The organism is Flavobacterium sp. UGB4466 (assembly GCF_903469665.1).
GTDB lineage: Bacteria > Bacteroidota > Bacteroidia > Flavobacteriales > Flavobacteriaceae > Flavobacterium > Flavobacterium lipolyticum.
The window spans coordinates 1-57671 of record NZ_CAGKLC010000016.1 but is presented as its reverse complement, the minus strand read 5'-3'; the positions used below and the strand labels follow the sequence as shown (position 1 = coordinate 57671).

Genomic DNA, 57671 nt, shown 5'->3' with positions numbered 1-57671 from the left:
TTGCATCTTATGGGAAACATAAATACCTACATTGGTGCCGAATTAGGAAAAACAGACTATGTTCGTGATCGTCCATTGGAATTTTCCCTGAAAGATATTCCAAGATCTGAGCTCATCAGTAAAATCGAGCGTACTATTTTAATGGTAAACAACACTCTTGACAGTTTAACCGAAGCCGATTTAGAGCTTATTTATCCGCAAATTGTTTTCGAAAAAGAAATGACAACCGGATTCTTTTTAGTGCATCTTTCTACCCATTTAGCCTATCATTTAGGGCAAATCAATTACCACCGCAGATTAGTTTTTTAAGTTTACAGTCGCAGTGTTCAGTTGCTGTGTTCAGTCGCAGTGTTCAGTCGCTGTGTTCAGTCGCAGTCGCAGTATTCAGTTCTCAGCCGTGGCCGCAGTCCCAGTTTTCGGAATACTGTAAACTGAGACTGTAAACTGAGACTATAAACTGTGACTGAATACTGAATACTGAATACTGAATACTGAATACTGAATACTGTGACTATAAACCGAGACTAAACACGAACTTTTGTACATTTGCAGCACATTTCAAATTAAAAACTAAATGTCTTCACATCATATCGTACGCGACGACCAGGAACCCGCTTTAATTATCGCCAACGGAGCAGCATGCCATCCGGAATTATTAGGACAATTGCTGGAATGGTCTCCTCTGGTTATCGTACTCGATTCCGCCATAGAGAGAGTAATTGAATTGGGCATCAAAGTCGATGTACTTCTGGGTGATTTCGACCGTGGTTTTGATCCTGAAATTTACAAAACGACACAATACCCTATAGAAATTGTTCATACTCCCGATCAGGACAAAACCGATCTGGAGAAAGCTTTTGATTATTTAATCGATCGGAAGATCCCTGCTGTAAATGTTGTCTGGGCCACCGGAAAACGGGCAGACCATACCATAACCAATATCACCAATATTGCCCGCTACCGCGATTTGCTTAAAATTGTTATTCTCGACGATCACTCTAAAGTATTCTTACTGCCCCGTAAATTCGAGAAATGGTACACTGCAAAAACTCCTATCTCCCTGATTCCGATTGGGGTGGTTAACGGAATTTATTCAACCAATTTACAATATCCTCTTGAAAACGATACCTTAACCATTGGCTACAGAACCGGAAGCAGCAATTCTGTTCTTCAGGATGGTCTGGTAACCATTATCCATACCGATGGCGATTTACTGTTGATGGAATGTATGGATTAAGGATTGTTGTTCTGAATGCAATCACAAAAAAGGAATGACTATCTTTGCACCCAAATTCACAAAATGAAAGCAACAGACAATTCCGAAAAAAATAATTTACATCCCCGAAATCTGCATCGCTCCCGTTATGATTTCGAACTTCTTATTGCAAATTGCCCTGAATTAAAAGCGCAGGTTGCTGTAAATAATCACGGAATTGAAACTATTGATTTCAGTAATCCCCTTTCGGTAAAACTGCTCAACAAAGCTTTACTGAAAACCTATTATGACATACAAAATTGGGACATCCCTAAAAATTATCTTTGTCCGCCTATTCCCGGAAGAACGGATTACATCCATTATCTGGCCGATTTATTGGCCGAAACTAATAACGGAACTATTCCTCAGGGATCATCCGTGTTAGGTTTAGATGTAGGTACGGGTGCTAACTGCATTTATCCTATTTTAGGAAATGCTATTTACGGCTGGGACTTTGTTGGAACTGATATCGACAGAAAAGCAATCGAAAACTGCAGTAAAATTATTGAAGCAAATCCAAAACTAATTGAGGCCATTAGCCTGCAGCAACAGACAGAATCGCGCTTTATTTTTAAAAACATCATTACTCCCGAAGATCGTTTTACGTTCACGATGTGCAATCCGCCTTTTCATGCTTCGGCAGAAGAAGCCAACAGAAGTACGCTTCGTAAAGTTTCTAATTTAAACCCGAAGGACAAAAAGAAAGTAGCCCCTGTTTTAAACTTCGGAGGTCAAAATGCTGAATTATGGTGTGATGGAGGTGAGCTTCGTTTTATCACTCAAATGATTTACGAAAGCGCTAAATATGCCACACAATGTCTCTGGTTCACCACTTTAGTATCAAAAAGAGATAATCTTTACAGCCTTTACAAAACATTAAACAAAGTAAATGCGGTCGATATTCAAACAATTGATATGGCTCAGGGCCAAAAAACAAGCCGAATTGTAGCCTGGACTTTTTTAAGTGAAAATCAACAAAAGGCCTGGAACTTTGAAAATGCCTGATATTGAAATTCTAATAGTTTAAAATAAAATTCTGTTACTTTTTAGAGTTGCCATTTTTGTACATTTAAAGTAATTTGAATTTTATTCCTATGGCAAAAATTTTCTTTAAAGTAGTGTTGTTGCTTTTACTGGCAGGTTGTGCGGCTTCTAAAAAGACAAAATTTGACGATTATGTTTTTAAAACAAATAGCGAAAAACAAGGTTATATAAATTCATACGACCAGGCACTAAAGCTTTGGGATATTCCATATAACGAGGAAAATATACCTACGACTTACGGAACCGTTCATCTAATTATTAGCGGTGCAGAAAACGGTAAAGATTTAGTGCTGCTACATGGTATGGATGCGAGTTCGACTATGTGGTACCCCAACATAAAAGCACTCTCCAAAACACACCGCATTTATGCCATTGATTTTCTAATGGAACCCGGAAAATCTACTTTGACCACAAAACCACTGTCTTCGGAAGAAATTGTTATCCTATACAACGAAATTTTCAATCATTACAAATTAAAAAAAATTGATATCATAGGTGCCTCCCGCGGTGGCTGGATTGCGACATTACTAGCCACTCAAAAAGAAAATTCTATTGATAAAATAGTACTGTTAAGTCCGGCACAAACCTTCAAATCAGTAGATAAAGTAAGAAAGATGACTCCAGCCTTACTATTGAAACTTTTCCCAAATGAAAAGAGATTCGAAAAAACATTGAAAATTTTTTCTATTCATCCCGAAAAAATCAGTCCGGTTTACAAAAGACAATTCTATTTGGCCAACAAATATGCAAAGTCAAATTCAAGCATGCTCAAAATGCGTCCTTTCTCAGATGATGAACTAAAATCCATCACCAATCCTGTTCTCATTTTAATTGGAGATCATGATGTTATCAATTCACAAGAAACTCTCGAAAGAGCTCAAAAACTTTTAATAAACGGTACAACAAAAACGATTAATGATGCAGGTCATTTTTTAAGCATCGATCAGTCTAAAATTGTAAATGAGGGAATTATTGATTTTTTAAATCCTAAAAAAACAAACTCAAACCTTTGAAAAAATATTTCTTAGAACATAAAAGCGAAACATCTGTTAAAATTTAAAAAAATTAACACTTAAAGTAAACTAGCCAATAGTTTTAACTTAAAATTATATATATTTACAATTACAGTTAAACTATTTTAGAAAACCGCTAAAAAAATACAGCGAAAATTACCACCTCAATCTACTGTAGTTCAATCCGGTCATAGATTTAAAAAAAGTGACAATTACAATATGGTGCAGAAACCTATTGAATAAATATTCCAAACGAATTCAGTTTCAAAAATAATTTATAGTACTCCAGTTTACTATTTATTTTTTTTGCTTTTCTATTAATTTAAACCAAACTAATATAAACCAGAATTATGAAGAAGAATTTATTTAAAAACCAAATGTTTTCACGGCTCCAAAAAGTGTCATTTATTCCATTTGTAGCCGCTGCCATTTTAGCAAACAATAATGACCTTAATGCTGCTGAACGTGTAAAAAATACCGTTGAGATTAATCAAAACAAAGCAATCGATCTTGTCAAAGGAAAAGTTGTCGATGAAACGGGAGCGCCTTTACCGGGAGTAAGCGTTTTGGTCATCAGTACCAAAAAAGGAGCCGTTACCGATATTGACGGGAACTATACTATTGAAGCCAAAGTTGGTGACGTTCTGCAATTTTCATACGTAGGGTTACAAACCAAAACCGTAACGGTTGACGGATCAACTGTAAATGTTACGCTATCGGGAGGCAGTGGTGAAAGTCTGGAGAATGTAGTGATCATTGGTTCGCGTAACCCAACCCGAACTGTTACAGAATCCGCTGTACCTATAGATGTTATTGCAATGAAGGATATTGCAACACAAGGCGCACAAACCAACCTGAATCAGATTTTGAACATGGTAGCTCCTTCCTTTACTTCTAATACTCAAACGGTAGCCGACGGAACGGATCACCTTGATCCGGCGCAATTAAGAGGTTTAGGCCCTGATCAGGTATTGGTTTTAGTAAATGGAAAAAGAAGGCATACCTCCTCTTTAGTTAACATAAACGGAACTCCGGGAAGAGGATCAGTAGGAACCGATTTGAATGCAATTCCCGCTTTTGCTCTCGAAAAAATAGAGGTCTTGCGAGATGGTGCTTCTGCTCAATATGGTTCAGACGCTATAGCAGGGGTAATTAATCTTAACATAAAAAAAGACACCAAAAAAATAGATATTAATCTCTTTTCAGGAAGTAACTTTTCAAAAAATGCTAACGATCACAGGGGAGGAAATGATGGTAACAATTACCAAATGGATGTTAATTACGGAACTAATTTAGGCAAAGAAAAAAGTTTTATTAATTTAACGGGAAGCTTGCAGTTAAGAGATGCTACAAGCAGGGCTAATGATGCCGCAGGTACGATCTATAACGCTTATAATGCGATTGAACAAAGAGCTTCAGAAGACGGAATAAATATAAATTCTCTGTACGGAAACATTACCAATACTCCTAATTCTGCTCAAATTGTAAGCTTAATCAAAAACTATGCTCCCAAAGTAAGTTATTTTACCGGGGCACAACAAACAAATATCAGTAATGCCACAACTATTTCGCAATTACAAACGGCCTTAAATTTTGATGCCACAGACGGAGAATTGGCTTACCGAAAGCTCGAAAGAAGAAACTTTAATATGAGAATAGGGCAATCTGAATTTAAAAGTGTTCAGTTCTTTTTGAATGCCGCTTATCCCATAAATGATAAATTAGAAGTTTATGTTTTTGGTGGAACCAGTTATAGAAATGGTGAATCTGCCGGCTTTTTCAGAAGACCAAATCAATCAAGATCTTACACCGGTTTATACCTAAATGGTTTCTTACCCGAAATTCACTCTACCATTAATGACCTTTCTGCTGCAACAGGACTTAGAGGTACTATTTTTAAAGACTGGCATTTTGATCTGAGCAATACATATGGCCGAAATTCTTTTGATTATAATATCGAAAACACTGTAAATGCTACTTTAAGAGAAGGCTCTCCTACTGAATTTGATGCAGGAGGTTTACGTTTTGCTCAAAACACAACGAATTTTGATATGAGCAAAAAAATCAATACACTGAACGTCGCATTTGGTGCCGAATATCGCTACGAACAGTACGGCATCAATGCCGGAGTTCCTGATTCCTACAGTCAATACGACATCAATGGAAATGTCGTTACCGGTACAACACCTGCCAACATAAGAGTGACTGATTTTTATGGCGCCGCCAGACCAGGTGGAGCACAGGTTTTTCCCGGGTACAGAGCAGAAAATGCAAAAACAGAGAAAAGAAACAGCGTCGCTCTTTATACCGATTTAGAATTAGATGTAACCGAAAAATGGCTGCTAAACGGAGCAGTTCGCTTTGAAAATTATTCTGATTTTGGAAGCACTACCAATTTTAAAATTGCAACCCGCTATAAACTTACAGACAACATCAATTTGCGTGGTGCTTTCTCAACAGGATTCAGAGCTCCATCCTTACATCAAATTTATTATGAATCCACTGCAACACAGTTTACCGGAGGAGTTCCTTTTGAAGTAGGAACTTTCAGTAATGATTCTGAAATAGCAAAATTACTTGGAATTCCGAAATTAAAACAAGAAGAGTCAACCAGTGTAAGCGCCGGATTTACAGCTAAAATTCCATCCGCCAACCTTACCATAACTGCGGATGCTTATTACATCAAAATAGACGACAGAGTCGTACTTACCGATCAGTTTACGCCAACTCCACTGACTCAGTCTTTATATGATCAGGCAGGGGCAAATGCAGCAACTTTCTTCGCCAATGCCATTGACACCGAATCTAAAGGAATTGATGTGGTACTTACCAACAAAATGAACCTGAATGAAAATCTGACTTTAAAAAATGACTTGTCCGGTACCTTTTCTAAAACACGTAAAATAGGAAACATTCATGCTTCTCCTATACTAGAAGCGGCAGGGCAAGTAAATACTTACTTTTCAGAATCTTCCAGAATTTATTTAGAAGAAGCAGTACCCCGCGTAAAAGTAAATTTGACAAACGGTCTTACTTACAAAAAAATCGATCTCTTCTTAAGAAACGTGTACTTTGGAGACGTAACAGATCCAAACGTTGCGGACGTAAACGGTGATGGTTTTGTAGGTGCCACTATTGTAAATGGAAAAGCAGTAGAAAACGAACATCCTGTTTGGGGAGGAAGAGTGATTACCGATATGTCTGTAGGTTTTAAAATTAGCCCTGTAGCCAAAATCATAATCGGTGCTAACAATGTTTTTGACATTTATCCAGACAAAAACCTGGGACCACAAACAGCAAGAAGAGCCAATGGCGTTGATGCAAATGGAAATATAACCTACGCCGCTACTCCAACTGCTATTGATTTATCCAACCAAAATCAATTTGTATATTCCAGAAATATATCTCAATTTGGTCAAAACGGACGTTTTGTTTTTGCAAGATTAAGTCTTAGCTTCTAAATCATTCCCAACTATAAAAAGACCGTCAACATGAAATTTGTTGACGGTTTTTTTTGAATTACACTTTCCGAAAAAAAGAAATCAAACTCGTATCTTTACGACACTAATCTTTCATCATCCAAAAATGAATTTCCAGGTATCCTCTGAATACAGTCCAAAAGGTGATCAGCCGCAAGCAATTGAAAAACTTTCACAAGGCATTATAGACGGTGAAAAATACCAAACTTTATTAGGAGTTACCGGTTCCGGAAAAACTTTTACGGTGGCCAATGTTATTCAGGAAGTTCAGCGGCCTACTTTGGTTTTGGCACACAACAAAACACTGGCTGCACAGTTGTATTCTGAGTTTAAGCAATTCTTCCCGAATAATGCCGTGGAATACTTCGTTTCTTACTACGACTATTACCAACCGGAAGCTTTTATGCCGGTTACCGGAGTATTTATCGAAAAGGATCTATCCATTAATGAGGAACTGGAAAAAATGCGTCTGAGTACCACTTCTTCCCTGCTTTCTGGGCGTCGTGATGTATTGGTTGTCGCTTCGGTTTCCTGCTTGTATGGTATTGGAAATCCTGTTGAATTTCAGAAAAATGTCATCGAAATAGCAAGAGATCAGGTCATTTCCCGAACTAAATTATTACACAGTCTGGTGCAGAGTTTATATTCCCGAACGGAAGCGGATTTTACTCCGGGAAACTTCAGAATCAAAGGAGACACCGTTGAAGTATACCCAAGTTATGCCGATGACGCCTATAGAATTCACTTTTTTGGTGATGAAATAGAAGAAATAGAATCCTTTGATGCCAAGACCTCACAAGTCATTGAAAAATTCACGAGACTAACTATTTATCCTGCCAATATGTTTGTGACTTCGCCTGATGTTTTACAAGGTGCTATTTGGGAAATCCAGCAGGATTTAGTCAAACAAGTCGATTATTTTAAAGAAATTGGTAAACATCTGGAAGCAAAACGTCTGGAAGAACGTACAAATTTTGATTTAGAAATGATTCGCGAATTAGGATATTGTTCCGGAATTGAGAATTATTCGAGATATCTTGACGGCAGAGATGCCGGAACCCGTCCTTTCTGTTTGTTGGATTATTTTCCAAAAGATTATTTGATGGTGGTAGACGAAAGTCACGTGACGGTTTCGCAGGTTCACGCCATGTACGGAGGCGATCGCAGTAGAAAAGAAAATCTGGTAGAATATGGTTTCCGTCTGCCTGCTGCAATGGACAACCGACCTCTGAAATTTGAGGAGTTTGAAGCCATGCAAAATCAGGTTATTTACGTGTCTGCAACACCTGCTGATTATGAACTTCAGAAAACAGACGGGGTTTATGTGGAGCAGATTATTCGTCCGACAGGATTATTAGACCCCATTATTGAGATACGCCCAAGTTTGAATCAGATTGATGATTTGATCGAAGAAATTCAGGTTCGCTGCGAATTAGACGAAAGAGTTCTGGTCACTACTCTGACCAAAAGAATGGCCGAGGAGCTAGCCAAATATCTGACCAAAGTCAACATTCGCTGTCGTTATATTCATTCCGACGTGGATACACTGGAGCGTATCGAAATTATGCAGGACTTACGTAAAGGGATTTTTGATGTTTTGATCGGGGTAAACCTACTTCGCGAAGGTTTGGATTTACCTGAAGTTTCACTTGTTGCCATTTTAGATGCCGATAAAGAAGGTTTTTTAAGAAACCACAGATCATTGACCCAAACTATTGGTCGTGCCGCAAGGAACCTTAACGGGAAAGCTATTATGTATGCTGATAAGATCACCGCCAGTATGCAAAAAACAATCGATGAGACCAGTTATCGCAGAACCAAACAAATCAATTACAACACTCAAAACAATATCACTCCTCAGGCCTTAAATAAAAAAATCGATAGTGCCTTTACTAAAAATCCTCTGGTAGAATATGAATTAGGACATACTTTACCGTCAGCTGCGGCAGAACCGGAGACGGCATATTTATCGAAACCAGAGCTGGAAAAAATGATTCGTGAAAAACGAAAATCAATGGAGAAAGCGGCAAAGGAACTGGACTTTTTACAGGCTGCAAAACTGCGTGACGACATTAAAAAACTGCAGGAACAGCTACCTTAAGTACACGATTCTAAAACAATTGACATCCAGAACATAAAAGAATTTTATCCTTAAAATTATGGGAGAAATATTTTATAACGAATTTCAAATTCATTAGTTTTAACAAAATTTTAAAACGCTGAAATGAAATATCTTTTATTCCTTCTTGCTCTTTTTATTTTCCATGTTTCTGCCCTGGCACAATCAGGAAATAACGATTTTTGGAATAAAGAAATAGAAAATTCTTCGGATATCATCAAACCCAATATTCTTTCCAATCACCCGTTAGGAATTTATATTTCCAGATTAAATCATAATTTCAATGTTCGCTCCCCTGATAAATACTCTTTTTCATTTGAATTCTCTAGCGGTAATGTCGCTCTTCCTTATGTAAAGTCATATGAATTAACAGATCCCAACGATCAAAAGGCGGCAGAAAACATGCCCTGGCATGTTCGGGAGTATGCTTTTGACCTAAATAAAGTTCCGCACAATACTAAAGAGTTCACCGCCGATGGTGTGATTCGATCGTATCGATTTACTTTTACATTGCCTATCACGTTTCATCACGAACTTAATTTCGGTTTACGAATAAATTCGCTGGATGGAGGAAAATATCCGTACTCTATTTTTACTTCTGATGAAACAATCGAATGGTTTCACAGTAACATTGCCGGCGGAGAAGATCCTTTCTCAAGACATTACTATGGTTTAAATAAAGCCGGAATATCTTATAAAGACGAAAATGACAGGGTTCTCACCATGCATAACGGTAATTTTACCATTCCCGGAATTGACATCAATTACAACTATTATCCAAAATTAGAAATGAATGAAAAACATCATATCTATTTGAATTTTGGAGCACAACTCGGTATCAATACTTCTCAATACAATCCTGTGGCCGATTTTGGAATTTCTTCTTCTATTCTAAAAAAGAAGATCATTAAAAACAAAAACATTCTGACTTTTGGTGCCAGTGCAGGAGTTTTACGCCAGCATTTTTTAGAATATGGAGATCGGGTAAATATTAGTAGTAGGAATTTCTTCTATAGTCTTGAAGGTCTTATTGATTATAAGTTAAAACTTAAAAACAACAACCACCTTTCGTATGGTATCAATTATAATTTTCAGTCCTCCTATAATAGAAAAAACGAAAAAGATCATACGGTTCTGACCGGACAAAGAATAAAGACGCATTGGCAAAAAACGATTTCACATTTATACGAAGACTTAGAGGGATGGAATTTTATCTGCACCTATTCCACCAAACGTTTTTCTTATTTTGTGTATTTCAGAGAAGATCTAAATCTGGACAATGCACCTGATTTTCAAACTGGTATTGGTTTAAAAATGTCCATTAAAAAAAAGTAATTCCCTGATCTGAAGCTTAAAAGTTAATTATGCTGTTCCTGAAATACTTTCAATAACAGTTTAGGGTCAATTATAGCATTTGGTGCTTTTTTCATTAAATCGAGAACACGTCGGGTTGCAATGGGATTCAAACCCATTTCGATCGCAATTTGCTGTATGGCTTTGGCTTCTTTTTCATGCAAGATACCATCGCAATACATAATCAGCGCCAATCGATAAAATTGCTGAATGCGCTGAAACTCCGATTTTATAACTGAACCGGCACTTTCCTGATGAAATAAATCACGAAAAACATCGGGACCAATATTTAGTTCCTGAGCCACCAACCACAAAAACTCATACTCTCTTTTATGCAACTGTCCGTCAACGGTAGAGAAAGCAATCATTTCTAAAAGTAAACTTATCTTTTCGGCTTCGGTATTCATCAATTTATTATTTTTAGCTAAAATATTGTTTTTAACTCTAAAACGCAACAGTACTCATGATTAGGGGATTTTTCTTTTTTATTTTCTTATGGGTAACCGCTGTCGCAAGCGCACAAAAAAGTACTGCTTCCAAAAACGTATCTACCTTTACAATCGAAGCTACTCAGCTAAAAACAACTAAAAAAGTATGGATTTATCTTCCTGACGGATATGCCGCTTCGGCCAAAAAGAGATACAGCGTGATTTATATGCACGATGCCCAAAATTTGTTTGATGGCACAACCTCGCATGCAGGCGAATGGAATATAGATGAAAAACTGGACAGTCTGAAAGCCCCTGTAATCGTAGTAGGCATTGAACATGGAAATGACGAACGTTTAAACGAATTAACTCCGTATAAAAATGAAAAATACGGCGGTGGTGATGCCGATAATTATCTTGATTTTATTGTAAAAACGCTAAAACCTTATATCGACCAAAATTACAGAACCAGAACCAAAACCAAGGCAAAAAACACCCTTATTATGGGAAGTTCACTTGGCGGATTGGTTTCGTACTATGCCGTGTTAAAATATCCCGAAATCTTCGGAAAAGCAGGTATATTCTCGCCATCCTTCTGGTTTTCAAATAACATTTATACTTTGACGGAACAAACTCCTAAAGTCAAAACTAAAATTTACTTTTTATACGGAGACAAAGAAAGTGACAATATGGTAAGAGATATGACAAAAATGGAACGTCTGTTGGATACTAAACGCTGTTACTGTCTTCATCTCACCAAATCCAAAATCGTACAAGGCGGCGAACATAATGAAAAACTTTGGCGTGATGGTTTCGCAAAAGCAATAATCTGGCTGGGCTATTAAATAAAAAACAAACTTATGGAATTAATTTTAAGAGAATACAATTTAAAACTCAAACATACTTTTACCATTTCCAGAGAATCAATTGATTTTCAGCCTTCACTAATAGTAGAACTTAAAAGTGATGGCTTTTCAGGTTTTGGAGAAGCCACTTCAAATCCGTATTACAAAACAACTGTTCCGGTGATGATTCAGGATTTAGAAAAAATCAGAAGAATTATTGAGAGTACAACCACTGAAACTCCCGAAATTTTCTGGTCTAAAATCTATCCGTACTTAAAAGAGGACATGTTTGCTTTATGCGCGTTAGACATGGCTTATAACGACTTGTACGCACGCAAAAAAGGCAAGAAACTATATGAATTATGGAATTACTCTACAGAAAAAACTCCGCTTACAGATTACACCATTGGTATTGCCTCTATCGAAAAAATGGTTTCGAAAATGCAGGAACTACCCTGGCCTATTTATAAAATTAAATTAGGTACCAAAGAAGATATTGCTATTGTTAAAGAACTTCGAAAACACACTGATGCCATTTTCAGAATCGATGCCAATTGCGGCTGGGATGTTGAGGAAACCATAAACAACGCCATTGAGCTCAAAAAACTAGGGGTAGAATTCCTCGAACAGCCCATGAAAGCCGATGACTGGGAAGCCCATAAGGAAGTTTTCAAACATTCGGTCTTACCTGTAATAGCCGACGAAAGCTGCATTATTGAAGAAGATGTCGCCAAATGTTTCAATCATTTTCATGGCGTAAATGTAAAGCTTGTAAAATGCGGAGGTCTGACTCCCGGGAAACGCATGATTGAAGAAGCCAAAAAATTAGGGCTCAAAACGATGGTGGGCTGCATGACTGAATCGACTGTGGGAATCTCGGCTATTGCACATTTATTGCCACAGCTGGATTATGTGGATATGGACGGAGCCTTACTTCTGGCTCAGGATATTGCGACCGGAGTAACCATAAAAAATGGCGTAATTCATTATTCTGAACTTAACGGCACCGGAGTAACCTTAATCTAATTTTTATGAACGTAGACCAATTTCCGGACAGAACTATTGAAATCAATCAGGAGCAATACTTGTATTTTGGAGGAACTGCTTATTTGGGATTACCCACCAATAAGGCTTTTCAGGAATTGGCCATTCAAAATATACGAAAATGGGGAACTACTTACGGAAGCTCCCGCAATGCCAATATAAAATTAACGGCTTATGAAAATGGTGAGACTTTTCTCGCCCATCACATACAGGCCGAAAGTGCCGTTACGGTGTCATCAGGAATGCTGGCCGGAAAATTAGTTACGGAACAATTGACTAAAACCACCGATTGTTACTTTCATTTTTCAGATCTGCATACCGCAATTAAAACCCCCAACAGTTTACCAATATTTTTGAACCATCAAATACACCCACGTCTAACAGATTCTAAAGCAGAGAAAATCACTATTCTTACTGACGGAGTTCCTTCCTATCAAACCAAAGCTGTTGATTTATCTGTTTTAAAGGAAATCCCCAGTCATAAAGAAGTCACTTTACTTATCGATGAATCGCATTCGCTTGGAATTTTAGGAAAAAATGGAGGTGGAATCTATTCACACATCGACCTTCCGATTAAGCGCAAAATTATGGTTTCGTCTCTAGGAAAAGCATTCGGCTTAACTGGCGGCGTTATTGCCAGTGATATTTCTTTCATCGACCAGATCAAAAATACAGATACTTTTATATCAGCTGCGGGAATGAATCCCGCTTTTGTTCAGACATTGGCGGATGCAACCGAAATTTACAGTATACAACATCAGAAACTGCTGGATAACCTTCATCACATCGATCAGAAACTAATCAAAAATGACACGATTCAATTTGATAAAACATACCCGTTACTTTATTTAGAAGATGAAAATCTAATCGAAATACTGGAAGCAAACAAAATTATTATTGCCAATTTCAAATACCAAAAAGACACAGCTCCTTTAAATCGAATTGTGATTACTGCCAATCATCTTCCCGAAGATCTGGATAAATTAATAGAAATCTTAAACGATTATAACTTTAAGTAAAAACAAAAAAGTTTGCCACGAATTCCACTAATTAAATTTAAACGCGATCCAATTGGCGAAAATTCGTGAAATTCGTGGCGAAAAAACTTCGCCCAGCTCAATAAATTGTAATCCAATTTGATAAAACAATCACGCTAAAAATGATTTAGACCAAGTAATTGACATTTTGAATCAAAGCAACAGCTTATGAAAAAGCGGCTCTGATTAAAAAATCAGAGCCGCTTTAGTTTTTATTTATCCCACCAAACCGGTGTGACCATTGATTTAAAATTTAATTCATAATTTGCTTTATTCGCGTTTCTTTCGTTGGTTGAATAAATAAATCTTCTTATCCATTTTCCTCCATTAGCAGGATCAGCGGCTTTGGGCAGGGCTAATCCCGGAAAAACGTTTGTAGAAAAATCATACCTTCTGTAATCATTAAATGCTTCGCAGTTCAAATAGAGTACTATATTTTTTTGTCTCATAATATCTTTCAACTGCAAACTGGCGGCACCTTTGTTTATAGAAGCATCTCCCAAATAAGCATTTTTATCCGGAGCGGAAACCCCCAATTTATCCATATTTGCACCAATAGCATCCCTATAGGCGTTATACCCTATTGCATTTGTTCCGGTACTTGTCGCATTACCTCCATTTAAAATAAATTGTGCTTCAGCCTGCATTAGTTTAACTTCAGAAAAGGACAAAATAACAAGGGGCGAATCTATTTTTGAATAATAAGAATACAACCCTATTTTAGCATTAGGTGCCGGTGTTCCTTTTGATCCCTGCCCAGGTTCTCCACCAATATAATTCCCCGGAACATTAGGATTTGGATCTTTAGGATTCACAACCCCATCTGTTACAGGATAACTTCTAAGATCAATCAGTAATGGCATTCTGGGATCCATTGTTACCGTTTTAAAAGCAAACGTGCTTCCGTTCATAAAACCAATAAATTGTTTGGTTATCAGATAAGATGCATTTCCGGTATTAAGTCCTAATTGATTATTATACCACGGATTGGTCTGAACTTTATTGTAAATCAATTGAAAATCATCTGCATTGGAGGTTATTCCTTTTGCCAAATAAGAAACTACCGTATTGGCAGCAGTTGTTGCATTGATTTTTGATAAGTGCAATGCATATCTCGCTTTAAAGGTATAGGCGACTTTTATCCATTTTTCTACATTTCCGCCATAAACAAGGTCTTCTTTTCCAGGAGTAAAAGAGGATGTGTTAGGAGCCGACAAATTGGCAATTGCCTGATCTAATAGGTTGTTTATACCTTTGTAGACCTCTTCCTGACGATCATATTCCGGCTTAAAATTCTGTAATGCCAGTGACGCCTGCGAAAAAGGTATATCTCCGTACAGATCCGTTAGCAATCCAAAATTTACCGCTTGCAAAATCTGAACAATACCCTTGTAATGTGATGATTTTGTTTCATCGGCTTTATCGGCTACTTCTTTCAGGTTCCCTAAAGCTTTTACATAGGCAGAAGACCAATAACTATCTAAGGATTCTTCGTAATGATTGTCTACTCCTACTGACGAATTAAGTGCAGAGGAAGTATATTGCGTTAGCAAAGAAACTCTGGTCGCAGCAGCATACTGAGCATCAAATGTGTAATAAATTGCAGGCCCCAATAAATCTTTTAGATTCTTATTCGCGTCAGGTATTACATTTCCTGGTGTATTTACATCAAAATAATCATCGCTACAGCTATAAGTTGTTAGGACAATGCTTATGGTCAAGAATGTTTTGAGTATATTTTTCATCTTTTATAAATTAAAATCCTAGATTAATACTAAATGAATATGATTGCGTAAGCGGAGTGGTCAAACCTGTAAATCCGTAAACATTGGTACCGGCGCTGTAGCTGGAACCTTCCGGATCAAAACCATCAAATGGTGTCCAAATCAGGAAATTACTGCCCGATACCGTAAAAGACAAATTAGAAACACCAATAGTTTTTAATGCTTCTTTGGTCATATTATAAGTAACCGATACATTTCTGAGCTTAAACCAGGAGGCATCCTGTATAAGAGCATCTGCAGCTGTATTGTAAATCGTATTGTTATAAAAATTGTTTCGTAACGATTTATTTATAGGGATGTCGTTAGGTACATATCCTCCTGCTCCATCCGATTTTACACCGTCTAAAACCGCAGTTTCGTTTCTGTCAGCCGTAACTCCTAGAACACCATTTCTAATTCCGTTTCTTCTGGCTGTATCATACGCATCTCCGCCTTTTTTATATTCCAGCAAAAAACCGATATCAAAATTTTTAATTTTAAAGGTATTGTTGAGAGTAGCTACCCAGTCCGGAAAAGCCTCACCGATCTTACCTATTGCTATGGCTCCCGTACTTGTTTTATTAAAAACAGGCAATCCGTTTGCACCAATCACTACTTTACCGTCTACTCGTTGCCAGGACTGGCCATAAAGTGTTCCCGCTGCATCGCCCAAACGTACTTGTGAAGTTATATTGGTAGCCTGAGAGTCGTATCCGAAAATAATATTTTCAAAAGGCAATGCTGTAACTTTAGTTTTGTATTGTGTAAAATTTAGCGTAGAGGTCCAGCTGAACTTTGGATTTTTAAACCAGTCTGCACCTAAAGTCAATTCGTTTCCGGTTGTTCTTAAAGATCCGCCGTTGTCCCAGAATGCCGTAATTGAAGAGGATTGTGGCACAATTCTTTGAATAATCTGATCGTCACTAACCCTGTTAAAATACGTGTATTCCAATCGGATCCTATCCCTAAAAAAACGTAAATCTGTACCTATTTCCCAAGTAGATATGATTTCGGCTTTCAAATTTGGATTGGCGTCAACAGATGTGGCAGAAACTCCTCCAACTCCGTTGAATGGAAAATTTAAATCTTTTATATTTTTTCTAAAAATCGCAAACGGGGGTGTTTTTCCGCTTTGTGCCCAGGAGGTCCTTAATTTCCCATAAGACAAAATAGATTTGTTTGCGTCGATCAGGTCTCCAAAAAGAAAAGACAAATTAGTAGAATAATAATCAAATTTATTATTCTTTACCGGCAAAGTAGATACCTGATCGTATCGCCCAGTAACCCCCAGATAAATAATTTCTTTATAATCGGCTTTTGCTTCAAAAAAGTTCCCCACGTTTCTTACGCGTTCTTCACCTGAATTATAAGCAAATAAATTGGTCGCATTAGAAATATTATTAAAATCGGTAATAAAAATTCCTTCCCCTCTCACATTTGAATAGGTGTTTTTGGTATCCAAAATTTGATTTCCTAAGGTAAGGGTGGTATTAAAATTTCCAAATTTTTTATTGGCCGTGATCACAAAACTAGAATTGAGTCCCGTAAAGCCAATATTTTCATCCAGAATAAAACCATTTACTGCTGTTCCCACATCGAGATTAGCAGGAACATATCGGTTTCTAGTTTCTGAATAATTATCGACACTAGCTCTATACACAAAGTTTAACCATGAAGTTGCCTGATAATTAAAATCGGCCGAAGCAATAATACGATTTACATCATCTTTTAAATTACTTACAGCAGTAAAATATCTTGGCTGATCGATAATACCATTTGTATAATCTTTTTCTTTGCCAGCTGCGGTAAGATAATCATTTACATCAATAGAGGGTGACCAATAGGCCAAGGAACTCATCACCGATTTGTCTCCATTATTAGATCTTATACCTCCGGATTTTGTATAAGCAAAAGAAGAACCTATTTTAAATTTTTCAGAAATCTGATACCCTCCATTTGCTTTGAAAGTTTTTCTTTGGTAAGAAGTGTTTGGTACAATGCCTTCATCTTTACTGGTAGAAGCAGATACGAAATAATTGATTTTCTCTGTTCCTCCGCTTACACTCACGCCTAGGTTTTGAGTCACACCCGTTTTAAAGAAATCTTTATAAAAATTTCTGTATTTAATTCCTGCACCATCTGAACTGGAATATTCCGGTCCAAAACTCCAGAACCCTCCCGGGCTTGCAGGATTTACCCATTCAAAACCACTAGGGCTATCCGATACGGTACTTTTTACATAAGAAGCTCCGTTTAGACCTTCTCTGTATTTGGATTGCAGCTCGGGATAATGATTTACCTCACTAAAAGAAATGCTGGAATTGATATTAATTTTTGGTTTTCCTTCTTTTCCTCTTTTGGTAGTGATAATAATCACACCATTACCGGCCAAAATACCATACAATGCTGTAGCACCTGCTCCTTTAAGAACAGTGTAGCTTTCTATATCTTCCGGATTGATATCTATCGCTCTGTTAGAAAATGAAAACTGTTCTCCGCTACTTACAGAATTAGAACCTTTTGAGGGAGCTACATTTCCTATAGCTGTCGAGTTATTTACGGGGTTACCATCAATAATAATCAAAGGCTGATTATTGTTAGACGGATCTAAAGACGAAACACCGCGAATAACAATATCTACACCAGCACCAACTCCCCCGGAAGTTTTACTTATGGTTACTCCCGCTACGCCTCCCTGCAAACTCTCAAGAGCATTTAATTGACCTGGTCTTTCAATATCCGAGGCCTTCAACGTCTGACTGGCATAACCCAAAGATTTTGTTTTATTTTTGATACCAAAAGCGGTTACCGTCACGGCATCCAACTCTTTAGAATCCGGATTCATTTTTACATTCAAAATACTTTTGGTTACAGTAGCTTCATTCATTTTGTACCCAACGAACGAAAATAATAAAACTGATCCTTTATTTACGCTAATGGCAAAATCCCCGTCTAAACCAGAAGTAGCAGTATTGGAGGTTCCTTTCTCCAGGATATTTACACCTGGCATTGAAACTCCCATCTCATCTGTTACGTTTCCTTTTACCGTTATTTTTTGTGCAAACAGAATGCCTGAAGCAAGTAAGAACAAAACGAAGGAAAAGGTGAAATTCTTTTGTTTCATAAATTTTAGTTAATAATGGTTAATAATTTGGTTTGTTAGACCTGTAATTTAACACTTTATTTTACTAAAATTCGTTTTCATATTAAAATTTAAAGATATTTCTTATAAATGCATTTTGCTTTATTTAGAAGATGAAAACCTAATCGAAATACCAGAATCCAACAAAATTATTATTGCCAGTTTCAAATACAAAAAAAGACAGTAACTCTAAATCGAATTGTAATTACAGCCAATCCATTAAAGTCCGATTTAGATCAATTAATAAATATCTCAAACGATTGTAATTTTAAATAAAAGCCAAAGAACCTGCCACAAATACACTAATTTTCACTAGTTATATTGCGCTCTAATTTTAATTCTTACAATTCGTTGTAAAAAAAATTAAAACACCCTGTATCATAATAATTACTTTTAAAATGTACCTTTGTAAAAAATTAAGTGTATAGTTTGTGATTCCGACGAAGATTGTGGGAACTTGAAACTAAAAACAAACTTGAAACTAAAAAACAAAAAATGACAAACAACGATATCCTAAAAAAACTTCGCGTGGCTTTGATGCTCCGTGACGACCAAATAGTAGAAATTTTAGAATTAGTAGATTTTAGAATTTCAAAATCAGAGTTGGGCGCTTTTTTTAGAGCCGAAGATCATGAGAATTACATGGAGTGTGGTGATCAGGTTTTGCGTAATTTCTTAAACGGACTGGTAATTCATTTAAGAGGAACGAAAGAAAATCCTAAAAACCCAAATGATGTTTTAGCCAAGCATAAAGCTCAGATTCCAAAGAAAGACAGCACAAAGGACAGACCTGAATTTAAAGCTGCTCCTAAAGATTCTGAAAGAGCAAGAGGCGATCAAAGCCCTTCAAAATCAAGTTCAGCTGATAAAAGACCTAAGAAGAAAGAGTTCCCAAAAGGCAACGGAAAACCAGTAGTGGTAGAAAAAGTTGTATATAAAAACGGTAAGAATAAAAAATAGTACTGTTTGTTTAACCGCAAAGAGCGCAAGGTTTTTTAACTATAAGAATCTATACAAACGCAAAGTTCGCAAAGCTATAATGGATAAAGCTTTGCGAACTTTGCGTTTATTAAGCACAATCTAAGAAAAAAACTTTGCGCTCCTTGCGGTTACGAAACGCAATCTAAGAAAAAACTTTGCGCCCTTTGCGGTTACTAAGCACTTTCTAAGAAAAAAAATTTGCGAACTTAGCGGTTACTAAGCGCAATCTAAAAAAGCTTTGCGCCCTTTGCGGTTACTAAACACAATCTAAGAAAAAAACTTTGCGGTCCTTGCGGTTACGAAACGCAATCTAAGAAAAAACTTTGCGAACTTAGCGGTTACTAAACGCAATCTAAGAAAAAAACTTTACGCTCCTTGCGGTTACGAAACGCAATCTAAAAAAAACTTTGCGCCCTTTGCGGTTAAATTTTATTCTCCTCTATTTTCTCAAAAAAAGCATCTTTAAAAGTTGCCCCAATCGGGAGTTCTTTCCCATTTGTAAAAACCGAAAAATTATCTGTTGACTCAATATGTTTTAAAGCTACCACATACGATTTATGAATTTGAACAAAACCATTTTCGGGCAGTGATTCAACAACATTTTTTAGGGATGAATGTGTGATAATTTGCTGATTCGACGTATGAATACAAACATAATTCTGAAGACTTTCTACATATAAAATCTCCTCTAAAAACAACTTTATAAATTTATTTTTTCCGTCAGTTTTAATAAAAATAAATTCAGCCGAATGGTTATTCGATACAACTTCTGTTTTTGAATCCCCATTTAGTTTGGAAACCGCCTGATAAAACCTTTCAAAAGCGATTGGTTTTAGTAAATAATCTACAGCATTCAATTCGAATCCCTCCAAAGCAAAATCAGGATAAGCCGTTGTAAAAATTACTTTTATCTCTCTAGAAATGATTCTCGAAAGCTGCAAACCCGTTAGCTGCGGCATCTGAATATCCAGAAAAATAACATCAACACTATGCGTATTTAGAAATTCCAATGCTTTCAACGCATCATTGAAAACAGCTGTTTTTTCCAAAAAAGATACTTTCCCGATATAATTTTCCAGAATACGCGTTGCCGGCGGCTCATCATCAACAATGATACACTTCAATTTCATATTACTTTTTTAATGGTATTTTTAAATAGGTTTTAAAGGTATTCTTTTCTGCTATTTTCTCGAGTGTAAACTCGCCTTTATAAGCATGCTCTAAACGTTTGCTAAGATTATCAAAACCAATTCCGGTTGAAGAATAATTCTCCCCTGCACCATTATAGTTAAACGTTGAAAGCTCTAAAAAATTTTCTTTTATTACGATAGCAATAACCGCTTTCTCCTCTTCTTTATTCAATTTTCCATGTTTGAAAACGTTCTCAATAAAATGCACCAGCACCGACGGAAGAATCTTTTCTGATGCATAATCACCATCAATTACAAAATCCAGGTAAAGCTGATCTTCAAATCTTTTTTTCTGCAAATGAATGTAGTTTTCTACAAACTGAATTTCTTTGGAAAGCAATACCTCATCTTTCTCCGTTTCTGTAATGACATAACGCAGCAAATCCGAAAGTACCAAAATATCCGAAGCCATTTCATCCTCTTTCAAAACCAATTGACTGTAAAAGGAATTTAAGGTGTTAAACAAAAAATGCGGACTCACCTGCGATTTCAACATTTGGAGTTCTGCCTTTTTATTTTCTAATACTAATTCCTGATTTTGTTTTTGCGTTTCCTGAAAATGAAAGAACAGATAAGCCAGACTGCTCAAAATAACAGCAGGCAGGCCAAAGAAAAAATTATCCTTAATATAATAGCTGATCTCTCTGGTTTCTTTTGCATAATTATGAATTCCGGTAAGCTCATACAGTATCACTTCCTGAACAAAATAACGTATTGCTGCAAAAATCAACAAGGTGATAGGAATACTAATCACAAACAAGAGAATTTTCTTTTTGTTTAAAAACCATTTACAGAAAGTATGAAAATTCAGAAAGTAGACAATAAAGATTACCACTATAAAACTAATGTTAAACATAAAGGAAATCCTGTTGAATACAAGATCCAGATCCCGATTGTTTATCCCAATTTCCCAAAGATTAAAGGTGATATACAATCCCAAAAAAAGAAAGATATGATAAGACAATGGTATTTTTAGCTTCATAATAATGTTGTTGTCCTTTCAAAAATACAACTATGACTTCATATGGATACTATATTTATACAAAACCTCTCTTTTGGGTGACGAACCATTAAAAACGATACACCAAATTTTTCAACCGCAGATTCTCAAGGTTTGTAATCTGAAATTTGACGTTTATCAAAAACTAAAATTTCACCTGAAACCCTATGCTACATTTGTCCTGAATTTAAAAACCAATCATCATGAAAAAAATCACCTTACTATTACTTGCTGTTATCGCATTTAATACCGTTTCCGGACAGTCAAAGAAAAAACAAGTACTCTTACTTGGAACCTTCCATTTTGAAAACCCGGGACTTGACGTTGCTAAAATCAACAGCTTTAATGTGATGTCAGACAGAAGTCAAAAGGAACTGGAGAACATCACCAATAAAATTAAAAAGTTTGGTCCGGATAAAATCTTTGTCGAATGGAACTACCAAAAACAAGACAAACTGGACAAATTCTACAATAGAAATACGGACAGTTTACTTCATAAACAATCAGATGAAATTGTACAAGTCGCTTTAAGATCAGCTAAAAAACTAGGCCATAAAAAGCTATATGCCATTGATTACAACAACACCGACTTTCCATATGACAGTCTTGTAAAAGGGATGACAGCCGCCGGTCAGTTTGATCTAATCAAAAAGAATGAAGAAACGATGAAATATTATGAAAAGAGTCAAAATGAAAAAATTGCCAAATATTCACTGACTGAACTACTGTTAGATATCAATACTAAAAAATCGAATGAAGACAATATTGGCTGGTATGTTGAAACGGCTACTAAAGGAGGCAAAACGGACGATTTTGTGGGGGCTTACTTAGTTTCGGAATGGTACAGAAGAAACCTATATATGTATGCTTTAATTCAAAAACTAACCGAAAGTAAAGACGACAAAATCATGGTTTTATTAGGAGCCGGACATACTGCTATGATCAGGGAATTTGTTGAACACAATCCCGATTTTGAAATTGTAGAACTGGCAGCGGTTTTAAAATAGTCAGGAATCATTTAACCGCAAAGGGCGCTAAGAATTTAACTTAGCATTGTCAATAGAAACGCAAAGTTCGCAAAGCAATTTGTTTAAAATAGCCACGAATTCACGAATTTTTGTTCTCAAAGATTATCAAAAATAATTCGTGAATTCGTGGCAAAAAAAACTTTGCGAACTTTGCGTAAATCTTTGCGTGCTTTGCGGTTATAAAAACAAAAAAATCCACTCCTTTCGGAATGGATTTTCTATATCAATTGATTTCTTATTGAATTAAGAAAGAGCAGCTTTAACTTGGTCAGCAGCTTCCTGAAATTGAACAGCTGATAAAATTGGCATACCTGAGTTGTCAATTAATTCTTTTGCAATTTCAGCATTTGTTCCTTGCAAACGAACGATAATTGGCACATTGATAGCGTCACCCATGTTTTTGTAAGCATCAACAACACCTTGAGCAACACGGTCACAACGAACGATTCCTCCGAAGATATTGATCAAAATAGCTTTTACGTTTGGATCTTTTAAGATGATACGGAAAGCTGTTTCAACACGTTTTGCATCAGCAGTTCCACCAACGTCTAAGAAGTTAGCAGGCTCAAATCCAGCGTATTTAATTAAATCCATAGTTGCCATTGCAAGACCAGCTCCGTTTACCATACAACCTACAGTACCGTCAAGATCTACATAGTTCAATCCTACTTCTTTAGCTTCAACCTCGATTGGATTCTCCTCACGGATATCTCTCATCTCAGCATATTTTGCTTGTCTGTATAAAGCATTATCATCGATATTTACTTTAGCATCAACAGCCATAATTTTGTTATCTGAAGTTTTCAAAACCGGGTTGATTTCGAACATAGATGCATCAGAACCAACGTAAGCGTTGTATAATGAATCGATGAATTTCACCATTTCTTTAAAAGCATTTCCAGAAAGACCTAAGTTAAAAGCAATTCTTCTTGCCTGAAAACCTTGTAATCCAACAGTTGGATCAATTTCTTCTGTAAAAATTAAGTGTGGTGTATGCTCAGCAACTTCTTCGATATCCATTCCACCTTCAGTAGAATACATAATCATGTTACGTCCTGTACCTCTATTCAATAAAACAGAAACATAAAACTCAGAAGTTTCGCTTTCACCAGGATAGTAAACATCTTCAGCAACTAAAACTTTGTTTACTTTTTTACCCTCAGCAGAAGTTTGAGGAGTAATCAATTGCATTCCAATGATTTGTTCAGCAATTTCTTCAACTTGTTGCAAGTTTTTAGCCAACTTCACTCCACCACCTTTTCCACGTCCACCTGCGTGAATTTGTGCTTTTATCACATGCCATCCTGTACCCGTTTCGGCAGTTAATTGTTTTGCAGCAGCCACAGCTTCAACCGCATTGTTAGCCACAATTCCGCGTTGAATGCGTACTCCGTAACTTGCTAAAATTTCTTTTCCTTGATATTCGTGTATGTTCATAATATAGAATTTGTCTGGTTCTGAATTTATTTCAGAATAAAAGTGCGACAAAAGTAGCAAAAATCAACTTAATAGTAAAATCTTTTTCAATTAAAAAACGAGAGTGATATGCACGAAACGTTTATTCTTTTTGAAAGCAAAGAAATGGTTAAATAAATAATTTGTTAATATTAACTAGAAATCACTAAAACGTTTGATATTTAACAAAAAGACCACCGTATTTATTAGTCTTACAGCGATTTTTCATACTATATTTTAGTCCGTATTGTCATTTTAATAATTCGCAATGGTCAAAATAACATTATTATCAATTAAGAAGTCTTTTTCTAATATTACAACAAAAATGAAAGCCAAATCGCAATTTCAATACATTATGTTTAACGAAATCTCTATTTTTGTAAAAAAAATATCAAGAATGAAAGTTAAAGAACAAGGGCTTTATTTGCCTGAATTTGAACACGACAATTGTGGTGCAGGATTTATTTGTAATTTGAATGGTATTAAATCAAATGATATTATTCACAAAGCATTGGATATCTTAATAAAATTGGAACATCGTGGTGCAGTTAGTTCTGATGGAAGAACTGGAGACGGAGCTGGAATTTTATTCGACATCCCACATGATTTTTTTAAAAAAGTATGTGATTTTGAAATCCCTGAAACACGTGAGTATGCAGTAGGAATGTTTTTTTTACCAAAAAGCAAAAACCAGGTTTCTTTTTGTATGAACGCTTTCGAATCGACTATTAAGGATCAAAATTTAAAGATTCTGGGTTGGAGAGATGTACCGGTTGAAGTAGAAAATTTAGGGCAAATCGCCGCAGAAAAAGAACCAACAGTTAAACAGGTTTTTGTTAGCAAAAACGGTCAGGATTTAACTGAAAATGAATTTAATGCAAAACTTTTTGCAGCTAGAAAAATTGCCGAGCATGCCATTAGAGGATCTAAAACCTCCGAAAGCCACATGTTTTATTTCTCTAGTTTATCGACAACTACCATAATATATAAAGGTCTCTTGATGCCGGAAGACATCAGCCGTTATTATGTTGACTTAAAAGATCCCGATTTAGTGACTCGTTTGGCATTAGTGCACCAACGTTTCTCTACCAATACATTCCCATCCTGGGACTTAGCACAGCCGTTTAGATACATGTGTCACAACGGTGAAATCAACACGCTTCGCGGAAACGTTAGCCGTATGCGCGCCCGTGAAGAATTGATGCAAAGCAAAATTTTTGGCGATGATATCAAAAAACTATTCCCAATTATCTTAGAAGGAAAATCAGATTCTGCTTCTATGGATATGGTAGTAGAACTTCTATTAATGACAGGACGTTCCCTACCGGAAGCCATGATGATGGTGGTCCCTGAAGCCTGGGAAAAACATCAGACCATGTCTCCGGAGAAAAAAGCCTTCTACGAGTTTAACGCTTGTATTATGGAGCCTTGGGATGGCCCTGCCTCTATTCCGTTTACAGACGGTAACGTCATTGGTGCGTTATTAGATCGTAACGGATTGCGTCCATCACGTTATACCTTAACCAAAAGCGGTTTTGTCATCATGTCATCAGAAATTGGTGTTTTGGATATCGATCCTGAAGATGTGATTCAGCACGGTCGCTTAGAGCCTGGGAAAATGTTCCTGGTAGATATGAACGAAGGCCGTATTATCGAAGACGACGAGGTAAAAAAATCCATCGTTACCAAACGCCCTTACAAAGAATGGATCGATGCTAACTTATTGCCTTTATCTAAAATACCGTATACCAACAACCCAACTCCGGTTGAAAAACTGGATTTCCTGACCCGACAAAAGTTGTTTGGCTACACGATTGAAGATTTAAAAACCATCATCAACCCAATGGGAGGTCAGGGAGCCGAAGCGATCAGTTCTATGGGTAACGATACGCCTTTGGCTGTTTTATCAGACCAGCCGCAGTTGTTGTACAACTACTTCAAGCAATTGTTTGCACAGGTGACTAACCCGCCTTTAGACGGTATTCGTGAGGAGATCATTACCGATATCAGTTTAGCCATTGGCGGTGATTTCAATATTTTTGAAATTGAATCTAAGCAGTGTAAAAAACTAAAAATCCAAAATCCGGTTATTTCCAACGAGGATTTGGATAAAATCAGAAACATTGACCACGTTGATTTCAAATCGGCTACTATTTCTACCTTATATAAAATAGAAAAAGGAGTTAACGGACTGGAGCGTGCACTTGAAAAATGTGTTGAGGCCACCTTTAAGGCCGTTTCTGAAGGATGCAATGTCATTATTTTATCAGACCGAGGCGTAAGCGAAGAACTGGCTCCAATACCAATGTTATTGGCTTGTTCGTACATTCATCACTCTTTGAATATTTTACAGGTTCGTTCAAAATTCGGAATCATAATTGAATCTGCAGAACCTCGTGAACCGCATCATTTTGCTTTACTGTTCGGATACGGAGCAAGTGCGATCAATCCATACATGGTAAACGAAATCATTCACGATCAGGTGAATCAGGGCTTCATCAAAGGTGTAAAAGCAGATTACGCGATTGTAAATTACAACAAAGCCATTGCAAAAGGAATCGTTAAAATCATGAACAAAATTGGTATCTCTACTTTACATTCGTACAGAGCGGCACAGATTTTCGAGATTTTAGGTCTAAACAAAACCTTTACTTCAAAATACTTCCCTTACACCCCATCACGAATCGAAGGAATTGGTTTGATGGAAGTCGAAAAAGAAGTGAAGAAACGTTTCCAAAAAGCATTTCCAAATTCAAAAATTGCCAACTTACTTTCTCTTGAAATTGGAGGTATTTACAGATGGAGACGCGGTGGAGAGAAACACATGTTTAACCCCACCACTATTTCTAAACTGCAACAAGCTGTTCGTCTGAACAGTCCTGAAAGCTATAAAGAATACTCGAATATGGTCAATGAGCAAAGCTCAAACTTAATGACCATCAGAGGTTTATTTGAATTCAATAATTTAGATCCGATTTCTATTGATGAAGTAGAATCGTGGACTGAAATTGTGAAGAAATTCAAAACCGGAGCCATGTCATACGGATCCATCAGTAGAGAAGCGCATGAGAACTTAGCGATTGCCATGAACAGAATTGGCGGAAAAAGTAATTCCGGAGAAGGCGGAGAAGATCCAAAACGTTTCCAGAAAGAAATTAACGGAGATTCGAGAAACAGTGCGATCAAACAAGTAGCTTCGGGACGTTTTGGTGTTTCAATCAACTATTTGACCAACGCTAAAGAGATCCAGATTAAAATGGCTCAGGGGGCTAAACCGGGTGAAGGCGGACAGCTTCCGGGAGAAAAAGTAGTGCCCTGGATTGCCGAAACCAGAAATTCAACCCCTTATGTAGGTTTGATTTCACCTCCTCCGCACCACGACATTTATTCTATTGAAGATTTGTCTCAGTTGATTTACGATTTGAAAAATGCCAATCGTGAAGCTCGTGTCAATGTAAAATTAGTTTCCGAAGTTGGCGTTGGAACCATCGCAGCCGGTGTTGCCAAAGCAAAAGCCGACGTGATCTTAATTTCAGGTTATGACGGAGGAACTGGTGCTGCACCCTTAACTTCTTTACAACATACAGGTATTCCGTGGGAACTTGGATTAGCCGAAGCGCAACAAACTTTGATCTTGAACGATTTAAGAAGCCGTGTGGTTCTGGAATGTGACGGACAGCTAAAAACGGGTCGTGACGTAGCGATAGCCGCTTTATTAGGAGCAGAAGAATTTGGTTTTGCAACGGCTCCGCTTGTAGCTTCCGGATGTATTATGATGAGAGCTTGTCACTTGAATACCTGTCCGGTTGGTATTGCTACTCAGGATCCTGAATTGAGAAAAAATTTCAAAGGGACTCCGGAGCACGTGATCAACTTCATGTATTTTATTGCCGAAGAGCTAAGAGAAATCATGGCGCAATTAGGTTTCAGAACTTTAAAAGAAATGGTAGGTCAGTCGCAAAAATTAAATGTGAACAAAGCGATCCAACATTACAAAGCCAATGGCTTAGACTTATCATCGATTTTATACAAACCGGAAAAAGCCAAAACGGTACCAAATCACAACACAACACAACAAGATCACCAGCTTGAAAATGTATTGGATTTTGATATCATTAAAGAAGCAATTCCGTCTATTTACAGAAAAGAAAAAACCAGAGTTACCTTTAAAATTAAAAATACAGACCGTTCCGTAGGTGCCATTTTGAGTAATGAAATCTCAAAAATTTATGGCGCACAAGGATTACCTGATGATACTATTTTAGTTGATTTTGAAGGTTCTGCCGGACAAAGTTTTGGTGCTTTTGCCACCAACGGATTGTCGTTTAAAATTCACGGAAACTGTAATGATTACTTAGGAAAAGGACTTTCAGGAGGAAAATTAATTGTAAAAGTCCCTCCTACTGCCACCTTCAAACCTGAAGAAAATATCATTATCGGAAACGTTGCCCTTTACGGAGCTATTACCGGAGAGGCCTATATTAATGGAATTGCCGGAGAGCGCTTCTGTGTTAGAAATTCCGGAGCAACTGCCGTTGTAGAAGGAATTGGAGATCACGGATGCGAATACATGACGGGAGGTACAGTAGTTGTTTTAGGAAAAACAGGACGAAACTTCGCCGCAGGTATGAGTGGTGGTGTTGCTTATGTGTACGACCCGAAGCAGCAATTCGATGCAAGGGTATGCAACATGGAAATGGTTGCTTTTGACCCTATCGAAGACGAGGACGTGAGAAAACTAAGAAAACTGATCAAAAACCACTCTCTGTACACCAACAGTCCATTAGCTAAAAGAATTTTAGCAGACTGGGAAAATGAACAGCGAAATTTCGTAAAAGTGATGCCAACAGATTACAAAAAAGCATTACAGCGAATTGCAGAAGAGAAAAAAATAGAAGAATTAATAGCGGGATAAATGATTTTAGAATTCAGATTTTAGATTTTAGATTGAAATCAACCTCAAAGCTTTGCGAACTTAAAAACTCTCAAAGAATTTTAAAAAACCTTTGCGCTCTTTGCGGTTAAAAACTAGAATTTGGAATTTAATCATTTAGATTTAATTAAAAATGTCATGGGTAAAATAGGCGGATTTAAAGAATATAACAGAGCCGACGAAAGTAATATAGCAGTTGCAGAACGTGTTACGAACTACAACGAATTTACGATTCCGTTAGCAAAAGATAAAATAAAAGAACAAGGTTCGAGATGTATGGATTGTGGTATTCCTTTTTGCCACAGTTCCTGTCCGTTAGGAAATTTAATTCCTGATTTCAACGATATGGTACATCAGGAAGAATGGCAAAGTGCTTTAGAGATTCTACAGTCTACTAATAACTTTCCGGAATTTACAGGCCGCTTATGCCCTGCTCCATGTGAGAAATCATGTGTGTTAGGGATCATCAAAGAGCCTGTTGCCATCGAAAACATCGAGAAAAACATCATCGAAAGAGGCTTTGCCGAAGGCTGGATCAAACCACAGGCCCCAAAAACCAGAACTGGAAAAACAGTTGCTGTTATTGGCTCAGGACCTGCAGGTTTAGCAGCAGCACAGCAACTAAACAGAGCCGGTCACACCGTTACCGTTTTTGAAAGAGACAATGCCATTGGTGGCTTATTACGTTACGGAATTCCAAATTTCAAATTAGAAAAAGGAATTATCGACCGACGTGTAGCAATCCTTGAAGCGGAAGGAATCACTTTTAAAACCAATGTAAATGTTGGCGTTAACTATAGCGTAGCCGAATTAAATTCTTTTGATTCTATCGTATTGTGCGGTGGTGCAACCGAAAGAAGAAGTTTACCAACTAAAGGAATCGAAAGCAAAGGCGTTGTTCAGGCAATGGATTTCTTAACTCAGCAGACTAAAGTTTTATTTGGAGAATCAATTCAAGATCAGGTTATGGCTACCGGTAAAGATGTAATCGTAATTGGCGGTGGAGACACCGGTTCTGATTGTATCGGAACTTCTAACAGGCATGGTGCAAAATCGGTAACCAACTTTGAGATTTTACCAAAACCTCCCGTTGGAAGAAGCGAAACAACTCCCTGGCCTTTTTGGCCACTACAGTTAAAAACCTCATCTTCTCACGAAGAAGGCTGTGATAGGAACTGGTTGATCAATACCAAAGAATTCTTATCCAACGATAAAGGAGAACTGGTAGGATTAAAAACCGTTGAAGTACAATGGAAAATGACTCCGGGGCAACGTCCTGAACTAATCGAAAAAGAAGGTTCAGAGAAAATATGGCCATGCGATTTAGCTTTATTGGCTTTAGGATTTACAGGTCCTGAAAAAACTTTAAGCGAGCAATTAGGACTGGAAATCGATATGAGAAGCAACTATAAAGCCAAAAATTACCAAACGAATGTTCCGCACATTTTCACTGCCGGTGATATGCGAAGAGGACAATCGTTAATTGTATGGGCCATTTCAGAAGGTCGTGAAGCAGCAAGAGAAGTCGATTTGTTCTTAATGGGCTCTACCAATTTACCAACCAAAGGAAACGGAGATTTACCTAGTTTATAAGTCACAGACTCCTTTAACCTTTGTAAAAATAAAAGCCCCTTTTTGAAATCAAAAAGGGGCTTTGTTATGAAATATTAAAATTACACTTCAAATTACTAAATTTAAAAATTATACTGAATTTGTAAAGTGGCACGTCTTCCCGGAGCATTCACAAAATCTTTATCTCTCGCCTGCCACCAGGCAATATTGGGAGCGTAATCTTTATTAAATAAGTTCTCCACTCCCAGTGCCAATCGGAATGATTTATTAATGAGATAAGAACTGCTTAAATTAAAGACCGTATATTTTTTTACCGGACCTTCGTTAAAACTATACAAATTTGTGGTTGGATTTGGGTCAAATCGGTCTCTTTTGAAATTATGTAAAGAACTTAATTCAATATCTAAATTTTTCAACGGACGAATCTGAACATAAGTAGTAAGCTTTGGAGCCATTATTCGGGATCCGTTAATATATTTTTCGTACGATCCATTATTGTCATTATCAACCTTCCCTTCTATCCAGGCAAAAGCACCTCCAAAACTTAAAAACTCTGTTGGATTAAAGCCCATAACAGCCTCATAACCCCAAATATTTTCAGGAGCACGCTGCATGGCAAAAGAACCATCAGCTGATTGAATTGATGTAGCCCCTAATTGTGAGGTACTCCAGAAACTGGTTACCTCATAGGTGAACCATTTTTTAATCGCTCCGGCCACACCCATTTCGTAATTGTTTACAATAATAGGATCCGTTGGTAATTTTGAAATCACACTTTCGGTAGACGTTCTTAAAATACGCCCTACCTCATTGATCGAAAAGGATTGAGAATAACTTGTAAAAACATTTACCTCCGGCATAATATTGTATCGCAATCCGATGTTTCCAACAAGGGCGTTGTAATCTAAATTACCTCCCTGAACAAAAATACTTTTGGTATAGGTATTGTTTTTGGCATTTAATACCGGTAATGTATTGAAATCATCTGCTTTAACTTTAATATTTTCATATCGGGCACCTGCCTTTAAAGTAAATTTACCCCAGGCATCAAACTTGATTAAGGCAAAAGGAGCTGTATTGACCATTTTCATTTGTGGTGTCCAAAAACGACCGTCCTCTAACTTTTGAACTGTTTTATCCTGAAGCAAATCCAAACCATAAATGATCTCTGCTTTATAGGTATCATTAGCAAAAAGACGGGAATCAAAATTAACGCGAAGCCCTTTCTTTTGTGAAGCCACATTCGATTGACCTCCGTTTAAAAACTGATCTCTGTCGTACGAATAAACCGTTCTGAAATCCTGTGCATAAACATTAACATCCAAAGAAGTGTTGTTCCAAATCTCCGAGTTCGAATACGCTACTCTGAAATTATGGTTTCTCGGAGTTCCCTCAGGCGTTCCCAAACGTCCACCGGCTTCCACTCCAATCGTTGGAATTTCTCCCCATTTACCAATCTTAACGTCCTGATCCAAGAATGACTTTGAAGCATACCCCATGTACGAGAACTCTAACCTTTGGGTATCAGTTAGTGCATATCCTATTTTAAACAATCCGTTATAGGTATTTAAATTCGATAAACTATAAAACGGCGAAAGGTTTACTCCGTTAGCATCTTTAGAAACTCCTGATCTTTCTTGTGTAAAACCAACAACGTAATCGAGTTTTTTTAGTTTTCCAGCCAAAGAAAGTGAAGCTCTGTAACCAAATGATTCTGCAAAAGTTTTGGGTTGTGTGATCAAACCCAGCTGTACCGAACCGCTAATTTTTTCCTCAGAATGGTTTTTCTTTGTAATATAATTGATGATCCCTCCATCGGCACCATTCCCATAAATTGAAGTTGCACCTTTAATAACTTCCACTCTTTCGATAGACGAAGGATCAATTACCTGAAGGTCTCTACCTCCATTTCTCAAAGGCGTAGATTGCGGTATTCCATCAATCATCACCAAAAATGGTCTTCCTCTTAAAGTCTGACCGAAATTTGAAGTTTGGTTACTTGCGGTCGCTAAACCCGGAACTGTATATTGCAAAATATTACCGATATTCGAATTTACCAAGGTCTGATTTTGGATTTTCTTCGCTCCAACAATCGTAATAGAAGAAACAACCTCTTTTATACTCTCTTTTTTTCGGCTTGCCGTTACAATAATATCCTCTAAATTATTAGTCTGTAAACTGTCTTTTGATTTCTCCTGAGCAAATCCCACCGAAGTTGTAAGGATAATCAGGTAAAATGTAATAATCTTTTTCATAAATAATCTCTAATAGTGTAATTTTGGGGCAAATATAATTTTTATTAACTCTAAATAAGAATTAGAAACCACTAAAAGTTAAAAAAACTTTAAATGTTTATTTTATAACAATTTGTTACAATTTGTTATTTTTCAATTTAAAATTTGTCAATCGGCAAAAGAGTAATAAGTTTGCTGAAAATAGTTTACAGATGCAAGCAAAAGATTTACTGCAGTTAGCAGACCAATTTGGAAGTCCATTATATGTATATGATGCCGAAAAAATCCAATCTCAGTACAACAGGTTAACTAAAGCTTTCTCTAAGGTAGAAAACTTAAGAGTTAATTATGCCATGAAGGCATTGTCTAACGTTGCCATTCTTCAGCTATTAAAGAACATGGGATCTGGCTTAGATACGGTATCGATTCAGGAGGTTCAATTAGGCCTTCATGCCGGCTATGATCCTGACAAAATTTTCTTTACACCAAACGGAGTTTCTTTAGAAGAAATCGAAGAAGTAGCCGCAATGGGTGTACAGATCAATATCGACAATTTATCTATTTTAGAGCAATTCGGAACCAAACATCCTAATATACCGGTATGCATTCGTATCAATCCACACGTAATGGCGGGTGGAAATGCCAATATTTCCGTTGGACATATCGATAGTAAATTCGGAATCTCCGTTCACCAGATACCGCATATTTTGCGTATTGTTGAAAATACAAAAATGCATATTGTGGGGATTCATATGCACACAGGATCGGATATTTTAGATATCGAAGTATTCTTGTATGCCGCCGAGATCTTATTTGATACGGCTAAACATTTCAAAGAATTACAATTCTTAGATTTCGGAAGCGGATTCAAAGTTCCTTACAAAAAAGACGATATCGAAACAGATATTGAAGAATTAGGTAAAAAATTATCTAAAAGATTCAACTCTTTCTGTACAGAATACGGCAGAGATTTAACGTTGATTTTCGAACCTGGAAAATTCCTGGTGAGCGAAGCTGGTTTCTTCTTAGCCAAAGTAAACGTAGTAAAACAAACCACTTCGACAGTTTTCGCAGGGGTTGACAGTGGTTTCAATCACTTAATCCGTCCTATGTTTTACGGTTCACAGCACCATATTGAAAACATCTCCAACCCAAAAGGAAAAGAGCGTTTTTACTCGGTAGTAGGTTACATCTGCGAAACGGATACTTTTGCCAACAACCGCAGAATTTCAGAGATTACCGAAGGTGATATCTTAGCGTTCAGAAATGCAGGAGCTTATTGTTTCTCGATGTCTTCGAACTACAATTCAAGATACAAACCAGCCGAAGTTTTATGGATGAACGGTCAGGGAATCCTGATTCGTGCTCACGAAACATTCGAAGATTTACTTAAAAATCAAATTCCGTTGCCACAGGAAGTTGCTGCAACAGTTTAAAATAAAAAAAAAGAGAATATCATCGAAGTCCCGTTTCTTAATTGAAGCGGGATTTTTTTTTTTTACAGTTTTTAGATTTATGCCCCGTCAGGCTGAGCGAAGTCGAAGTCCACGCAAAGTAACCATCCCGTTTGTCATCCTGACGAAGGAAGGATCACACAAGAAACTCCTCAAAGAGAATCGCCAATCTTTGTCGAATCCTGCGTGAGATTTACTTCGCCTGTTCGCTATCGCTCGAATCTCCCTTCGATCGAAATGATATACTTTACAAATAGTAACCCGAAAGACTAAAAAAACCTGTTGCCCCTACTATACCAACAATTTAAATTTAATATTTTGAGCTTATATCTCCATGTGTTGACTTTCCTTTTTATTTTCTAATCATCTCAACTTCATAAAAAATATCACCTCTATCATTCAAGTACTTCTCTCCTTTTTATTAGAAATAAAATTCATTTAACAAATAAAATATTATATTTGAAAAGAATGCGAAGCACAACTTCTTCAATATTTTTCTAAACTACTTTATATTTATAATAACAGAAACAGATATAATAACATGATTCAACTAGACGATCAAAAAACATATCCAGGTATAAATCCTCAAGTAAAACTGATACATTTTACAGAAGATGAACAGAAAATAATAAAAAAAATATCCGGAGAATGGTATATTACAAATGGCGGTGGAGAGTTCAATCTTGGGCCAACTTCACAATATAAATACTTTCTAATTAAACCAACAGATAATTACAAAGAGCTTTTCAATATTGAGCTTGAAATCATTGTTATTTTTAGCAACTATACAACATTTGAAACCCGTTCATTAGATGCAGTTGATTTTGTTGAAAAAAAATACCAATCTTTAAGATTAGAAAAATTGTGTTGTGTACTTATTAGTAATGATGAAAATGTTGTTGATAGAATTGGTGAATTAGCAAAAAATGACCAAGAATCACAAATAGTGGTTCCGTTTTCATACAGTGAATTACTTTCAAATTCAGATTCATATTTTTTGCGAAATAGATTTAAAGCACATTTTTATACAAGAGATTTATTTGCTTTTGAATCCCCACTTAAAAAAGATCTTTATTTTTTTGGAAGAAGTGACCTTGTTTTGAAATTAGTTAACAGACATAAATCGAATGAAAATACCGCCTTGTTTGGGTTGCGTAAAACAGGGAAGACATCAGTAATTTTTGGCGTTAAAAGGGTTTTAGACTCTCTTGGTGAACATACTGTATTTATTGATTGTCAAAACCCATCAATGCATAAAAGACGATGGAATTCAGCTTTATGGTATATTTTGGAAGAAATTAAAAATCAAGTATGTCCGACTCTTGTAATAAAAGAGGAGATTGAATTCACTGAACTTAATGCTGCCTTACAATTCGAAAGCGTTTTAAAACAAGCAAAAGAAAAGTTGAAGGAAAAAAGTATATTAATTGTTTTTGATGAAATTGAAAATATTACATTTAACACATCACCCAGCCAACACTGGACTAATGACTTAGATTTTGTTTTATTATGGCAATCTATAAGAACCGTTTTTCAGAAAAACACGAATTTATTTTCATTTTTTATTGTTGGTACAAATCCGAATGCTATTGAGACTGCTCAAATAAAAGGTAAAGATAATCCTATTTTTAATCAAATTTATTTTGAATACATCCCTAACTTTGATGTACCTCAAACAAGAGAAATGGTAAGGAAGTTAGGTAGAATAATGGGGCTCCAATTTGAAGAAATTATTTATTCAAAACTGACCGAAGATTTTGGTGGGCATCCATTTTTAATAAGACATGTTTGCAGTATTATTAACAAGATTTCTGATTCGGAAAGGCCTATAAGGGTTGACAAATATCTTTATGAAAAAGCTAAAGCTAAATTTCATAGTGAGTTTAGTAGTTATGTTGAAATGATTTTAGGTGTACTTAAAAATTTCTATCCATCTGAATTTGACATGTTAAAATATATTGCACTTGATGATATGAAAACTTTTAATGAATTAGCAATAGTTTCTCCTGAATTTACAAATCATCTCTTAGGCTATAAAATTATCGATAAAAATAATGACCACTATTCATTTAAAATTGATGCTATTAAAGACTATTTATTAACTAAACATAAATATGAGAAGGCTTTAGATTCACCTAAAGAACGTTATAAAGAAATTTCTGAAAGAAGAAATTCAATTGAACCCAAACTTAGAAAAATAGCTAGAAATCAACTTTTAGCACATTTAGGAAAAGCAGATGCTACTGTTAAATATTTAGCGGTACTTGGAGATCCCAGAAAAACAAAATACTCTGGGCTAAGTTATAGCCAACTTTTTAACGCAAGAGATTGTGAAATTTATTTCGAGGATATTCGTAAAACAATCATTAAACATTATGATATCTTTAAAAATATATTCGGAAGTAATAAAGATGATTTTGATCATAAGATGCAAGTAGTAAATAAATTTCGCTCAGATGCACATGCTAAGGACGTGACAAAAGAAGAAATGGACGTATTCAGACTTTGTATATCATATATTGAAACAAAAATAGAGGAATTCATTGATTAAAATATTACCTTAATAATCAGATAGCGTTGATTTACAATCCTTGTCTACAAATTAACTTACTTAATTAAAATAACAAAAAACTATTTTTCTCATCGTTGTTTAGACATATTTCAAATCCGTATTATTTATGTTTAAAACACTATTCTATCCTAAAAAACATTTATTTATCTGCCAAAATAGACAGAAACTAGTCTAACCAAAAAAACATATGCTTCACTAGGCACCATTTTATAAAATAATTTTAAATACCTTTGAAATATCAGCACAACAACAAAACCAAAACACATTGGAAGAAACATCAGTCGAATAAGAGAGCTTAAAGGTATGAAACCAGAAGCACTGGCAATTGCAATTGGCGTAAGTCAGCAATCTGTTTCTAATTTAAAGGCGAGTGAAACGATTGAAGCCGCAAAACTTGCAGAAATTGCAAAAGTACTTGGCGTTACCGTTGAAGCTATTGAAAATTTTTCGGAAGAGAATGTTATCAATTACTTCAATACTTTTCACGAATCTGTTACTGGTAGCTTTATAACTAACAATTCTTGTAATTTCAACCCACTAGACAAAGTTGTAGAACTTTACGAACGTTTGGTTCTGGCTGAAAAAGAGAAAGTGGAGTATTTGGAAAAATTGTATAAAGGAAAATAATTACTCAAAAATATAAATTTCACGAAAGCACAAATATCTTTAGAGTTTGTGCTTTTTTTATAAACTAACCTATGAAAAAACTAACCATTATTTTATTTCTGATTTTACTTTCCTTTACAAACAAAGTAAATGCACAAAATCCTCAAGCAATCTTTCTGGAAAACCTCGAATCATTTGAAAGATTATCTAAAAACGAAAATGAATCGATAAGTTTAAACATGGTTTACGAAGCTCGAAAGTTTTTGATAGATATAACCGGCATTACCTACAAAATGGAAGAGGCATTTGATATGCCTGTATTTCCGCCTGATAAAACTATAAAAAAGTGGAGATCTTGGTTTGAAAAAAAATAAAGATCTTTTATATTATGACGAAAAAGAGAAAGAAGTTAAAGTAAGAAAAAAGTAAAAAAACTATTTTCGCTCAACAAACCTAACAGCATAAAAACATGAAAATTACGATTCCCCTGTCGGTATTATTTTTATTACTTACTACTACTTTATTCGGTCAGACAATTGCTGATCTAAAACTAAAACCAAAAGAAATTCCCAAAGGCTACACTTTAAACGATGGTAATATTTGTATTACTCCGCAAGCCTGTACTTTTTATAATGATATCGAAACCTACGCTAGTATTGTTGGAACCTTAAAAAATAAATCGATTCAAAATTTTAAAAGTAAAACCGATCGTGGATCTGTAATGTATTTTGAATTTGAACACACTTTTAAAGGCGATAGGTTTCTGCAAGGATTACTTTGGGGAAAAGACGGCCAGCCAACTGACGAACGTCCGGAAGAATATCTTGCAAAAGGAAAATTTCTGATTATCTGGAATTTTCATCCTGACAGTGTTCTCAAAGAAAAGTCAGAGACCAAAATAGAGACTATTTTACAATAAGAAAAAAACAGAGTTTATCTACAATTCAAAACTCCTTAATACATTTTTACATCATAATCAGCTCTCTATGAAAAACCCCTTTTTACTAATTTTAATCACAACAATTAGTTTCTACTCTCAAAACAAAATCGAATTGCGAGATGTCAGTTTTCAGGTTCCTAGCGAGTTTTCGCAAATAAAAAAAGAAAATAAGGGATTAAATTATGATGCTTTTTACGAGAATGGAAAAATTTTCACAGACTCTACTGCAATCGGCGAAACACCAACAATTGCATATCAATATTATGAAAATCCAGGAGCTGGCGCAGAAAGATCAGAAAGTGTGCTGAAAATGCTAAATAAAATTACTGCCGAAGATTTCAAATGCGATACCTTAATAATTAACGCCAATCAAAATTACTCGCTTGCCAGATATAATATGTTCGGAAGAACATTGTTTGAAGCAAAAAGTCTGGGAGAAAAAGGCTGGATCAACATTCTCCTTTCTGATGATCCTAAAAATGATAAATCAAATTTTCAAAAAATGCAATTTGTTCTCGGATCTATAAAACATTCCGGTCCTTATGGCAGAGAACATCAGGCACGAATGAGTGCATCCGGAAATGCTTCAAGATTGGCAATCTTAGCTTTTATTTTCTTTTTAATCGTTCTTTTTTTAAGAAAACAAATGAAAAAAAACGCTTTTTTATAAGGGTCAATATATAATACAAAATTCAACTAACAGATCTGAGCAATATGAATGTCAAAAATTTAATCCCAAAAGATAAATTTGATTTCGAAACAGTCGAAAAACTAAAAAACTACTCATTTGAAGAGATCGAGTCTATTATTCCGGATTTACTTAAATGGTTACAGGATATGAATTGGCCAGTTAGTAGACCAATTGCAGCGTTTCTGATTCCTTACTGTGAAAAAATTTCTTCTGAAATATTGAAAATTTTACAAAGTCAGGATCAGGTTTGGAAATATTGGATTCTTGATACTTTTGGAGAGATCATTAAAGATCAAATGGTTTTAAATGAAATCGAAAGAATCGCAAAAGACCCGACTAAAGATGAAATCGACGAAGAAGTTTCTGAAATTGCAACAAAAATAATTAACAAAACACAAAAATGAACAGACAAGGAGCAGTTGGAGCATTGCTTGACATCTACGAACAGGCAATTTTAGACCTTACCAACGTTATCAAAAGTATTCCGGACGATGCTTTGACCAAAATCATAGACGAAAAAACAACAGACGAAGATTGTAAATCCATACAAAAAATTCTGTCTCACGTAGTAAGTTCCGGTTATAGCTATGCCATCAGTATTCATAACCTGAAAGGGCAGAATGTGCAACGGCCAGGCAAAATTTTTCATGTAACCATTGCCGAATATCTGATAGATTTAACGAATGTTTTCATCTTTACCGAAAATGTTTTTCGAGAAATTAAAGACAACGAATTAGAACAATTTGACGATTCACTAAAAATAAAAACAGGTTGGGGACAATTGTACGACATTGAACAACTTACAGAACATGCGATTGTACATATCCTTCGACACAAACGACAAATTGAAAAAATAAAATCCAGTCAATTGAACTAGAATTTTCTCTAACTTCGCTTACACTAAAAAAATAGCCCCAAACAAAATGAAAAACAAATCAAATCCCGTTGTTTATTTTGAAATCCCGGTAACCAACATCGAAAGAGCCATACAATTTTATTCGGCGGTTTTTAGTTTTGAATTTGAGCGGGAGTTTATTCATGATAATGAAATGGCATTCTTTCCGCTTATCGAAGGCAACAATGGTATTTCGGGAGCCTTAGCCCAAGGTGAAATATACAAACCTACGATAGACGGAACTCTAGTTTATTTAAACACTGAAAACATTGAAGAAACTATAGATCTGGCCATAGAAAATGGTGCCGAGATTTTATTTCCCATAACCTCAAACGGCGAATTTGGCTGGGTAGCAGAATTTAAAGACTGTGAGGGAAACAGAATCGCACTTCACATGAGTAAAAAAGGATAATTTAAATGATAACTGGCTAATTTAATTCTTTAAAACTCCTTTTTATTCCCAAAAAACATCAAAAAACATCAAAATGAAAATTCAAACACGAACGCTCTTTTATGCAATCCTTTTCTTTTTATATCTTACCGCAACTTCTCCTTTACTGCAGTTGGGTGAGAAATTAGGAACAGATCCTTACCTTACTTTGGGTTGTGGCTTTGCTATTTTGAACATTATTTATTCTTTCTTAGGTTTAAAGTGGAAACCAGTACTAAATGTGATCTGCTCTGTGGTAATAGCTGCTTTGTCTCTATTTTTGGCCGTACAGTTCGCCAACTTACATCTGCTTACCAAATACGATCCCTATTTAGTTAAAACGGCCATATTCACCAATGCTATTCTATCAATCCTCTTTTGGGAAATTGTATATCAGGTGAAAATTAGAAAATAATAGAAAACTAAATAAAACCTATTGGGTGTAATTCATTTTAACACATAGTAACATAGGCAATGTATTTTCTATAAAAAAGACGTTTCACTACATTTAAATGCACATATCTTGTTCTATGTGAAAGAAATATATTTCTTTGTGCGGCTCTCTTTATTACAACCAAAATCTATGTTTCTATGTGTTAAATTCATTTTTTCAAATTTCACCCAACTGATATCTATCGCAATTAAAATTGCTGCAAACAACACTTTTACAATACTGTGCCCAAATATTTATATTTTGGCAACTTCAAACGATACCAAAATCATCATCTAAAAACATGAAATTCAAACTTTTACTTCTCTCAGCCTTTATTTTCATCTCTTGTAAAAAAGAAACAAAAACCGAAATTACAACAACGCCAACAAAAGCGAAAGATCACGTTCAAACCACTGAGAAAAAAGAAACACAAAATAGCTCCGATACTATTGTGATTTCGACCAAACACAAAACAAATAAAATCGTATGCGATCTTGACGGTGACGGAAAAAATGAAAAGGTTGAAATTGTAAGAAGTACAAAAAGTGATAAAAGCGGTTTACGAATCATTTTCGGAAACGGAAACCGAACAGATTATTTCGGAATGGGAAATACTATTCTCTATCAGGGTTTTGAAGAAATCGACTGGGCCGGAATATTCGAAAAAGCCCCAAAAGGGGAAGTTGTTTGGAACAATGTAAACGATCAGGGAGAAATTTTGGGCGATGACGAAATAAAAGAAGAGGATAAAATCAAATTGCCAAATGACGGAATATTTATTCATGCCGAAGAAAGCTGCGGAGGCGGCATTATCTATCTTAAAGATGGAAAATACGAGTGGATTCAGCAGGAATAGAACGACAATGTTATTTAAAAACAATAACCAATTTTAAATCAAGCTCACTATAAACAAAAACTTCCAAATCAAAATGAAGAAAACCCTAATTTTTCTCTTCTTTCTTTTTACAATGCCCATTATAGCTCAGAAAGTAAAGTTTCCTGAATATCCTATTTACGATGACGTACTAAGACGATTGACTAATGATTATATAATGCTTATTGAAGAGCAAACTCAAAGTCTCAAAAACAAAGATAATGTAAACACAATTCTTCAAAATACATTACATTACTATTATAAAAAATTCAACAAGACAAATTCGTCTCATATGAAAATGTATTTTTCTAAAGGAAAAGTTCATAAATATGTAAGTTTCATCGGCATAACAGAAGATTCTTTATACTCAGCAAATATATTTAAGAATGATACTCTTGTAGGTTCTATAGAATTTGAAAACAATCAGGATTTGGGGCATGGTTTTCAACATCAAATTGAAAAAGGCAAACTTTTAAAAATTATAACCAACTACTCAGAGAAAAATAGAAAAAATAATAATTACACAAAATATAACAATGGCATACAAGTCACAGACTTTGTTTTTCAAGATAATCGACTTCTTAAGATAGAAAATCTGGAACAAGCTGCAGGTAAGCCACGAGTAAATGTTGACTATTTATATAAAGATAAAAATATACTAGAAATAAAGTATAATAAAGGCATAAATAGCATTGAGATCTATTCTATTCAAAAAATTAATAATGAAGAAAAAAACATTTTTAATTATAGTTATGCTCGAACAGAAAATCTGCTTGTAGAAAATTTAGATTATAATTTTCTATTAAATTATGTAGAAAAAAATGCCACCGAGAAAAGCACAAAAGAATATGATGCCGAAGGAAATCTTATTTACAGACGAGAGACTGACGATTATATTGAAAGAAAATTTTACAAAAATGATAAAATAGCAACAATTAAAGTCTACAATAAAGATATCTCAAAAAGATCTATTGTCTTTAAATATAATACTCGAAATCAAATTGAGGATGAAGCCGAAATCGATAACAATGGAGTGACAGATAAAAGAGTACAAAGCACATACAATAATTTTGGTGATCTTATTTCGCAAAAAACTCAAATGTTTACTGATGGCAAACCTTTTCATACATCTATTTACACTTATGAATATAAATACGATAAGTACAACAACTGGATTGAAAGAAAGACATCATTAAATGGAGAGCCGAGCGATTTAAAAATAAGAACTATTGAGTATAATAAGTAAAACGATAACATTCAAACTACTTTGAATATGAAAAGTACAGCAGAAATTACCAATCGTTTTAGAGAAGTCATTTTAAACGGAACTTGGATTGCCAACACCAATTATAAAGACCAGCTGCAAAATCTGGATTGGAAAATTGCTGTAACTCCTGTCAAAAACATTAATACTATTTCACTTTTGGCGCAGCATGTTCACTATTATATTAGTGGAATAAATAGTGTTTTTAAAGGGGGATCACTGGATATAAAAGACAAATTCAGCTTTGACTTCGCTCCTATTCATTCGCAGGGAGAATGGCAGGCTTTTCTAACTAAATTCTGGAATTCTGCTGAGGAATTTGCCTCTTTTGTAGAAGAAATGCCCAACGAAAAACTGGATCAGATCTTTGTCAACGAAAAATACGGAACCTACAAAAGAAATATCGAAGCCATGATCGAACACAGTTATTATCATTTAGGCCAAATTGTCTTGATCAAAAAACTGTTAACAGAATAATACTGCTTAAGCACCTAAATATGGCTTAGCTGCACCCTTATCTACTCTACAAAATAATTTTAAAAAAGGCATAGTTGTTGAAAGTTAAAAAAGATATATTTACACCTTCAATTAAAAAATATCATGCAAAAAATTACGCTTCTATTTTTAATATTATTTTTAGCACTGTCATCCTGTGGTGTAAAAACTACCCAATCCATGCTCAGCGATGGAAATTACGATGGAGCGATAGACCGTGCGGTCGAAGCTTTACGAACGAAAAAAGATTCTAAAGGAAAACAAGATTACGTGTATTTGCTGGAAGAGGCTTTCGCAAAGGCCAAAGACAGAGATTTGCGTAGCCTGGAATTAATGATCAAAGAAGCAAATCCGGTAAATGCCGAACGCACTTACAATACCTACATGCAGTTGAACAATCGTCAGGAAAAAATCAGACCTTTATTGCCTCTGCAACTCTTGAAACAAGGAAGAACCGCTACATTCCAGTTTGATAATTACAGCAATCAGATCATAAGCAGTAAAATTGCATTGACGAGATATTTATATGAAAATGCTTCTGCCCTTTTAAAATCAAATAACAAACTGGATTTTAGAAAAGCCTACGATGATTTTTCTTATTTGGAAAGCATTAGCCCAAACTACAAAAACACTAAAAAACTGATGGAAGATGCACAGTTTAAAGGAACCGATTTTGTAGATGTTTATGCCAAAAACGAAACCAATATGGTCATTCCGAAACCGCTTCAGGATGACTTACTCGATTTTAAAACCTATGGATTAAATGACAAATGGACGGTTTACCACAGTCTAAGACAAAAAGGCATCGTTTACGATTATAGTCTGATTGTAAACTTCGTGCAAATCAATATTTCACCAGAGCAAATCAAAGAGAAGGAATTCATTAAAGAACGACAGATAAAAGACGGTGTCAAAACACTTCTGGACAGCAGAGGAAGACCGGTTAAAGACAGTCTGGGCAGAGAAATAAAAGTAGACAATTACAGAATGCTCCGTGCAAACGTATACGAATTCAGACAATTTAAATCCTGCCAGATCACAGCAAAAGTGGATTATGTCGATTTAAAAACCAATCAATTACTACAATCTTTTCCGGTAAGCAGTGAGTTTATTTTTGAGAATATTTACTCAACCTACAAAGGAGACAGAAGTGCCTGTGAAGACAGTTATATCAACTACTTCAATAAACGTGCTGTTCCTTTCCCGAACAATGAACAAATGGTTTTTGACACAGGAGAAGACTTAAAAGAGAGATTAAAAGATATTATTGTCAGAAACAAATTCAGGAGATAAATCTAACGTTTTAGTAAAAGCGGTAGAGTCCTGCTGATAAACATATTGAACTATAAACCTCATTTCATTATGAAAAAGATAACCCTTCTATTTTTAGTATCATTTTGTTTTACAGGCTGTGTCACACAGTCTCAAACGGCCAAAACCCCTACCGCAATGACAAACCAGCAACAATATCCAAAAGCACTAGTCGATTACGATGATTTTAAAAACCTCGTTACCGAAGTCGAAAAAGCCAGAGCAACTCATTTAGTGAATCTCGATCTTTTTCTTAAAATGAGTCATGAAGAGAATACTGTTATTTTGGACACACGCTCTGATTTTCGTTACAACCGAAAACACTTAAAAGGGGCTATTCATCTCGATTTTACCGATTTTACACAGGAAAATCTTCATCAATTAATTCCGGATCCTAACACCAGGATACTGATTTACTGTAATAACAATTTTAATGGCGACCCGATAGATTTCGCTTCAAAAATGGCTCTTCCTAAAAATACTCCCGAGTCTCAGATTTTAGCCAACAGAAAACCTGTTATGCTGGCTCTCAACATTCCTACACATATTAACCTTTATGGGTATGGCTATAAAAATATCTACGAACTTGACGAATTGGTTCACGTAAATGACCGCAGAATAAAGTTTGAAGGAACGGAAGTGAAGTAATTTACACTTAACTATTCATTTTTTTGGGTATTAATTTGGACCGAAAAAATACTTTACTCATTTTAATTTTAATGCGTATACTTACAATCTGTAAACAATCACTCTCACATTCTTCCAAACGATAATCAATTGTATTACGGTTTCACGTAATGCAATAACTGTTCTGTATATTATATTTGCTGTCAAAAAAAGATCTCTTCAAAAAAACAACCCTAAATAACAGCCCAAAATTTTAATGAAAAAACAATTCTTATTACTTGTATTAGCCTTTATATTAACTTTAAACACCTATTCGCAAATAACTTTTGAAAACGGTTACTTCATCAACCAAAACAATCAGAAAATAAATTGCTTAATTGAAAATCTGGATTGGAAAAATACTCCAACCAATTTTAGATATCAACTACCTGAAAGTAAAGACATTCTTATTGCTGACTTAAAAATTGTAAAAGAATTTGCAATCACAGGACAAAGTAAATACATCAAAACCTTAGTAAAAATAGACCGCTCCTCAAGATACATAGAAAATATGAGTACGGATAAAAATCCGGATTTAAAAGAAGAAACGCTCTTCTTAAAAGTGCATGTTGAAGGAAAGGCATCACTTTACTCCTACGGGGAAGGAAACTCAAGCCGTTTCTTTTATAAGATAGATAATTCAGAAATAAAACAGCTTATTTACAAAACTTATCTGGTAAATGAAAACTCTTCGATTGCGAAAAACAATTACTTCAGAGAACAGCTTTTTATTGATCTAAAATGCGATAATATCCTTCAGAGAGAATACGAAAATCTGGATTACACTTACAAGCAGCTCTTCAAATTTTTCATCAAATATAACAAGTGCAGCGATACTCATTTTGTCGAATTTGAAACAAAAGAAAAAAAGGATTTGTTTAATTTGACCATTAGACCAAGATTAAATAGCAGTTCGTTATCGATTAACAATTCGAATATAGATTTTTACAATGTTAAATTTGGTTCTAAGACAAGTCTTAGTCTGGGTGTCGAAGCAGAGTTTATTTTACCTTTTAATAAAAATAAATGGGCTATAATTGCAGAACCTTCATACCAGTACTATAGTGGCGAAAAGTCAAAATCAACCTCGAATTTGGCAGGTTCCGAAGTAAACGCAAAAGTAGATTATAAATCAATAGAGCTGCCTATAGGAATCAGACATTACTTCTTTGTTAATAATGATTTTAAAATCTTTGCGAATGCTTCATTATCATTACTATTTGATTTTGGTCTAAACTCGAAAATAGAATTCACCAGAAAAGATGGATCTAAAATTAATACTTTGGATGTTAAATCCGGAAATAGTGCAGTATTAGGAATTGGCGGAAAATTACGCGACAAGTACAGTATAGAATTAAGATACCAACTTGGCAGAACTATTCTAAAAGATTACATTGCCTGGAACTCTTCATTCACTACGGCATCTGTCATACTAGGCTATTCCTTTTTCTAAAATAACTCAATAGCATTAAATACTTATTAAATCCCTTTCATTATTTGATGAAAGGGATTTATTCTATAGTCGTTTTTTGATTTTTTTTCTTCTTAATTAAGATTTTGGAATGTCAAAAATTTGTATTTTGGTTCTATATAATTTTCCTGTTTCACATCATAATATTTTACCCCATTGCTACTAAATAACACCATAATGAACAAATTATTTACCCTTGTCTTTTTATTCTTTTCCACCACTTTTATCTTTTGCCAAACTAATAAAGTCAAACCAACAGAAACTGCAAAGCCATTTGTATTAGGAGTTATCGATGAAATTCAATCGAAAGAATTAGGAGAAAAAAGAATTCTCAATATTTATCTTCCGGAAGGTTACAAAGCCGAAGAGGCAACAAAATATCCTGTAATTTATTTATTGGACGGTTCAGCCGATGAAGATTTTATTCATATCGCCGGTCTGGTACAGTTTAATAGTTTTGAATGGATCAATCAGGTTCCTAAATCCATTGTCGTGGGAATCGCAACTGTCGACAGAAGAAGAGACTTTACATTCCCGACCACTATTGAAAAAGATCAAAAAAGGTTTCCGACTTCCGGTCATTCTGATAAATTTATTGCTTTTATCGAAAAAGAATTGCAGCCTTTTATCGAAAAAAAATACAAAGCCAATACTTCTAAAACCCTTATGGGGCAATCATTGGGAGGATTACTTGGAACAGAAATTTTACTAAAAAAACCGACACTTTTTAATAAATATGTTATTGTAAGCCCAAGCATTTGGTGGAATAATGGTTCTATACTAAATCTCGACAGCCCTATTTTTCAGGAAAATTTCAGTCCGCAAACAGACATTTACATTGCAGTGGGTAAAGAAGGACTTACACCAACCGAAATTCCAAGAGTTATGGAAGTCGATGCTAATTTACTAACCGAAAAAATTAAAGCTTCAAAAAGTAAAAACATAAGAGTATATTTCGATTATTTCCCGCTTGAAAATCACGGTACGATTTTGCACCCGGCAGCTTCGAACTCATTTCGTTTTTTCTATCCTATAAAAGAGAAAGAATAAAAACCGAATATAGTACGATCCCAAAAAATTATTTTTTAAATAATGACAAATAAAGAAGACCATAAACTAGATAATCCGGTTTGGCATGCATTATCCGAAAAACATTCCACATTTGCCCTTGATTATGATGGTACTAAATTTTACAATCCGGATTATTGTCCGTTTGGAGGTTTTATAGTACCGGAAAGCACTTTAACGGCCACAAAGCAATATGCGTTGTTAACGGATTCTTTTTTTATAGTGGGTGAAAAACCTGAAATAGACGATTCTTTGACAATCGTCAAAGAATTGATTTGTCTGCAAATGGTTATTCAGGACAAAATTCAACTTGCGATTGGTACTGAAATTCTCAGACTTACCGAAAGTCATAATGCCGAATTATTACAACTGGTTAATTTGGTACAACCGGGATATTTTAAAACCAAAACTCCTTTATTGGGCAATTATTATGGAATATTTAAAGAAGCCCAATTGATAGCTGTCGCAGGCGAACGTATGAAAATGAATGACTTTACAGAAGTGAGTGCTATTATCACGCATCCCGATCACACCGGGAAAGGCTATGCCAAACAATTGATTTCGCATGTTGTCAATAACATCTTGGACGAAAATAAAACTCCTTTTTTACATGTTGTCGAAAATAATATGGGTGCCATTAGCTTATATGAAAAACTAGGTTTTGTAACGAGACGAAAAATCAGCTTTTGGAATGTTTCTAAAAAACAATAAGCATATATTCATCTTTGCTCTTTTCATCAGACCATTATTAAAAAAATGAAATTTCCAACAACAGCGGAAGACTTTAAAAACGAATTGTTAAAATCGATTGATCTTATCAACCAAATTGGAGATTTACGAGTCCGCCAATTTATTCAACTTTTACCAAAAGTTAATGATGAAATAATTATTGAAGGTATCATCTTAATTCTTGAAAATGAAGACAGGGATCAAACTATTTATACAGACCAAAAATACGCGGGCTTAATTCTAAAATCGCTTCAACCAAAAACAACGATAGACTCTGAAATAATTCTGAAGAGAATTTTAAAAAATTGGAATAAAAGTGTCGAAGAACTCCCCTTTTGGCTAAAAGATAATTATGGTATTGAAACTGTGAAAAATTCCTTGTCTAAAATTGAAGATCAGAGTTTGTCAGAGTTAGAACTTGACAAAATAAGTACAATAAAATGGTGGCTTAAAATAAGCCTGTAATTTTCAATACATACCAATTAAGCATTAAAAGTTTACAATAAATACTTTAATTTTATAAAGTTTAAAAATTCCGCAATCATTATGACAGTAAATAAACAAACCGTAACCGAATATATGGAAGCTTTTATGGTAAGCGATCATAAACGAATTTTAGATTGCCTTACTGATGATGTGATTTGGGAAATGCCCGGAATTTATCAACATGTAGGAAAAGAAGCTTTTGACAAAGAAATTGAAAACGATAATTTTACCGGTAGTCCCACGATCCAAATCATAAAACTAATTGAAGAAAATGACATTGTAATTGCTGAAGGTGCCGTACAGGGAAATATGAAAAACGGCAATAAACTGGATGCTGTTTTCTGCGATGTTTTTGAAATGGAAAAAGGAAAAATTAAAAAACTCACCTCCTACCTAATGTCAAAAAGCTCAAGTTTAAAATTTGAGTAAGTTCAAATCGTAAAATTTACAGCAATTTTTTCTTCTTCTTTTGTTTTCAGACATTTCAAATCTAAGATAATTATCCCAGCCACCCCTCGCGATCCAAACTTCTGTATTGAATGGCTTCGGCGATATGAGACGAAATAATATTTTCGGAATGATCCAAATCACTGATTGTTCGGGCAACTTTTAGAATTCTGTCGTAGGCTCTTGCTGACAGATTCAATCGTTCCATAGCGGTTTTCAGCAATTCTTTCGACGGATCGTCAAGAATACAAAATTCCCGAATAAGTTTACTGCTCATTTGTGCATTGTAATGTACATTTTCAATTGTTTCGAAACGTTTGGTCTGAAATTCCCGAGCGGCAGTAACCCGTTTACGGATTTCAACACTGCTCTCGGCTTTTCGATCATCGGCCAGTTTTTCAAAAGGAACCGGTGTGACTTCGATATGAATGTCAATCCGGTCTAACAAAGGTCCTGATATTTTACTTAAATAACGCTGCATCTCGTGCGGTGAAGATGTATTAGGCACAGCAGGATCATTAAAAAAACCACTCGGACTCGGATTCATACTCGCCACCAGCATAAACGAGGAAGGGTAAGTTACGGTAAATTTAGCCCTTGAAATAGTAACTTCCCGATCTTCCAGCGGCTGGCGCATCACTTCAAGAACATCACGTTTGAACTCCGGTAGTTCGTCTAAAAACAAAACACCATTATGAGCCATCGAAATTTCTCCGGGCTGAGGATAACTTCCTCCTCCAACCAAGGCAACATTAGAAATCGTATGATGGGGACTTCTGAAGGGCCTTTGGTTCATTAATCCAACTTCTTTTAACTTTCCGGCAACACTGTGAATTTTTGTCGTTTCAAGAGCTTCACGCAAAGTCATTGGCGGTAAAATACTCGGAACACGTTTTGCCAGCATCGTTTTGCCCGCTCCGGGCGGACCAATTAAAATGATGTTATGACCTCCGGCAGCCGCAATTTCCATACAACGTTTTATGCTTTCCTGTCCGCGCACATCTGAAAAGTCAAATTCCGGGAAATCTAAGCTTTTATAAAATTCAGCTTTGGTATCAATAATTGTAGGCTCAAGTGTTCCTTTTCCATTAAAAAAATCAATAACATCCTGAAGATTCTCAACTCCATAAACGTCTAATCCAGTCACTATTGCGGCTTCTTTGACATTCTGAATGGGCAGAAAGAAACCTTTATAACCTTCTTCTTTTGCTTTGATTGCGATAGGTAATGCTCCCCGAATAGGCTGTAAACTACCGTCTAAAGAAAGTTCTCCCATGATAATGTATCTTTCAATCTCCGGTGCTTTTACCTGATCTGAAGCCACCAAAATCCCCATCGCCAAAGTTAAATCGTATGCGGAACCTTCCTTTCGTAAATCAGCCGGTGCCATATTAATTGTTATTTTCTTACCTGGAAAATTTAATCCATTGTTCTTAAGCGCAGCGGCAATTCGATAACTGCTTTCCTTTATGGCATTATCCGGCAATCCCACTAAATGATAACCAATCCCATTATCCATATGAACTTCAACCGTAATCGTTGTTGCTTCTACTCCAAAAACGGCGCTTCCGTAAACTTTTACTAACATAATCCTTATTCCTAAAAAAGCTTTAAATCAAACAAAAACACAAAAGTAAGTTTTTTATTACAAATAAAAAATCTTTCCCTTCTACTTCCTTTTTAATTCAATTCTATCATCTCAAATTGATCATTACTAAAGTCTCAAATAATTTTAATTCCTGGTTAACAAAAAATGACAAAACAACACATCTGTAAATATTTTCATCAGCATTTATCATAAAGCCCTAAATTAGCGTTATAAATAAAAATCCTAACATTATGAAATATCTCACTAAACCATCGTTACAACAGATTTTTATTTTTAACAACAAACTCGTTTTTTTATTCGTGCTCACTTGCCTGATTCTCCCAAGCGCCAATGGTCAGCAAAAGAAAATAACAGAAAAATTCAAAAAAGAAACTATCCTAAAAATGGATTCCCTCATTCAAAAGGAGTACATATTTCCGGATCAGGCAAAACTGATTGCAGCTCATTTAAAAAAAAGTTACAAAGAAAATAAATTCAAAAAATACGATCTACTGGATTCTTTCGCTGTAGCTTTAACGAAAGAAATCCGCCTCATCAACAACGACAAACATCTTAGAGTCAAGCCTAAATTTGTTCCGGATAACAACCCAAATGCAGCTAAAGACTCCTATGAAATTTATCTTCATCATTTAACTGACAATCGCAAACTCGCCGATGGTTTCAGAGAGGTTAAGATACTTGACGGTAATATCGGTTACCTCAATTTTAAATATTTCATACACGAAACTAACCCCACTATTGATTCATATATGCAATTGCTTTCTAAAACGGACGCCATTGTTATTGATTTAAGAACTAACGGAGGTGGAAGTCCTAAAACCGTGCAGTACCTGTGTAGTTATTTTTTTAAAGAACCTCTATTGCTCAATACCTTATACTTTAGAAAAGACAACTTTACGGAAGAATTCAGAGTTACAGAAGTTAACGGCAAAAAAAGAATCGATGTTCCCTTATTTATTATCACAGGTGCCAGAAGTTTTTCGGGTGCAGAAGAATTCAGTTATAACATGCAAACACAAAAAAGAGCAACCTTAGTTGGCGAAGTTACGGGTGGCGGAGCAAATCCTGGTGAAATTCTTGAACTTAACCCTCTTTTGGAAATATTCATTCCTACCGGAACTGCAATAAATCCAATCACTAAAACAAACTGGGAAGGAATTGGTGTAATCCCTGAGTACAAAACAACCCAGGAACTGGCTTACGACAAAACCATAGAATTGGCAAAAAAAGCAGCAGAGGACTACCGAAGTAAAATTGCAGCCGAATCCAAAAAACTCTATTTGGAATTACAATCTACGGTTGACCAGCAAACAAAACCATTACACGAAGCTGATTTAGTAAAAATGGATCAGCAAATTCAAACCATTATAAAAAAACTAATTGAATCTGATTGGTTTACAGAAGAGGACATTACTAACCTGTCGTCTGATTATACGCCTACAAAACCATTTATTGCAGAATCAATTTTAAAAAGCAATGCAGAATTACATCCAAGATCTCCGATAGCCTTTTTAAAATATGGTGATCTTTTAGAACAAAACGGAAAAAAAGATACTGCAACGGCGGTCTTAAAAAAAGCGGTAGAACTCGCCACAGAAATCAAAGCTCCCTATCTCGAAGGGATAAAGAATCGATATGAGAAGATCCTAAAATAAAAAGATATCCTTAAAAGCAGCATTCGAAAAACAGTGTAAAACATCAAAATCAGAAGAATTACTAAATCGTTTTTGGTATTTAACATGGAATATAAGAAATTAATTTTCATTAAAACTTGCTCAAATATTAATATTTCCTATTTTTAATGAAAATTTTATTAATTATCCATGAAAAGAAAACTACTACTACTGTTTTTGAGTGTTTTTTTAACAAAAACGTACGCTCAAGATTACTTTCCCGTTAATGAAAGTGTCCACAACAAAAACAACAATTACACTGTTTTTACCAATGCCACGATTTATGTAACCCCGACACAAAAAATCGAAAAAGGAACTTTACTCATTCAGGATGGCAAAGTGGTTGGTGTTGGAAACAACATCACCATTCCTAAAAACAGCGTTGCCATTGATCTTGCAGGAAAAACTATTTATCCTTCGTTTATTGATATCTACACCAGCTTTGGGGTTGAAAAACCTAAAGCCCCTGCCGGACGTGGACGTGACCGCAGCCCTTTATACGACACTAAAAAAGTAGGTTACTACTGGAACGAAAGCGTTCGTCCGGAAGTAAATACTTATGAAACTTTTAAATACGATCAACCGAAAGCTGAGGAACTACTAAAAGCCGGTTTTGGAGTAGTAGGAACCCATATTGCTGACGGAGTTGCTCAGGGAACCGGAATTTTAGTAGCGTTAAACAACACCGAAAACAGCAAACAAATTATTGCCAATAAAGTAACCAATCATTTTGCTTTTACAAGAAGTGCTCTGACGAATCAGGCTTACCCAAGTTCGTTAATGGGTATGACGGCTTTGTTACGCCAAATGTATCTGGACTTAGACTGGTACAAGAAAGGAAATTCAGAAACTAAAGATTTATCATTAGAGGCTTTAGCTGATAACGAAAAACTGGTTCAGATTTTTGCTACAGAAGACAAATTAAACAGTTTAAGAGCAGCGAAAATTGCCAAAGAATTTGGATTAAACTATGTTCTGAAAGGAAGCGGAAATGAGTTTGAAAGAATTGAAGAAATTAAAAGTACCAATGCCAAGTACATCATCCCAATCAGTTTCCCTGAGGCGTATGATGTTTCTAATCCTTATTTGTCCAATCAAATCGAATTGGCCGATATGCGTTTCTGGAATCAGGCGCCAACCAACTTAAAAGTTCTTTCGGATAATGGAGTTGTTTTTGCTTTAACAACAGACAAATTAAAAAAGACTGAAGATTTTAAAACTAATTTACTAAAAGCCATTAAATATGGTTTCGATAAAACAAAAGCTTTGGAAGCTCTAACCACAGTTCCCGCAGCTATTTTAGGAAAAAGTAATGAAGTAGGAAGTTTGAAAACAGGAGCTTTTGCCAACTTCATCATTACTTCAGGTGAAATTTTTGACGAAAAAACGGTTTTATATGAAAACTGGGTACAAGGAACTAAATACGTTGTAAACGATGTTAACGCAAAAGACATCCGTGGTAACTACGACTTAACGGTTGGAACAGATACCTACAAATGGAAAATCGAAGGAACAGTTGATGCTCCGAAATCTGAAATTACAACCGCAGATGCAAAGAAAGTGAGCAGTACTTTTACTGTTTCTAAAAACTGGATCTCTCTTTTAATTAAACCAACCGATTCAATCAAATCTAATTTTTCACGTTTGACCGGATTGATCGAGAAACCGGAAAACTTATCCGGAAAAGCGGTTTTAGGAAACGGAACGGAATTGTTCTGGACTGCTACAAAAACAAGCCCTTTTGTCGCTGTAAAAGATTCGACTAAAGTTGAAAAACTAAATCCGATTATCCCGACAACGTATCCAAATATTGCTTTTGGTGACTCAAAAAGACTAACTGCTCAAACTTTACTATTCAAAAATGCTACGGTTTGGACCAACGAAAAAGAAGGTATTTTAACTGAAACTGACGTTTTAATTAAAAATGGAAAAATTGCTGCTGTAGGTAAAAATCTTTCAGATGCTTCTGCTACAGTAATTGATGCCAAAGGTAAACATATCACAAGCGGAATTATTGACGAACACTCCCACATCGCCATTTCAAAAGGGGTGAACGAAATGGGACATAACTCGACTGCCGAAGTTACGATTCAGGATGTTGTAAACTCTGAAGACATCAATATCTACAGAGACTTAGCGGGAGGTGTAACCACTTCGCAATTGTTGCACGGATCAGCAAACCCAATCGGGGGACGTTCTGCCATTGTAAAATGGAAATGGGGTGCTGCACCAGAGGAAATGTTGTACAAAAACCAGCCAAAGTTTATCAAATTTGCTTTGGGAGAAAATGTAAAACAAGCGAATTGGGGAATTGATAATCCTACCCGTTTTCCACAAACCAGAATGGGTGTTGAACAAGTTTTTACTGATTATTTCCAACGTGCAAAAGAATACGATGAAAGCTGGAAAAAATTCAACGCAGGTTCTAAAAAAGGAAAAGCACCAAGAGTTGATTTAGAAATGCAAACGATCGCTGAAATTTTAAACAAAGAGCGCTTTATTACCTGTCACTCTTACGTAGAATCTGAGATCTTAATGTTGATGAATGTTACGGAGAAATTCAATTTCAAAGTGAATACTTTCACGCACATTCTGGAAGGGTATAAAGTGGCTGATAAGATGAAAGAACACGGTGTTGGAGCTTCTACATTCTCTGACTGGTGGGCTTATAAATTTGAAGTAAATGACGCAATTCCGTTTAACGGACCAATTATGCACAATCAGGGATTAGTGGTTGCTTACAACTCAGATGATGCCGAGATGTCAAGAAGATTGAATCAGGAAGCTGCAAAAGCAGTGAAATACGGAAACATCTCTGAAGAAGAAGCGTGGAAATTTGTAACCTTAAACCCTGCCAAATTATTACACATTGACGATAAAGTAGGAAGTGTAAAAGTAGGTAAAGATGCTGACGTTGTGTTATGGAGCGAAAATCCGTTGTCTATTTATGCTAAAGTCGAAAAAACAATGATTGAAGGTGTAGTGTATTTTGATCTTGAAAAAGATGCTGAAAAACAACAGGCTATTTCTAAAGAAAGAAGTTTATTGATTGGGCAGATGTTGCAGGAAAAAAACAAAGGAATGAGCACACAGCCACCAACAAAAAAAGAGAAGAAAGAATATCACTGTGATACTTTAGAACAATAATAACGGCTTTATAAAATTCATAAAGATAAAAACAGATAACATGATTAATAAAAACATATATATAGGTCTGCTTGCCTTTTGTGCATCATTGCAAATAAAAGCACAGCAAATACCGGCACCTCAACAAACCAAATCGGTTTTGATTTTAAATGCTACTGCACACTTAGGTAACGGAAGTGTTATTCAAAACAGTGCCGTTGGATTTAAAGACGGAAAATTAACCCTGGTAGCAGACGCAACGACCGTGAGACTTGCTGCTGATGCCTATGACACAACCATTGACGCGAGTGGAAAACACATTTACCCTGGATTTATTGTGGCTAACGCAACATTAGGTTTGGTAGAAATTGATGCTGTGAAATCGTCAGACGATCAGGAAGAAATTGGAACTTTTAATCCAAACGTAAGAAGTATCATCGCTTACAATTCTGAATCGAAAGTAGTAGAAACTGTTCGTCCGAATGGGATTTTAATGGCTCAGATCACTCCTCGTGGGGGTAGAATTTCCGGAACTTCTTCTGTAGTACAATTAGATGCATGGAGCTGGAAAGATGCGATTATAAAGGAGGACGACGGAATTCATCTTGATTTCCCTTCTAATTTCAGAAGATCAGGATCATGGTTTGAACCGGGAGTTATTGAAGCCAACAAAGATTATCCAAAACAAGTGGAAGAAATCGCAGCATTTTGGAGTAACGCAAAAGCTTACAATCAGGCTGCTTCAAAAGAAAGAAACATTGTTTTTGAAGCTACAAAAGGGCTTTTTGATGGAACTCAGACGCTATACATCCATGCTGATGAAGAAAAACAAATTGTTGATGCTATTCAGTTAGCAGCAAGCAATCAGATCAGGAAAATAGTTATTGTAGGAGGTTTTGAAGCCTACAAAGCTGCTGATGTTTTGCAAAAATATAATGTTGGTGTATTCTTAAGACGTGTACATGACATGCCAACAAGCGATGACGAAGATGTAAATCTGCCTTATAAAATGGCCAAAATACTTACTGATAAAGGTATTGTGGTAGGACTTGAAAACAGTGGTGATCACGAGCGTATGAGCGTAAGAAACCTGCCGTTTTTAGCAGGAACCTGTGCAGCATATGGTTTAGACAGAGAGAAAGCGTTACAGCTTATCACTTCCAATACGGCAAAACTATTAGGTATTGATGCTACTTGCGGAACTCTGGAAACGGGTAAAGATGCCACTTTATTTATCTCTGAAGGTGATGCACTCGACATGAGAACGAATAAGTTAACAACTGCTTTCATTCAGGGAAGAAAGATTAACTTAGAAACTTTTCAAACCAAACTGAATGATAAATTCAAAGCAAAGTTCAATCAGAAATAAGCAATAGTATTTTATAATAAAAGGCGTCATTTGAAAATTCATCTGACGCCTTTTTTATTTACAATTCACAACTACAAACCAAATTAATCAGATATTAACTCAAAAAACAATCAAAATACCTCTATACAACATCGTCTTTTAGTTAAT

General features: G+C 35.6%; 45 protein-coding genes (1 of these 45 running past the window's edge). 37 read left to right on the top strand and 8 right to left on the bottom strand.

Annotated elements, in window-relative coordinates; all coding sequences use genetic code 11:
• The 7 genes from JO950_RS06730 to JO950_RS06700 form a co-directional block, all read left to right on the top strand.
• A protein-coding gene (locus tag JO950_RS06730) for a DinB family protein (RefSeq protein WP_202701951.1) crosses the window boundary here: on the top strand, positions 1–309 show its 3' portion. 135 nt of this gene lie to the left of the window's left edge; the window shows 309 of its 444 coding nt (coding positions 136–444); its start codon lies beyond the left edge, outside the window; its stop codon occupies positions 307–309.
• A gap of 265 nt (positions 310–574) precedes the next feature.
• Positions 575–1237, top strand: a complete 663-nt coding sequence (locus JO950_RS06725) for a thiamine diphosphokinase (protein WP_202701950.1) — start codon at positions 575–577, stop codon at positions 1235–1237.
• Positions 1238–1300: 63 nt separating this feature from the next.
• Entirely contained in the window at positions 1301–2260 is a 960-nt protein-coding gene (gene rlmF / locus JO950_RS06720) for a 23S rRNA (adenine(1618)-N(6))-methyltransferase RlmF (RefSeq protein WP_202701949.1), read from the top strand.
• An 89-nt stretch (positions 2261–2349) separates the two neighbouring features.
• Positions 2350–3312 carry an alpha/beta fold hydrolase gene (locus JO950_RS06715; protein WP_202701948.1) on the top strand — a complete coding sequence of 321 codons (963 nt, stop codon included), beginning with the start codon at positions 2350–2352 and terminating at the stop codon, positions 3310–3312.
• Between the two features lie 350 nt (positions 3313–3662).
• Complete coding sequence (locus tag JO950_RS06710) at positions 3663–6773, top strand: TonB-dependent receptor domain-containing protein (protein WP_202701947.1); 3111 nt, start codon at positions 3663–3665, stop codon at positions 6771–6773.
• Between the two features lie 124 nt (positions 6774–6897).
• Positions 6898–8892, top strand: coding sequence for an excinuclease ABC subunit UvrB (gene uvrB, locus JO950_RS06705; protein WP_202701946.1), 1995 nt, complete (start codon positions 6898–6900; stop codon positions 8890–8892).
• Between the two features lie 123 nt (positions 8893–9015).
• The gene (locus JO950_RS06700; RefSeq protein WP_202701945.1) at positions 9016–10245 is read left to right on the top strand and encodes a hypothetical protein; all 1230 of its coding nucleotides are present in this window, start codon (positions 9016–9018) and stop codon (positions 10243–10245) included.
• Between the two features lie 23 nt (positions 10246–10268).
• On the opposite strand, the gene JO950_RS06695 is transcribed toward JO950_RS06700, so the two are convergent.
• Positions 10269–10670 (bottom strand): excinuclease ABC subunit B, encoded by a 402-nt coding sequence (locus JO950_RS06695; protein ID WP_202701944.1) that lies wholly within the window; start codon positions 10668–10670, stop codon positions 10269–10271.
• A 56-nt stretch (positions 10671–10726) separates the two neighbouring features.
• Here JO950_RS06695 and JO950_RS06690 point away from each other — a divergent pair, with 56 nt between their 5' ends.
• Genes JO950_RS06690 through JO950_RS06680 form a run of 3 tightly spaced genes read left to right on the top strand, consistent with a single transcriptional unit; the run spans position 10727 to position 13599 of the window.
• Entirely contained in the window at positions 10727–11536 is an 810-nt protein-coding gene (locus tag JO950_RS06690; protein WP_202701943.1) for an alpha/beta hydrolase, read from the top strand.
• 15 nt (positions 11537–11551) lie between these two features.
• On the top strand, positions 11552–12562 hold the full coding sequence (locus tag JO950_RS06685) for a dipeptide epimerase (RefSeq protein ID WP_202701942.1): 1011 nt from the start codon (positions 11552–11554) through the stop codon (positions 12560–12562).
• A 5-nt stretch (positions 12563–12567) separates the two neighbouring features.
• Positions 12568–13599: an aminotransferase class I/II-fold pyridoxal phosphate-dependent enzyme gene (locus JO950_RS06680; RefSeq protein ID WP_202701941.1), complete on the top strand. Its 1032-nt coding sequence runs from the start codon at positions 12568–12570 to the stop codon at positions 13597–13599.
• A 230-nt stretch (positions 13600–13829) separates the two neighbouring features.
• Here the strand turns inward: JO950_RS06680 and JO950_RS06675 are convergent, their stop codons facing one another.
• Together JO950_RS06675 and JO950_RS06670 are read right to left on the bottom strand one after the other, a co-directional pair.
• On the bottom strand, positions 13830–15362 hold the full coding sequence (locus JO950_RS06675; RefSeq protein WP_202701940.1) for a SusD/RagB family nutrient-binding outer membrane lipoprotein: 1533 nt from the start codon (positions 15360–15362) through the stop codon (positions 13830–13832).
• A gap of 10 nt (positions 15363–15372) precedes the next feature.
• A complete protein-coding gene (locus JO950_RS06670; RefSeq protein WP_202701939.1) occupies positions 15373–18504 on the bottom strand; it encodes a SusC/RagA family TonB-linked outer membrane protein in 3132 nt (1043 codons plus the stop codon).
• Between the two features lie 513 nt (positions 18505–19017).
• Here JO950_RS06670 and JO950_RS06665 point away from each other — a divergent pair.
• A complete protein-coding gene (locus JO950_RS06665; RefSeq protein WP_202701938.1) occupies positions 19018–19482 on the top strand; it encodes a DUF1456 family protein in 465 nt (154 codons plus the stop codon).
• A gap of 443 nt (positions 19483–19925) precedes the next feature.
• Here JO950_RS06665 and JO950_RS06660 read toward each other — a convergent pair whose 3' ends face one another.
• Positions 19926–20633, bottom strand: a complete 708-nt coding sequence (locus tag JO950_RS06660; RefSeq protein ID WP_202701937.1) for a LytTR family DNA-binding domain-containing protein — start codon at positions 20631–20633, stop codon at positions 19926–19928.
• Between the two features lies 1 nt (position 20634).
• Positions 20635–21675 carry a sensor histidine kinase gene (locus tag JO950_RS06655; protein WP_202701936.1) on the bottom strand — a complete coding sequence of 347 codons (1041 nt, stop codon included), beginning with the start codon at positions 21673–21675 and terminating at the stop codon, positions 20635–20637.
• Positions 21676–21896: 221 nt separating this feature from the next.
• Between JO950_RS06655 and JO950_RS06650 the strand changes: the two genes are divergently transcribed.
• The gene (locus JO950_RS06650; RefSeq protein WP_202701935.1) at positions 21897–22700 is read left to right on the top strand and encodes a DUF5694 domain-containing protein; all 804 of its coding nucleotides are present in this window, start codon (positions 21897–21899) and stop codon (positions 22698–22700) included.
• A 264-nt stretch (positions 22701–22964) separates the two neighbouring features.
• Here JO950_RS06650 and sucC read toward each other — a convergent pair whose 3' ends face one another.
• Positions 22965–24158 (bottom strand): ADP-forming succinate--CoA ligase subunit beta, encoded by a 1194-nt coding sequence (gene sucC / locus JO950_RS06645; protein ID WP_173967052.1) that lies wholly within the window; start codon positions 24156–24158, stop codon positions 22965–22967.
• 415 nt (positions 24159–24573) lie between these two features.
• On the opposite strand from sucC, the gene gltB reads away from it, so the two are divergent.
• Both gltB and JO950_RS06635 read left to right on the top strand, forming a co-directional pair.
• Positions 24574–29091: a glutamate synthase large subunit gene (gltB, locus tag JO950_RS06640; protein WP_202701934.1), complete on the top strand. Its 4518-nt coding sequence runs from the start codon at positions 24574–24576 to the stop codon at positions 29089–29091.
• A 156-nt stretch (positions 29092–29247) separates the two neighbouring features.
• On the top strand, positions 29248–30702 hold the full coding sequence (locus JO950_RS06635; RefSeq protein ID WP_202701962.1) for a glutamate synthase subunit beta: 1455 nt from the start codon (positions 29248–29250) through the stop codon (positions 30700–30702).
• 101 nt (positions 30703–30803) lie between these two features.
• Here the strand turns inward: JO950_RS06635 and JO950_RS06630 are convergent, their stop codons facing one another.
• Positions 30804–32936, bottom strand: a complete 2133-nt coding sequence (locus tag JO950_RS06630; RefSeq protein ID WP_202701933.1) for a TonB-dependent receptor — start codon at positions 32934–32936, stop codon at positions 30804–30806.
• Between the two features lie 122 nt (positions 32937–33058).
• Between JO950_RS06630 and lysA the strand changes: the two genes are divergently transcribed.
• The 20 genes from lysA (at position 33059) to JO950_RS06530 (ending at position 49729) form a co-directional block, all read left to right on the top strand.
• Entirely contained in the window at positions 33059–34351 is a 1293-nt protein-coding gene (gene lysA / locus JO950_RS06625) for a diaminopimelate decarboxylase (RefSeq protein WP_255567764.1), read from the top strand.
• Positions 34352–34910: 559 nt separating this feature from the next.
• A complete protein-coding gene (locus JO950_RS06620) occupies positions 34911–36920 on the top strand; it encodes an AAA family ATPase (protein ID WP_202701932.1) in 2010 nt (669 codons plus the stop codon).
• Positions 36921–37178: 258 nt separating this feature from the next.
• Entirely contained in the window at positions 37179–37568 is a 390-nt protein-coding gene (locus JO950_RS06615; RefSeq protein WP_202701961.1) for a helix-turn-helix domain-containing protein, read from the top strand.
• Positions 37569–37639: 71 nt separating this feature from the next.
• On the top strand, positions 37640–37921 hold the full coding sequence (locus JO950_RS06610) for a hypothetical protein (RefSeq protein ID WP_202701931.1): 282 nt from the start codon (positions 37640–37642) through the stop codon (positions 37919–37921).
• 95 nt (positions 37922–38016) lie between these two features.
• Positions 38017–38466, top strand: a complete 450-nt coding sequence (locus tag JO950_RS06605) for a hypothetical protein (protein ID WP_202701930.1) — start codon at positions 38017–38019, stop codon at positions 38464–38466.
• Between the two features lie 67 nt (positions 38467–38533).
• Positions 38534–39157: a hypothetical protein gene (locus JO950_RS06600; RefSeq protein WP_202701929.1), complete on the top strand. Its 624-nt coding sequence runs from the start codon at positions 38534–38536 to the stop codon at positions 39155–39157.
• 44 nt (positions 39158–39201) lie between these two features.
• A complete protein-coding gene (locus JO950_RS06595; RefSeq protein WP_202701928.1) occupies positions 39202–39582 on the top strand; it encodes a DUF5071 domain-containing protein in 381 nt (126 codons plus the stop codon).
• Positions 39579–40055 carry a DinB family protein gene (locus JO950_RS06590; protein WP_202701927.1) on the top strand — a complete coding sequence of 159 codons (477 nt, stop codon included), beginning with the start codon at positions 39579–39581 and terminating at the stop codon, positions 40053–40055. The genes JO950_RS06595 and JO950_RS06590 overlap by 4 nt, the downstream gene beginning before the upstream one ends.
• Positions 40056–40101: 46 nt before the next feature.
• The gene (locus JO950_RS06585) at positions 40102–40485 is read left to right on the top strand and encodes a VOC family protein (protein ID WP_202701926.1); all 384 of its coding nucleotides are present in this window, start codon (positions 40102–40104) and stop codon (positions 40483–40485) included.
• Positions 40486–40558: 73 nt separating this feature from the next.
• Positions 40559–40918 (top strand): hypothetical protein, encoded by a 360-nt coding sequence (locus JO950_RS06580; RefSeq protein WP_202701925.1) that lies wholly within the window; start codon positions 40559–40561, stop codon positions 40916–40918.
• Between the two features lie 319 nt (positions 40919–41237).
• Positions 41238–41792 (top strand): hypothetical protein, encoded by a 555-nt coding sequence (locus JO950_RS06575; protein ID WP_202701924.1) that lies wholly within the window; start codon positions 41238–41240, stop codon positions 41790–41792.
• A gap of 73 nt (positions 41793–41865) precedes the next feature.
• Positions 41866–43056 (top strand): hypothetical protein, encoded by a 1191-nt coding sequence (locus JO950_RS06570; RefSeq protein ID WP_202701923.1) that lies wholly within the window; start codon positions 41866–41868, stop codon positions 43054–43056.
• 27 nt (positions 43057–43083) lie between these two features.
• On the top strand, positions 43084–43551 hold the full coding sequence (locus JO950_RS06565; RefSeq protein ID WP_202701922.1) for a DUF1572 family protein: 468 nt from the start codon (positions 43084–43086) through the stop codon (positions 43549–43551).
• Between the two features lie 123 nt (positions 43552–43674).
• Entirely contained in the window at positions 43675–44862 is a 1188-nt protein-coding gene (locus JO950_RS06560; RefSeq protein WP_202701921.1) for a hypothetical protein, read from the top strand.
• Positions 44863–44931: 69 nt separating this feature from the next.
• Positions 44932–45528 (top strand): rhodanese-like domain-containing protein, encoded by a 597-nt coding sequence (locus JO950_RS06555; protein ID WP_202701920.1) that lies wholly within the window; start codon positions 44932–44934, stop codon positions 45526–45528.
• Between the two features lie 235 nt (positions 45529–45763).
• Complete coding sequence (locus tag JO950_RS06550; protein ID WP_202701919.1) at positions 45764–46999, top strand: outer membrane beta-barrel protein; 1236 nt, start codon at positions 45764–45766, stop codon at positions 46997–46999.
• A 195-nt stretch (positions 47000–47194) separates the two neighbouring features.
• Positions 47195–48067, top strand: a complete 873-nt coding sequence (locus tag JO950_RS06545) for an alpha/beta hydrolase (RefSeq protein ID WP_202701918.1) — start codon at positions 47195–47197, stop codon at positions 48065–48067.
• A 42-nt stretch (positions 48068–48109) separates the two neighbouring features.
• Positions 48110–48796 carry a GNAT family N-acetyltransferase gene (locus JO950_RS06540; protein ID WP_202701917.1) on the top strand — a complete coding sequence of 229 codons (687 nt, stop codon included), beginning with the start codon at positions 48110–48112 and terminating at the stop codon, positions 48794–48796.
• A 45-nt stretch (positions 48797–48841) separates the two neighbouring features.
• A complete protein-coding gene (locus JO950_RS06535; RefSeq protein WP_202701916.1) occupies positions 48842–49279 on the top strand; it encodes a hypothetical protein in 438 nt (145 codons plus the stop codon).
• A gap of 81 nt (positions 49280–49360) precedes the next feature.
• Positions 49361–49729: a nuclear transport factor 2 family protein gene (locus JO950_RS06530; RefSeq protein ID WP_202701915.1), complete on the top strand. Its 369-nt coding sequence runs from the start codon at positions 49361–49363 to the stop codon at positions 49727–49729.
• A 70-nt stretch (positions 49730–49799) separates the two neighbouring features.
• On the opposite strand, the gene JO950_RS06525 is transcribed toward JO950_RS06530, so the two are convergent.
• Positions 49800–51335 (bottom strand): YifB family Mg chelatase-like AAA ATPase, encoded by a 1536-nt coding sequence (locus JO950_RS06525; RefSeq protein ID WP_202701914.1) that lies wholly within the window; start codon positions 51333–51335, stop codon positions 49800–49802.
• 251 nt (positions 51336–51586) lie between these two features.
• Between JO950_RS06525 and JO950_RS06520 the strand changes: the two genes are divergently transcribed.
• From JO950_RS06520 to JO950_RS06510, 3 genes are all read left to right on the top strand, one after another.
• Positions 51587–53011, top strand: coding sequence for a S41 family peptidase (locus JO950_RS06520; protein ID WP_202701913.1), 1425 nt, complete (start codon positions 51587–51589; stop codon positions 53009–53011).
• 168 nt (positions 53012–53179) lie between these two features.
• A complete protein-coding gene (locus tag JO950_RS06515; RefSeq protein ID WP_202701912.1) occupies positions 53180–56176 on the top strand; it encodes an amidohydrolase family protein in 2997 nt (998 codons plus the stop codon).
• Positions 56177–56216: 40 nt separating this feature from the next.
• Positions 56217–57524 (top strand): amidohydrolase family protein, encoded by a 1308-nt coding sequence (locus JO950_RS06510; protein ID WP_202701911.1) that lies wholly within the window; start codon positions 56217–56219, stop codon positions 57522–57524.
• The last annotated feature ends 147 nt before the right edge of the window (positions 57525–57671 follow it).

Excerpts from the sequence above, each read along its gene's own strand:
- JO950_RS06715 (WP_202701948.1), top strand. The coding sequence starts at position 2,350 with ATGGCAAAAATTTTCTTTAAAGTAGTGTTGTTGCTTTTACTGGCAGGT.
- JO950_RS06555 (WP_202701920.1), top strand. The coding sequence starts at position 44,932 with ATGAAAAAGATAACCCTTCTATTTTTAGTATCATTTTGTTTTACAGGC.
- JO950_RS06565 (WP_202701922.1), top strand. The coding sequence starts at position 43,084 with ATGAAAAGTACAGCAGAAATTACCAATCGTTTTAGAGAAGTCATTTTA.
- JO950_RS06550 (WP_202701919.1), top strand. The coding sequence starts at position 45,764 with ATGAAAAAACAATTCTTATTACTTGTATTAGCCTTTATATTAACTTTA.
- JO950_RS06580 (WP_202701925.1), top strand. The coding sequence starts at position 40,559 with ATGAAAATTCAAACACGAACGCTCTTTTATGCAATCCTTTTCTTTTTA.
- JO950_RS06680 (WP_202701941.1), top strand. The coding sequence starts at position 12,568 with ATGAACGTAGACCAATTTCCGGACAGAACTATTGAAATCAATCAGGAG.
- JO950_RS06590 (WP_202701927.1), top strand. The coding sequence starts at position 39,579 with ATGAACAGACAAGGAGCAGTTGGAGCATTGCTTGACATCTACGAACAG.
- JO950_RS06655 (WP_202701936.1), bottom strand. The coding sequence starts at position 21,675 with ATGAAGCTAAAAATACCATTGTCTTATCATATCTTTCTTTTTTTGGGA.
- JO950_RS06660 (WP_202701937.1), bottom strand. The coding sequence starts at position 20,633 with ATGAAATTGAAGTGTATCATTGTTGATGATGAGCCGCCGGCAACGCGT.
- JO950_RS06700 (WP_202701945.1), top strand. The coding sequence starts at position 9,016 with ATGAAATATCTTTTATTCCTTCTTGCTCTTTTTATTTTCCATGTTTCT.
- JO950_RS06575 (WP_202701924.1), top strand. The coding sequence starts at position 41,238 with ATGAAATTCAAACTTTTACTTCTCTCAGCCTTTATTTTCATCTCTTGT.
- JO950_RS06630 (WP_202701933.1), bottom strand. The coding sequence starts at position 32,936 with ATGAAAAAGATTATTACATTTTACCTGATTATCCTTACAACTTCGGTG.
- JO950_RS06600 (WP_202701929.1), top strand. The coding sequence starts at position 38,534 with ATGAAAAACCCCTTTTTACTAATTTTAATCACAACAATTAGTTTCTAC.
- JO950_RS06665 (WP_202701938.1), top strand. The coding sequence starts at position 19,018 with ATGACAAACAACGATATCCTAAAAAAACTTCGCGTGGCTTTGATGCTC.
- gltB (WP_202701934.1), top strand. The coding sequence starts at position 24,574 with ATGAAAGTTAAAGAACAAGGGCTTTATTTGCCTGAATTTGAACACGAC.
- JO950_RS06515 (WP_202701912.1), top strand. The coding sequence starts at position 53,180 with ATGAAAAGAAAACTACTACTACTGTTTTTGAGTGTTTTTTTAACAAAA.
- JO950_RS06675 (WP_202701940.1), bottom strand. The coding sequence starts at position 15,362 with ATGAAAAATATACTCAAAACATTCTTGACCATAAGCATTGTCCTAACA.
- JO950_RS06610 (WP_202701931.1), top strand. The coding sequence starts at position 37,640 with ATGAAAAAACTAACCATTATTTTATTTCTGATTTTACTTTCCTTTACA.
- JO950_RS06545 (WP_202701918.1), top strand. The coding sequence starts at position 47,195 with ATGAACAAATTATTTACCCTTGTCTTTTTATTCTTTTCCACCACTTTT.
- sucC (WP_173967052.1), bottom strand. The coding sequence starts at position 24,158 with ATGAACATACACGAATATCAAGGAAAAGAAATTTTAGCAAGTTACGGA.
- JO950_RS06510 (WP_202701911.1), top strand. The coding sequence starts at position 56,217 with ATGATTAATAAAAACATATATATAGGTCTGCTTGCCTTTTGTGCATCA.
- JO950_RS06540 (WP_202701917.1), top strand. The coding sequence starts at position 48,110 with ATGACAAATAAAGAAGACCATAAACTAGATAATCCGGTTTGGCATGCA.
- JO950_RS06520 (WP_202701913.1), top strand. The coding sequence starts at position 51,587 with ATGAAATATCTCACTAAACCATCGTTACAACAGATTTTTATTTTTAAC.
- JO950_RS06635 (WP_202701962.1), top strand. The coding sequence starts at position 29,248 with ATGGGTAAAATAGGCGGATTTAAAGAATATAACAGAGCCGACGAAAGT.
- JO950_RS06695 (WP_202701944.1), bottom strand. The coding sequence starts at position 10,670 with ATGAATACCGAAGCCGAAAAGATAAGTTTACTTTTAGAAATGATTGCT.
- uvrB (WP_202701946.1), top strand. The coding sequence starts at position 6,898 with ATGAATTTCCAGGTATCCTCTGAATACAGTCCAAAAGGTGATCAGCCG.
- JO950_RS06605 (WP_202701930.1), top strand. The coding sequence starts at position 38,017 with ATGAAAATTACGATTCCCCTGTCGGTATTATTTTTATTACTTACTACT.
- JO950_RS06585 (WP_202701926.1), top strand. The coding sequence starts at position 40,102 with ATGAAAAACAAATCAAATCCCGTTGTTTATTTTGAAATCCCGGTAACC.
- JO950_RS06725 (WP_202701950.1), top strand. The coding sequence starts at position 575 with ATGTCTTCACATCATATCGTACGCGACGACCAGGAACCCGCTTTAATT.
- JO950_RS06570 (WP_202701923.1), top strand. The coding sequence starts at position 41,866 with ATGAAGAAAACCCTAATTTTTCTCTTCTTTCTTTTTACAATGCCCATT.
- JO950_RS06535 (WP_202701916.1), top strand. The coding sequence starts at position 48,842 with ATGAAATTTCCAACAACAGCGGAAGACTTTAAAAACGAATTGTTAAAA.
- JO950_RS06685 (WP_202701942.1), top strand. The coding sequence starts at position 11,552 with ATGGAATTAATTTTAAGAGAATACAATTTAAAACTCAAACATACTTTT.
- JO950_RS06595 (WP_202701928.1), top strand. The coding sequence starts at position 39,202 with ATGAATGTCAAAAATTTAATCCCAAAAGATAAATTTGATTTCGAAACA.
- JO950_RS06525 (WP_202701914.1), bottom strand. The coding sequence starts at position 51,335 with ATGTTAGTAAAAGTTTACGGAAGCGCCGTTTTTGGAGTAGAAGCAACA.
- JO950_RS06710 (WP_202701947.1), top strand. The coding sequence starts at position 3,663 with ATGAAGAAGAATTTATTTAAAAACCAAATGTTTTCACGGCTCCAAAAA.
- JO950_RS06650 (WP_202701935.1), top strand. The coding sequence starts at position 21,897 with ATGAAAAAAATCACCTTACTATTACTTGCTGTTATCGCATTTAATACC.
- rlmF (WP_202701949.1), top strand. The coding sequence starts at position 1,301 with ATGAAAGCAACAGACAATTCCGAAAAAAATAATTTACATCCCCGAAAT.
- JO950_RS06620 (WP_202701932.1), top strand. The coding sequence starts at position 34,911 with ATGATTCAACTAGACGATCAAAAAACATATCCAGGTATAAATCCTCAA.
- JO950_RS06670 (WP_202701939.1), bottom strand. The coding sequence starts at position 18,504 with ATGAAACAAAAGAATTTCACCTTTTCCTTCGTTTTGTTCTTACTTGCT.
- JO950_RS06530 (WP_202701915.1), top strand. The coding sequence starts at position 49,361 with ATGACAGTAAATAAACAAACCGTAACCGAATATATGGAAGCTTTTATG.
- JO950_RS06560 (WP_202701921.1), top strand. The coding sequence starts at position 43,675 with ATGCAAAAAATTACGCTTCTATTTTTAATATTATTTTTAGCACTGTCA.
- JO950_RS06690 (WP_202701943.1), top strand. The coding sequence starts at position 10,727 with ATGATTAGGGGATTTTTCTTTTTTATTTTCTTATGGGTAACCGCTGTC.